The 48,840-nt window shown below is 41.5% G+C and carries 47 protein-coding genes; 15 read left to right on the top strand and 32 right to left on the bottom strand.

The features are described from left to right. Together ACW6QP_RS07435 and ACW6QP_RS07430 are read right to left on the bottom strand one after the other, a co-directional pair. On the bottom strand, nucleotides 1–1,871 hold a 1,871-nt coding region (locus ACW6QP_RS07435), incomplete at its 3' end, for an Ig-like domain-containing protein (RefSeq protein ID WP_457910230.1). 425 nt (nucleotides 1,872–2,296) lie between these two features. After that, the gene (locus tag ACW6QP_RS07430) at nucleotides 2,297–2,545 is read right to left on the bottom strand and encodes a DUF7218 family protein (protein ID WP_457910229.1); all 249 of its coding nucleotides are present in this window, start codon (nucleotides 2,543–2,545) and stop codon (nucleotides 2,297–2,299) included. A gap of 564 nt (nucleotides 2,546–3,109) precedes the next feature. Between ACW6QP_RS07430 and ACW6QP_RS07425 the strand changes: the two genes are divergently transcribed. The 3 genes from ACW6QP_RS07425 to ACW6QP_RS07415 all read left to right on the top strand — a co-directional run bounded on the left by ACW6QP_RS07425 (nucleotide 3,110) and on the right by ACW6QP_RS07415 (nucleotide 5,960). Then, the gene (locus ACW6QP_RS07425) at nucleotides 3,110–4,267 is read left to right on the top strand and encodes a baeRF7 domain-containing protein (RefSeq protein WP_457910228.1); all 1,158 of its coding nucleotides are present in this window, start codon (nucleotides 3,110–3,112) and stop codon (nucleotides 4,265–4,267) included. Between the two features lie 93 nt (nucleotides 4,268–4,360). Then, the gene (locus tag ACW6QP_RS07420) at nucleotides 4,361–5,104 is read left to right on the top strand and encodes an NYN domain-containing protein (RefSeq protein ID WP_457910227.1); all 744 of its coding nucleotides are present in this window, start codon (nucleotides 4,361–4,363) and stop codon (nucleotides 5,102–5,104) included. A 4-nt stretch (nucleotides 5,105–5,108) separates the two neighbouring features. Continuing rightward, on the top strand, nucleotides 5,109–5,960 hold the full coding sequence (locus ACW6QP_RS07415; protein WP_457910226.1) for a pirin family protein: 852 nt from the start codon (nucleotides 5,109–5,111) through the stop codon (nucleotides 5,958–5,960). Here ACW6QP_RS07415 and hisIE read toward each other — a convergent pair. From hisIE to ACW6QP_RS07345, 14 genes are all read right to left on the bottom strand, one after another. Beyond that, nucleotides 5,957–6,577: a bifunctional phosphoribosyl-AMP cyclohydrolase/phosphoribosyl-ATP diphosphatase HisIE gene (hisIE, locus tag ACW6QP_RS07410; RefSeq protein WP_457910225.1), complete on the bottom strand. Its 621-nt coding sequence runs from the start codon at nucleotides 6,575–6,577 to the stop codon at nucleotides 5,957–5,959. The genes ACW6QP_RS07415 and hisIE overlap by 4 nt on opposite strands. A 74-nt stretch (nucleotides 6,578–6,651) precedes the next feature. Beyond that, the gene (gene hisF / locus ACW6QP_RS07405; protein WP_457910224.1) at nucleotides 6,652–7,407 is read right to left on the bottom strand and encodes an imidazole glycerol phosphate synthase subunit HisF; all 756 of its coding nucleotides are present in this window, start codon (nucleotides 7,405–7,407) and stop codon (nucleotides 6,652–6,654) included. Nucleotides 7,408–7,420: 13 nt separating this feature from the next. After that, nucleotides 7,421–8,215, bottom strand: a complete 795-nt coding sequence (locus tag ACW6QP_RS07400; RefSeq protein WP_457910223.1) for a 1-(5-phosphoribosyl)-5-[(5-phosphoribosylamino)methylideneamino]imidazole-4-carboxamide isomerase — start codon at nucleotides 8,213–8,215, stop codon at nucleotides 7,421–7,423. Between the two features lie 66 nt (nucleotides 8,216–8,281). Continuing rightward, entirely contained in the window at nucleotides 8,282–8,950 is a 669-nt protein-coding gene (gene hisH / locus ACW6QP_RS07395) for an imidazole glycerol phosphate synthase subunit HisH (RefSeq protein ID WP_457910334.1), read from the bottom strand. 56 nt (nucleotides 8,951–9,006) lie between these two features. Next, on the bottom strand, nucleotides 9,007–10,146 hold the full coding sequence (hisB, locus tag ACW6QP_RS07390; RefSeq protein WP_457910222.1) for a bifunctional histidinol-phosphatase/imidazoleglycerol-phosphate dehydratase HisB: 1,140 nt from the start codon (nucleotides 10,144–10,146) through the stop codon (nucleotides 9,007–9,009). A 40-nt stretch (nucleotides 10,147–10,186) separates the two neighbouring features. After that, the gene (locus ACW6QP_RS07385; protein WP_457910333.1) at nucleotides 10,187–10,462 is read right to left on the bottom strand and encodes a GIY-YIG nuclease family protein; all 276 of its coding nucleotides are present in this window, start codon (nucleotides 10,460–10,462) and stop codon (nucleotides 10,187–10,189) included. A 41-nt stretch (nucleotides 10,463–10,503) separates the two neighbouring features. After that, nucleotides 10,504–11,547: a histidinol-phosphate transaminase gene (hisC, locus tag ACW6QP_RS07380; protein ID WP_457910221.1), complete on the bottom strand. Its 1,044-nt coding sequence runs from the start codon at nucleotides 11,545–11,547 to the stop codon at nucleotides 10,504–10,506. Then, nucleotides 11,544–12,830: a histidinol dehydrogenase gene (gene hisD / locus ACW6QP_RS07375; RefSeq protein ID WP_457910220.1), complete on the bottom strand. Its 1,287-nt coding sequence runs from the start codon at nucleotides 12,828–12,830 to the stop codon at nucleotides 11,544–11,546. Before hisD ends, hisC begins: the two co-directional genes overlap by 4 nt. Nucleotide 12,831: 1 nt before the next feature. After that, nucleotides 12,832–13,695, bottom strand: a complete 864-nt coding sequence (gene hisG / locus ACW6QP_RS07370) for an ATP phosphoribosyltransferase (protein WP_457910219.1) — start codon at nucleotides 13,693–13,695, stop codon at nucleotides 12,832–12,834. A gap of 231 nt (nucleotides 13,696–13,926) precedes the next feature. Beyond that, nucleotides 13,927–14,742 carry a prohibitin family protein gene (locus ACW6QP_RS07365; protein ID WP_457910218.1) on the bottom strand — a complete coding sequence of 272 codons (816 nt, stop codon included), beginning with the start codon at nucleotides 14,740–14,742 and terminating at the stop codon, nucleotides 13,927–13,929. A 14-nt stretch (nucleotides 14,743–14,756) separates the two neighbouring features. Further along, nucleotides 14,757–16,793: a VWA domain-containing protein gene (locus tag ACW6QP_RS07360; protein WP_457910217.1), complete on the bottom strand. Its 2,037-nt coding sequence runs from the start codon at nucleotides 16,791–16,793 to the stop codon at nucleotides 14,757–14,759. 41 nt (nucleotides 16,794–16,834) lie between these two features. Then, nucleotides 16,835–17,791 carry a Fic family protein gene (locus ACW6QP_RS07355; protein ID WP_457910216.1) on the bottom strand — a complete coding sequence of 319 codons (957 nt, stop codon included), beginning with the start codon at nucleotides 17,789–17,791 and terminating at the stop codon, nucleotides 16,835–16,837. A gap of 60 nt (nucleotides 17,792–17,851) precedes the next feature. Continuing rightward, nucleotides 17,852–19,090: an MFS transporter gene (locus ACW6QP_RS07350; RefSeq protein ID WP_457910215.1), complete on the bottom strand. Its 1,239-nt coding sequence runs from the start codon at nucleotides 19,088–19,090 to the stop codon at nucleotides 17,852–17,854. A 17-nt stretch (nucleotides 19,091–19,107) separates the two neighbouring features. Continuing rightward, nucleotides 19,108–20,325 carry a hypothetical protein gene (locus ACW6QP_RS07345; protein ID WP_457910214.1) on the bottom strand — a complete coding sequence of 406 codons (1,218 nt, stop codon included), beginning with the start codon at nucleotides 20,323–20,325 and terminating at the stop codon, nucleotides 19,108–19,110. A gap of 268 nt (nucleotides 20,326–20,593) precedes the next feature. Between ACW6QP_RS07345 and ACW6QP_RS07340 the strand changes: the two genes are divergently transcribed. The 4 genes from ACW6QP_RS07340 to ACW6QP_RS07325 all read left to right on the top strand — a co-directional run bounded on the left by ACW6QP_RS07340 (nucleotide 20,594) and on the right by ACW6QP_RS07325 (nucleotide 23,843). Then, complete coding sequence (locus ACW6QP_RS07340; RefSeq protein ID WP_457910213.1) at nucleotides 20,594–20,959, top strand: hypothetical protein; 366 nt, start codon at nucleotides 20,594–20,596, stop codon at nucleotides 20,957–20,959. Nucleotides 20,960–21,025: 66 nt separating this feature from the next. After that, complete coding sequence (locus tag ACW6QP_RS07335; RefSeq protein ID WP_457910212.1) at nucleotides 21,026–21,433, top strand: DoxX family protein; 408 nt, start codon at nucleotides 21,026–21,028, stop codon at nucleotides 21,431–21,433. A gap of 143 nt (nucleotides 21,434–21,576) precedes the next feature. After that, nucleotides 21,577–21,993: a DsrE family protein gene (locus tag ACW6QP_RS07330; protein ID WP_457910211.1), complete on the top strand. Its 417-nt coding sequence runs from the start codon at nucleotides 21,577–21,579 to the stop codon at nucleotides 21,991–21,993. 194 nt (nucleotides 21,994–22,187) lie between these two features. After that, nucleotides 22,188–23,843 (top strand): bifunctional metallophosphatase/5'-nucleotidase, encoded by a 1,656-nt coding sequence (locus ACW6QP_RS07325; protein ID WP_457910210.1) that lies wholly within the window; start codon nucleotides 22,188–22,190, stop codon nucleotides 23,841–23,843. A gap of 1,383 nt (nucleotides 23,844–25,226) precedes the next feature. Here ACW6QP_RS07325 and ACW6QP_RS07320 read toward each other — a convergent pair. From ACW6QP_RS07320 to ACW6QP_RS07305, 4 genes are all read right to left on the bottom strand, one after another. Then, on the bottom strand, nucleotides 25,227–26,261 hold the full coding sequence (locus tag ACW6QP_RS07320; RefSeq protein ID WP_457910209.1) for a cytochrome d ubiquinol oxidase subunit II: 1,035 nt from the start codon (nucleotides 26,259–26,261) through the stop codon (nucleotides 25,227–25,229). Nucleotides 26,262–26,263: 2 nt separating this feature from the next. Beyond that, the gene (locus ACW6QP_RS07315; RefSeq protein WP_457910208.1) at nucleotides 26,264–27,565 is read right to left on the bottom strand and encodes a cytochrome ubiquinol oxidase subunit I; all 1,302 of its coding nucleotides are present in this window, start codon (nucleotides 27,563–27,565) and stop codon (nucleotides 26,264–26,266) included. Nucleotides 27,566–28,301: 736 nt separating this feature from the next. Continuing rightward, a complete protein-coding gene (locus ACW6QP_RS07310) occupies nucleotides 28,302–29,099 on the bottom strand; it encodes a sulfite exporter TauE/SafE family protein (protein ID WP_457910207.1) in 798 nt (265 codons plus the stop codon). 107 nt (nucleotides 29,100–29,206) lie between these two features. Next, on the bottom strand, nucleotides 29,207–29,839 hold the full coding sequence (locus ACW6QP_RS07305) for a Crp/Fnr family transcriptional regulator (RefSeq protein ID WP_457910206.1): 633 nt from the start codon (nucleotides 29,837–29,839) through the stop codon (nucleotides 29,207–29,209). 1,465 nt (nucleotides 29,840–31,304) lie between these two features. On the opposite strand from ACW6QP_RS07305, the gene ACW6QP_RS07300 reads away from it, so the two are divergent. After that, complete coding sequence (locus ACW6QP_RS07300) at nucleotides 31,305–31,736, top strand: response regulator (RefSeq protein ID WP_457910205.1); 432 nt, start codon at nucleotides 31,305–31,307, stop codon at nucleotides 31,734–31,736. A gap of 81 nt (nucleotides 31,737–31,817) precedes the next feature. Beyond that, nucleotides 31,818–32,768, top strand: a complete 951-nt coding sequence (locus ACW6QP_RS07295) for an aldo/keto reductase (RefSeq protein WP_457910204.1) — start codon at nucleotides 31,818–31,820, stop codon at nucleotides 32,766–32,768. A 232-nt stretch (nucleotides 32,769–33,000) separates the two neighbouring features. On the opposite strand, the gene hisS is transcribed toward ACW6QP_RS07295, so the two are convergent. Next, a complete protein-coding gene (gene hisS, locus ACW6QP_RS07290) occupies nucleotides 33,001–34,371 on the bottom strand; it encodes a histidine--tRNA ligase (RefSeq protein ID WP_457910203.1) in 1,371 nt (456 codons plus the stop codon). Nucleotides 34,372–34,493: 122 nt separating this feature from the next. On the opposite strand from hisS, the gene ACW6QP_RS07285 reads away from it, so the two are divergent. Next, complete coding sequence (locus ACW6QP_RS07285; RefSeq protein WP_457910202.1) at nucleotides 34,494–35,741, top strand: ABC transporter permease; 1,248 nt, start codon at nucleotides 34,494–34,496, stop codon at nucleotides 35,739–35,741. On the opposite strand, the gene ACW6QP_RS07280 is transcribed toward ACW6QP_RS07285, so the two are convergent. From ACW6QP_RS07280 to rpsF, 4 genes are all read right to left on the bottom strand, one after another. Next, nucleotides 35,742–36,215 (bottom strand): DUF6495 family protein, encoded by a 474-nt coding sequence (locus tag ACW6QP_RS07280; protein ID WP_457910201.1) that lies wholly within the window; start codon nucleotides 36,213–36,215, stop codon nucleotides 35,742–35,744. A 99-nt stretch (nucleotides 36,216–36,314) separates the two neighbouring features. Further along, nucleotides 36,315–36,764 (bottom strand): 50S ribosomal protein L9, encoded by a 450-nt coding sequence (rplI, locus tag ACW6QP_RS07275; RefSeq protein ID WP_457910200.1) that lies wholly within the window; start codon nucleotides 36,762–36,764, stop codon nucleotides 36,315–36,317. Nucleotides 36,765–36,776: 12 nt separating this feature from the next. Continuing rightward, nucleotides 36,777–37,076 carry a 30S ribosomal protein S18 gene (rpsR, locus tag ACW6QP_RS07270; protein WP_013071549.1) on the bottom strand — a complete coding sequence of 100 codons (300 nt, stop codon included), beginning with the start codon at nucleotides 37,074–37,076 and terminating at the stop codon, nucleotides 36,777–36,779. Nucleotides 37,077–37,078: 2 nt separating this feature from the next. Continuing rightward, nucleotides 37,079–37,417 (bottom strand): 30S ribosomal protein S6, encoded by a 339-nt coding sequence (rpsF, locus tag ACW6QP_RS07265; protein ID WP_457910199.1) that lies wholly within the window; start codon nucleotides 37,415–37,417, stop codon nucleotides 37,079–37,081. A 161-nt stretch (nucleotides 37,418–37,578) separates the two neighbouring features. On the opposite strand from rpsF, the gene ACW6QP_RS07260 reads away from it, so the two are divergent. Beyond that, nucleotides 37,579–38,289 carry a LytR/AlgR family response regulator transcription factor gene (locus ACW6QP_RS07260; protein ID WP_457910198.1) on the top strand — a complete coding sequence of 237 codons (711 nt, stop codon included), beginning with the start codon at nucleotides 37,579–37,581 and terminating at the stop codon, nucleotides 38,287–38,289. A gap of 116 nt (nucleotides 38,290–38,405) precedes the next feature. Here ACW6QP_RS07260 and priA read toward each other — a convergent pair whose 3' ends face one another. From priA to nadC, 5 genes are all read right to left on the bottom strand, one after another. Continuing rightward, a complete protein-coding gene (gene priA / locus ACW6QP_RS07255; protein ID WP_457910197.1) occupies nucleotides 38,406–40,856 on the bottom strand; it encodes a replication restart helicase PriA in 2,451 nt (816 codons plus the stop codon). 132 nt (nucleotides 40,857–40,988) lie between these two features. Next, nucleotides 40,989–41,423 carry a DUF2147 domain-containing protein gene (locus ACW6QP_RS07250; protein WP_457910196.1) on the bottom strand — a complete coding sequence of 145 codons (435 nt, stop codon included), beginning with the start codon at nucleotides 41,421–41,423 and terminating at the stop codon, nucleotides 40,989–40,991. Nucleotides 41,424–41,443: 20 nt separating this feature from the next. After that, entirely contained in the window at nucleotides 41,444–42,004 is a 561-nt protein-coding gene (locus ACW6QP_RS07245) for a chalcone isomerase family protein (protein WP_457910195.1), read from the bottom strand. 18 nt (nucleotides 42,005–42,022) lie between these two features. Then, on the bottom strand, nucleotides 42,023–42,943 hold the full coding sequence (locus ACW6QP_RS07240) for a YihY/virulence factor BrkB family protein (RefSeq protein ID WP_457910194.1): 921 nt from the start codon (nucleotides 42,941–42,943) through the stop codon (nucleotides 42,023–42,025). 1 nt (nucleotide 42,944) lies between these two features. Then, entirely contained in the window at nucleotides 42,945–43,802 is an 858-nt protein-coding gene (nadC, locus tag ACW6QP_RS07235) for a carboxylating nicotinate-nucleotide diphosphorylase (RefSeq protein WP_457910193.1), read from the bottom strand. Between the two features lie 51 nt (nucleotides 43,803–43,853). Between nadC and rlmH the strand changes: the two genes are divergently transcribed. The 4 genes from rlmH to ACW6QP_RS07215 all read left to right on the top strand — a co-directional run bounded on the left by rlmH (nucleotide 43,854) and on the right by ACW6QP_RS07215 (nucleotide 47,566). Next, complete coding sequence (gene rlmH, locus ACW6QP_RS07230) at nucleotides 43,854–44,327, top strand: 23S rRNA (pseudouridine(1915)-N(3))-methyltransferase RlmH (protein WP_457910192.1); 474 nt, start codon at nucleotides 43,854–43,856, stop codon at nucleotides 44,325–44,327. 10 nt (nucleotides 44,328–44,337) lie between these two features. After that, nucleotides 44,338–44,910 carry a non-canonical purine NTP diphosphatase gene (locus tag ACW6QP_RS07225; protein ID WP_457910191.1) on the top strand — a complete coding sequence of 191 codons (573 nt, stop codon included), beginning with the start codon at nucleotides 44,338–44,340 and terminating at the stop codon, nucleotides 44,908–44,910. Between the two features lie 60 nt (nucleotides 44,911–44,970). Continuing rightward, nucleotides 44,971–46,737 carry a DEAD/DEAH box helicase gene (locus tag ACW6QP_RS07220; RefSeq protein WP_457910190.1) on the top strand — a complete coding sequence of 589 codons (1,767 nt, stop codon included), beginning with the start codon at nucleotides 44,971–44,973 and terminating at the stop codon, nucleotides 46,735–46,737. A 73-nt stretch (nucleotides 46,738–46,810) separates the two neighbouring features. Then, on the top strand, nucleotides 46,811–47,566 hold the full coding sequence (locus tag ACW6QP_RS07215; protein WP_457910189.1) for a carboxypeptidase-like regulatory domain-containing protein: 756 nt from the start codon (nucleotides 46,811–46,813) through the stop codon (nucleotides 47,564–47,566). A 1-nt stretch (nucleotide 47,567) separates the two neighbouring features. Here ACW6QP_RS07215 and ACW6QP_RS07210 read toward each other — a convergent pair whose 3' ends face one another. Further along, nucleotides 47,568–48,092, bottom strand: a complete 525-nt coding sequence (locus tag ACW6QP_RS07210) for an SRPBCC family protein (RefSeq protein WP_457910188.1) — start codon at nucleotides 48,090–48,092, stop codon at nucleotides 47,568–47,570. 3 nt (nucleotides 48,093–48,095) lie between these two features. Further along, a complete protein-coding gene (locus ACW6QP_RS07205) occupies nucleotides 48,096–48,755 on the bottom strand; it encodes a TrmH family RNA methyltransferase (protein WP_457910187.1) in 660 nt (219 codons plus the stop codon). Nucleotides 48,756–48,840 lie beyond the last annotated feature (85 nt).

Raw genomic sequence — 48,840 nt, 5'->3', positions numbered from 1 at the left:
GGGTTGATATTGTCAACCACAGTCACAACAGCATGGGCCGTGCTTTGCTTTCCATTGACATCGGTTACGGTTAGGACAACATCATTGTCGCCTACATTTGAACACGTAAAGTCCGTAATATCTAAGGCTAATGTCGCAAGGCCACAGTTGTCTGAACTTCCGTTGTCTACCTGGGCAGCTGTTACTGAAGCTTCTCCATTGCCGTCAAGGTATATTGTTACATTCTGTACAATAGCCGTTGGATAGATATTGTCAACCACAGTCACTACAGCATTGGCCGTGCTTTGCTTTCCATTGACATCGGTTACGGTTAGGACAACATCGTTGTCGCCTACATCTGAACATGTAAAGTCGGTAATATCTAATGCGAATGTTGCAAGGCCACAGTTGTCTGAACTTCCATTGTCTACCTGGGCAGCTGTTACTGATGCTTCTCCATTGGCGTCAAGGTATATTGTTACATTCTGTGCAATAGCGGTTGGGTTGATATTGTCAACCACAGTCACAACAGCATGGGCCGTGCTTTGCTTTCCATTGACATCGGTTACGGTTAGGACCACATCATTGTCACCTACATTTGAACACGTAAAGTCCGTAATATCTAACGCTAATATTGCAACGCCACAGTTGTCTGAACTGCCGTTGTCTACCTGGGCAGCTGTTACTGATGCTTCTCCATTGGCGTCAAGGTATATCGTTACATTCTGTGCAATAGCGGTTGGATCAAATTTGTCCTCTGCCATAATCTCAACAGCATCAGATTCATCTGATGCACAATCATTCACTGTTGCAATAACTGTAAAAGAACCACTTTCGGTTACCTCATATATTTGGTTGTTTGCATTATTAATAGCTACCCCATCTTTATACCATTGATTGCCACTTGAAGCTGAAGAAGTAAGAACTACCGAATCACCGGGACAAAAGGTAGCACTTGAGTTAGCATTAATTGTAGGTTTGGCCGGATTGGGAGTTACAGTGACTTCTACAGAAACTCTCTCACTTTCGCACCCCCCTAATTTCCGACTAACATAGTAGGTTCCATTATTTAAAGCTGCTGTTTCTTCCAATGCATTACCACCTGTAGAAGCACTATACCAGTTAAAAGTACCACTATCTTGAGGAAGTGAGGCGACAGTTGGATTATCTAAATTACAGAAGTTTTGATCAGAGATAATAGGGGCGGATGGGCTACTAATAATAGTTAGATTTGTATTATTAAATGGTTGATTAGTTATAGGGTTTTCAGAACGGACTCTAATTCTATAGGTTGAACCTGGTGTAGTGATTGGAATTTCACCTATTATAGTTAAACTACCATTTCCACCCCCTGTATCTACTAATTTTCCAACTTCACCATAAACTACACTATTTGTTGAATTTATGAGTTCTGCTATAAAAGTGACACCGGAAGGAAATTGACTTCCACCGGCTGCAGTTTTATTGAAACTAACTGAAACCATTTGTCCTATACAATAAATAGACCCTGAATTTACCGACACTTGATTAATTCCCGCATCCGTAAAAACAGTCTCCGCCGTAGCTCCACTCTGCTTTCCTACTACCTCTACGGTAAAAGTAACTCCCAAATGACGCTCTTCAATGGGGTATTTGATTCTCCAGGTGCCATCAGCATTTACCGGGGTATTGTGATAGCTGTGATCGTGATCGTGTTCTGGATCTTCATGTAAATGCACATCTACATAATCATCGTCTACCCAGCCTTCCCCGGTGATTATCGCTATCTCCCCCGGCGCATAATCATCCTTATCGGAAGTTACCGTTTGCCCCCAACCCAATGAAAGCACAAAAAATGCCGGTAGAAACAGCAGGCATTTTAAATTTTTAAAAAATAGTAATCGTCCCATCATATTTGCGGTTTTAAAAGATTATTCAATACGCAGGTAAGTGATTGGGGCGATCTTGTGAGTAGCTTCGGAAATTTGTAGAGTATGGCTTCCGAATTTTCCTTACAGAAATCTGATACTAATTAACAAAATTTTAGTTTTGGTTTAAGACTATTTTTTAGCTTTTCGTTGAAATGCAGAATTTCCTTGTCTTAAGGTAATTGACTTAAATAGAAGGGCTAAAAAAATTTAGAAGTAGTTTTAGAGGGTTTTATTTCCCATATTTCGAGTTAAACGATAAACCCATATAGGTTTAATGGAAATAAAAAAGTCTCTTAAACACCAGGTCTAAGAGACTCTCCTATTGTTCCAGAGTTAACCTCAAATGGGGGGCTCTGAAACAGGAACTACTAATTTAATGAAAATTCCTACATAATTTTTAATTTTTGTCACGAATCTCGCAGGGCTTTAATCAATTCATCCTTATCCATTTTGCTGCGGCCTTCTATCCCCACTTCCCGGGCCTTTTCCAATAATTCCTCTTTGGTACGATCTTCATATTTTTCAGCCTTGCCGCCTTTTTTTCCGGATTTATCATCATTTGCGATCCTGGCAGCTTTTTCCTTACTGTAGCCCTGCTCTCTTAATTCTTCATATTGTTCATCATTTTTGATGCTGGGTCCGTGATCTTTTGCCATAAGTTTCCAAATTTTGATTCTGAATAAATGTACAGGCAGACCGATAAAAATCCTAAATGACGGGGTTAAACTTTTTTAAAAATTCACAAAAAAAACCGCCGGACCTGAATTTTCCAATTCAATCATCCGGCAGCTTTATGGTTGGCCAGCCTGAAGTTATATTTGTCCTTCCTGTACCTACTAATGAGAAAAAGCAGAAAGTTTTCGGTTCCCACGAAGGTTCAAAAAATACTTCCACTTCTAAATTAAAAAAGTCTTACACATATAGGGGTTCATTTAACTTTTTTAACCTGTTTTAAGTCGATTTTTAGAGCTTTTGTTTACAAATTTTAAGATTTTATTCCAAGAATGTTCATTAACAAAAAATTGGATAGTTTTTTGGAGACCCGGCGTAAATTTTTGCCCCACCGAAAACAAGAGTCCCGGGATATCTTAAGAAAAATTTAGCACTAGGATGCTTACAAAGCCTTTGATATCACTCATATTCGGCTTATCTTAAACTTTCCAATTAACCACAGAATTTGCTTCTTAATCTGCAAATTCTCAATCTTAAAATTTGAAATTATGTCATTAATAAGTGAAAAGGAATTTGAACAACTGGCCAATTTTTCCAACGATGTTTGTGTATCGGTTTTTATACCCACACAAAGGGCCGGTCACGAAGTTTTGGAAGAAAAGCATAAAACTCATTTAAAATCGCTTTGGAAAGAAGTGAAAACCGAGTTGGATCGCCGGGGCGTTGCTAAAGATAAAATCGAAAAGCTTTCGGCTCCCGTGCAGGAGTTATTAGAAGACAAAAGCTTCTGGAGACATCAGTCAGATGGCCTGGCACTTTATGTTTCAGAAGATTATTTTGAAACCTTTGCAATTCCACTTCAGTTTGAAGCCGAATTCTATATTAATAAGGAGTTTTATTTAAAACCTTTGGTGCCAATTTTCTCTGGAGACGGGAGATTTTACCTGCTTTCCCTTCAGGTTGAAAGTGTAAAACTTTACGAGGCCAGTAAATATGGAATCACTCCGCTAAATATTGAAGAGCTCACCCCCTCGCGCCTGCAGGATAGAGTAGGTTATGATTATGAAGAAAAACACCTTCAGCAAAAAAGCGGAGCCACCTCTATGGGACAAAAAAATATGCACGGCCACGCCGGGGCAGACCGGGAGCGCAAAAATGAAATTTTCAGATATTTCAGGGCGGTTGATCAGGGATTGCAAAGCCTGCTTCAGGAAAATAAATTACCCCTGCTGGTAGCCTGCCAGGATTATCTGTTTCCTATTTATAAAGAAGCTAACACCTATCAGAATTTATACGAAGAAGCCGTGCCCGGAAATCCCGCCGATAGCGACCTGCTTGGCTTACACGCTAAAGCCTGGGCTACCATAGAACCGCTTTTCGAATCGCAAAAGCGCACCAAACTCAAGGTTTTTGCAGAACATAATCAAACCGAAAAAACCTCGTCGGCCATTCACGATATCCTGCCGGCCATACACCAGGGAAAAGTAGATACCTTATTCCTGGAAACCGGGACCGAAGTTTGGGGAAAATATGACGAGACCAATATGAATGTAGATCTTGAAGATGCCCAAAATGAAGACAATACTTCCCTTTCAAACTGGGCTGCTAAAAAAGTGCTGGGACAGGGCGGTATGGTTTTTCTCGTAAATGGCGAACAGTTGCCTCAAAAAGGTTCAAAAATGCACGCAATTTACCGTTATAACTAATATTTCTTATTTCTGAAATTTTCAAAGACCACCGATTAAACCCGGTGGTCTTTCTTTTGAAAAATGTATCTTTAGATACTTTTAAACCAACCTATGGACACCAATTTAGCAGTACTTATAGACGGGGATAATATCCCTTCAGCTTATATAAAAGAAATGATGGAAGAGATCGCCAAATACGGCAATCCTACCATAAAACGAATTTACGGCGACTGGACCAAGCCGCACCTGGCCAAATGGAAAAATGTTTTGCTTGAAAATGCCATTAACCCCATTCAGCAATATGCATACACCCAGGGAAAAAATGCGACCGATTCGGCCATGATCATCGATGCGATGGATATTCTTTATTCCAGCAAGGTAGATGGGTTTTGCCTGGTTTCCAGCGACAGCGACTTTACCAAACTCGCCACCCGCCTTCGCGAAGCAGGGATGAAAGTCTACGGAATTGGCGAAAAGAAAACCCCCGATCCCTTTATCGTAGCCTGCGACAGGTTTATCTATCTTGAAATCCTTAAAAGCAGTGATTCCGATGAAAAAGAAAACGGGGAATCGGATAAGGGCAGCAAAAAAGCCAGGAAGAAAAATGTAGATAAAATTACCCCAAAGGTAATCCGCCTAATTTCCTCTACCATTTCTGATGTGGCCGATGAAGATGGCTGGGCATTTTTAGGCGATGTGGGAAGTTTACTTCAGAAAAAACAGCCCAACTTCGACTCCCGTAATTATGGGTATGAGAAGCTCACCCCGCTCATTAGTTCGATTCCTAAATTTGAAGTTGAATCCCGCTCGGGCCAAAATAGTAGATTTAAACTCATATATGTAAGAAATAAATAGTCTTATGAGAAGTATTCGAAAAATCGTAAAAGCCGAATATCGCCCAATTGCCGATTTGGAAACTTATTCGCCAATGCCTTCGGGTAGCATCGATATGATAGACCCGTTTATATTTTTAAACCACCACGGGCCGCAAACCTATAAACCGAACAATAATGGTCTTCCTTTTGGGCCACATCCCCATCGCGGGATGGAAACCGTGACTTTTATTCTCGAGGGAGATATTGCACATAAAGATTCTGACGGACATAAAAGCGTGATCACAGGTGGTGGCGTGCAATGGATGACCGCCGGCCGCGGACTCATCCATTCTGAAGTTTCTTCGGAAGAGTTTAAAGAAAAGGGTGGCCCGCTTGAGATTTTACAACTGTGGGTAAATCTACCGGCACGGCTTAAGATGACCAAACCCTGGTACAAAGGTTTGCAACGTGCAGATATTCCTGTGGTTGATTTTGAAGGCGGAAGAGCCCAGGTAGTTTCAGGCGAATTTATGGGTACAGAAGGTGCGTTTCAACCTGAAACGGGAATCAACCTGGCCACTGTATTTCTGGAAAAAGGAGCCAACCTGAAGCTTCAAATTCCTGAAAACCATAATATTTTCTTTTACGTGATCAAAGGCGAACTTAAAGTTAATGGCGAGCAGGCAATGGAACTTCATCTCGTAGATTTCGGAAATGATTCCGAAAAATTACAAATCGAGGCAGTAGAAGATTCCACGCTGCTTTTTGGGCACGCAAAGCCCTTCGATGAACCGGTAGTGGCGCGCGGGCCTTTCGTAATGAATACGATGGAAGAGATCAACCAGGCCTATATGGATTATCAGGCCGGGAAATTCGGAAGCTGGAAAGAGGATTAACGATGCCTCTGTTCCAGCACTTTTGAGATATCCTTTAAAGTGAATCCTTTGGCCTGTAACAGTATCAAATAATGAAATAGCAAATCGGCACTTTCGTTTAGAAAGAGCTCATCGTTATCGTCTTTGGCTTCAATCACGGTTTCTACGGCCTCTTCCCCTACTTTCTGGGCGATCTTATTGATTCCCTCGTCAAAAAGGGAAACCACGTAACTCTGTTTGTCTTCACGCAAATCAGGCTCAACCTCGCTCATTCTTTTGCGTTTTTCAATAATACCTTCCAGATTTGACAAAAATCCAAAATTTGGTTCATTCTTTTCTGCCCAGCAGGTATCGGTACCCTTATGGCAGGTTGGCCCCTGCGGAATCACCGAAACCAGCAAAGCATCATTATCACAATCCAGTTTTATATCAACGAGATTTAAAAAATTCCCGCTCTCTTCCCCTTTGGTCCAGAGCCTGTTTTTACTTCTGCTGAAAAAGGTGACTTTTTTGCTTTCATTGGTCTTTAGAAAGGCCTCTTCATTCATAAAACCCAGCATCAACACATTCTTTGTATTCGCATCCTGAATGATTGCCGGTACAAGTCCGTCGTTATTTTTATTGAAATCTATGTTCATACCTAATTAGTTCTTAATTTATTTTTACTCCACTAACCTGCAAAATCTCAAAGACCTTATAGGTTTTTCAGAATCTACAACCTAACTTCAACTCCGTTTCTGCGCAATTCTTCCTTCAAATCCTTAATTTCAATTTCCTTGAAATGAAAAACACTCGCAGCCAGAGCCGCATCGGCTTTTCCCTCTAAAAAGGCATCGGTGAAATGCTGCATATTCCCGGCTCCACCCGAGGCTATAATAGGGATTTTCAATTCTGAAGATAATACCGCCAGGGCCTCATTGGCGAACCCGGCTTTAGTTCCATCGTTATTCATGGAAGTAAACAGAATTTCCCCGGCTCCACGTTCTTCCACTTCTTTAGCCCACTGAAACAGATTGAGATCGGTGGGAACCTTTCCTCCTACCAAATGCACCAACCACTCTCCATTCACCTGCTTGGCGTCTATAACCACGGTGATACACTGACTTCCGAATTTGGCCGAAAGTTTGTTGATAAGCTCAGGTCGTTTCACCGCCGAAGAATTTACCGAAACCTTATCGGCCCCATTTTTTAGCAAAATATCCACATCTTCGATGGAAGAAATTCCACCGCCCACTGTAAATGGAATATTCACTTTTTCAGCTACTCTTCTCACCAAATCGGCCAGGGTTTTTCTCTTCTGCTCGGTGGCTGTGATGTCCAGAAACACTAATTCATCGGCTCCCGATTTTGCATAGATCTCAGCCAATTCCACGGGATCTCCGGCATCTCTAAGATCGATAAAATTAACTCCTTTTACGGTTCGTCCGTCTTTAATGTCCAGACAGGGTATAATTCTTTTTGTAAGCATTTGAGTATGGATTTTACTCCCCCTTCGGGGGTTGGGGGGCTAATATATATTTCTCCAGTTGTTTCAGCTGAATTCGACCTTCATAGATCGCTTTTCCAATAATAGTTCCTTCACAGCCCAATTCGGCCAGTTTTGGAAGTTCGTCAAAATCTGAAATTCCTCCGGAAGCGATTAGTTTTATGGACTTCTCGACTGCGCTCGAAGTGACATTCTTCCCGACTGCGCTCGAAGTGATAGTGGTTTCTTTCAAAATTCGCTTATAAAGTTCGAATGAAGGGCCTTGAAGCATCCCATCTTTAGAAATATCAGTGCAGATCACATATTCAATCCCCTCTTTCTGATATTCCTGGATAAAAGGGATTAACTCGAGTTCCGATTCTTCCTGCCAGCCGCTTACTGCGATTTTTTCGTTATTGGCATCGGCCCCAAGAATTATCTTTTCGGCACCAAATTTATCTATCCAGCTTTTAAAGGTTTCCGGGTCTTTTACGGCTATACTTCCCCCGGTGATCTGCTGGGCTCCGCTCTCAAAAGCAATTCGCAAATCTTCATCGGTTTTCAAGCCGCCGCCGAAATCTACTTTTAAGCCGGTTTTAGAGGCAATTTGTTCAAGAATTTTGTGGTTGACAATATGTTTCGATTTAGCTCCGTCTAAATCTACCAAATGCAAATGCTGAATTCCGTGCGCCTCGAAGCTCTTCGCCACCTCAAGCGGATTCTCATTATAAATTTTCTTAGTATTATAATCACCTTTAGAAAGTCTTACGCACTTTCCGTCGATGATGTCTATGGCTGGAATGATTCTCATTTTTTGAAAATATGGGTTATCGGTTATGAGTTATGAGTTGTGAGCTCTTCATTTTGATAAATGATCTTAAATCCTCAACCCCTCCCCCTTCGGGGGCTGGGGGGCTTTTAAAAAATTAGCTAAAATTTTCTCCCCCGCATCGCTGCTTTTTTCGGGGTGAAATTGAACTCCGTAGAAATTATCTTTCTGAATTGCGGTGGTATACTCCACTCCATATTCAGTAGAAGCAATGGTTTCTTCGCACTCGGGAACGTAATAGCTGTGCACCAGGTAAACGAATTCCTGTTCTTTGATTCCTTTGAAAAGTTCTGATTTAAGGTCATAAATCCTATTCCATCCAATCTGCGGAACTTTGAGCCCGTTATTAAACTTCACCACATCTGCGTGAAAAATGCCAAGGCCTGTGGTGTCACCTTCTTCAGAATGCCTGCACATTAACTGCATTCCCAGGCAAATGCCTAAGACGGGTTGATTTAGTTCAGGAATAATTTTATCCAGGCCGCTGCTTTTAAGCATTTTCATCGCACTGCCGGCTTCCCCAACCCCGGGAAAGATAACCTTGTCTGCCGATTTGATCTCTTCAGCATCACTGCTTAAAACTGCCTCAAAACCCAGGCGTTGTATCGCAAACTTAATGCTCTGTATATTCCCGGCGCCGTAGTCGATTATTACAATTTTCTGGCCCCCGCTAACTCCCTCGAAGGGTGAGGGATTTCTAATATCTGATTCAGTTATTTTCAAAATTCTGCTTATAAGTTAATAATATCACCCCCAGCTGGGGGCCGGGGGGGCTATAGCATCCCCTTGGTTGAAGGCAAGATCATCTTTTCTGCATCGCGTTTCACAGCCATTTTAATGGCCTTTGCGAAGGCTTTAAAGATCGCCTCGATCTTGTGGTGTTCGTTGGTGCCTTCGGCTTTGATGTTTAGGTTGGCTTTGGCCCCGTCGGTAAAGGATTTAAAGAAATGATAAAACATTTCGGTTGGCATTTTGCCTATCATTTCCCGTTTAAAATCGGCTTCCCAAACCAGCCAGTTTCTGCCGCCAAAATCGATTGCCACCTGCGCCAGGCAGTCATCCATTGGGAGGCAAAAGCCGTAGCGTTCGATGCCCAGCTTATTTCCAAGTGCCTTACTAAACACCTCTCCCAAAGCAATCGCCGTATCTTCGATTGTATGGTGCTCGTCTACCTCCAGATCTCCTTTTACTTCGATCTCCATATCCATTTGTCCGTGCCGGGCGATTTGGTCTAGCATATGGTCGAAAAATGCCAGTCCGGTTGAAATTTTGGATTTTCCCGTGCCATCCAGATTAATTCTGATAAAAATATCGGTCTCATTGGTTTTTCGCGAAATTTCGGCAGTTCTGGCTTCCAGTTTCAAAAACTCATAAATGTCCTTCCAGCTTGAAGTTTTTAGGGCTATCACTTTCTCTACCTTTTCCAATTTCTCCTGCACTTCTTCACTACCAAGATCTTCGTGAGTATCGATAAAAATCCCCTTTCCGCCATAATTCAGGGCGAATTCCATATCGGTAAGCCTGTCGCCGATCATTACTGAATTTTCCATATCATACTCAGGATTTCCCATATATTTTCCTTGAAGCAAGCCGGTATTAGGTTTTCGGTTAGGTGAATTTTCTTCGGGAAAAGTACGATCCATCAGCACTTCTTTGAATTCCACTCCCTCGTTTTTAAAACTTTTCAGGATAAAATTCTGGATTGGCCAGAAAACCTCCTCGGGATAATTTTCGGTTCCAAGCCCATCCTGGTTGGTTACCATCACCAGCTCATAATCCAGCTCCCGGGCAATTCGGGATAAATAATAAAATGCTTCCGGATAAAATTCCAGTTTTTCCAGGCTGTCTACCTGGTAATCTTCAGGCTCCAGCACCAAAGTGCCATCGCGATCTATAAATAGTATTTTTTTCATAACGTCAGTTATGCCCTGAACTTGTTTCAGGGCCTTTTATTTAAATTTCCAGTGTAGTTAATGAAGGGTTTGTTTTTCTAATCAAATTCCATTTCCAGGCTTTATGCCAGTTCTTTAATTGTCTTTCCCTTGATTTAGCCAATTGAGCATTTTTAAAAACTTCGTAATATAGAAGATCAAAAACATTATAATCACGGGTGAATTTCGCTCCCCTTCTTTTTTGGTGTTGCTTCATTCTCAAATGCAAATTACTCGTATAGCCTACATAAAGCACACTTCTATTCTTATTGGATAATATGTAAATATAGTATTGCATCATTCAAAAGATGCTGAAACAAGTTCAGCATTTCGAAGTTATTAAATGCTTCTCAAAGCATTTAATAACTTCTCATTCTCACTTTCAGTCCCCACCGTCAACCTCAGGGTATTCTCACAAAGCGGCTGCGTACTTCGGTTCCTTATCACTATGCCTTTCTCGATAAGTTGGGCGTATCTTTTATCGGCATTATCAACTTTCACCAGGATAAAATTCGCATCAGATTCATATATTTCCTTTACAATCTTCACCTCACCTAAAGCTTTAGATAGCTTAGCTCTTTCATTCAGAATATCAGCGATTTGAATCTTTACTTTATTCTGATTTATAAGTTCATTCAAAGCTCTGTTCTGTGTAAGCTCATTCACATTATAGGGTGGTTTGATTTTATTTAAAATGGCAATAATTTCTTCGGAAGCATATAAAATTCCCAAGCGTATGCCTGCAAGTCCGTATGCCTTGGAAAGCGTTTGAGTGATCACCAGATTGGAATATTTAGTCAGTTTTTTTAACCAGCTTTGTTTTTCTGAAAAATCGATATAAGCTTCATCAATCGCTACCAGTCCGTCGAAATTTTCGAGGATTTCCACAACATTTTCTTCTGAAAAAGAATTTCCTGTGGGATTATTCGGGGAGCACAGAAAGACGAATTTGGTGTTTTTATCTACCCTGCCCAGAATTTGATCCACCCGGGGCTGAAACTGCTCGCTCAATAGAACCTCCCTGTTTTCAATATTATTAATTCCTGCCAGCACCGAATACATTCCGTAGGTGGGCGGCAGAGTGATCACATTGTCTTTTGCCGGCTCACAAAAAGCCCTGAATAACAAATCCAGCACTTCATCACTACCATTACCCAGCAAAATATTTCCCGTAGCAATGCCTTTTCTTTTGCTTAATTCAGCCTTTAGGTTGCGTTGTTGCGGATCTGGATATCGGTTTACATCGCTGGGAAACGGATTTTCATTCGCATCTAAAAAAACCATCTCCTCTCCTACCGATTTATATTCATCCCTGGCTGAAGAATATGGCTTAAGCCCGGCTACATTGGGTCTAACAAGTTTGTTTAAATCGAACTTTCTCATTTTTTCAAATCTTTCAGTCGTAAACTCACCGCATTTTTATGGGCCTGTAATCCCTCGGCTTCGGCCATAAGTTCAATGGCGGGACCAATTTCCTGAATTCCTTCGGCAGAAATTTTCTGAAACGTCATCGCCTTCATAAAACTATCCAGATTCACCCCGCTATACTGTTTTGCATAGGCATTGGTGGGCAGGGTGTGATTGGTTCCCGAAGCATAATCTCCGGCACTCTCGGGGGTGTAATTTCCTATAAAAACAGAGCCTGCATTCTCGATCCCGTCAATATAAAATTCGGAATTATCGCTGCAAATTATAAAGTGCTCGGGGCCATATTCATTGATTAGTTCTAAAGCTTCGGCATCATTTTTCATCAAAATCAGGCGGGCATATTCGATAGCCTTTTCTGCTATAGCCTTTCGGGGAAGACCTTTAAGCTGGGAATTTATTTCTGTTTCAACTTCAGCGATCAGTTTTTCTGAAGTGCTAACCAGGACCACCTGGCTATCGGCCCCGTGCTCGGCCTGGCTTAGCAAATCGGAAGCTACAAAGGCGGGATTGGCAGAATCATCGGCCAGTACCAGTAACTCAGATGGCCCGGCCGGCATATCTATAGCTACATTGTAGCGGGTGGCCAGTTGCTTGGCCACCGTCACAAATTGATTTCCGGGCCCGAAAATTTTGTAGACCTTCGGGATAGTCTCAGTGCCAAAGCTCATCGCTGCAATAGCCTGAATGCCGCCAACTTTATAAATTTTGGAAACTCCACAAAGCGCAGCGGTATATAAAATCGCGGCGTTCACCTTCCCGTCTTTCCCAGGAGGCGTGCAAAGCACAATTTCTTTACATCCCGCCAATGCAGCTGGCACAGCCAACATTAAGATGGTAGAAAATAAAGGCGCACTGCCCCCTGGAATATATAAACCTACTTTTTGAATAGGCCGCTTCTCCTGCCAGCATGCCACTCCTTTACTGGTTTCCACAGAAATTCGCTCTGAGCGCTGGGCTGCGTGAAATTTCTCGATATTGTTTTTTGCTAATTTTATGGCCTGCTTTAGGTCTTCTGAAACTTCCTGCCCTGCTTCCTCGATTTCCGCCAAAGATACCGGGGTTGTTTCCGGAGTAAATCCGTCAAAAAGTTCGGTGTATTTTGAAACGGCCGCATCACCCTTGGCTCTTACCTCGGCGAAAACCTGGTTTACAGTTTCTTCAATATCTTCTATGCTTTGAGTAGGTCTTCGCAGAATTTCGGGCCAATCCTGCTTATTGGGATAGTTAAATCTTTCCATCTTACATTACCATTTTTTCGATTGGAGCAACCAAAATACCTTCGGCGCCATTCTCCTTTAACTCATCTATCACCTCCCAAAAACGTTCCTCGTTGATCACCGTGTGAATTGAGCTCCAGCCTTCTTCGGCAAGGGGTAAAACTGTTGGGCTACGCATTCCCGGAAGCAATTTAATGATATTGTCCAGTTTTTCGTTAGGTGCATTTAAAAGAATATATTTCGAAGTTCGGGCATTCAAAACCGATTTTAACCTGAACTGCAGTTTTTCCAGAATGCCTTTTCTATCCGAAGAAATTTCGGGAGAAATGGCCAGTACGGCTTCGCTCTTCAGCATCACTTCTACCTCTTTTAACCCATTTTTGAAAAGAGTGCTTCCGCTGGAAACGATATCACATATCGCATCGGCCAGGCCGATATTTGGAGCAATCTCAACCGAACCGTTAATGATGTGCAATTCGGCCGAAATCCCATTTTCAGCTAAAAAATTGTTTACGGTGTTGGGGTAGGATGTGGCAATTTTCTTTCCGTCAAGATCCTGTAAACCTGAATATTTAAAAGACTTTGGCACTGCCAGAGAAACCCGGCATTTAGAAAAGCCCAGTTTCTCAGCCTGAATGATATCACTTCCTTTTTCTACCAAAACATTCTCCCCAATTATGGCTACATCTACCACCCCATCTCTAAGATACTGCGGGATATCGCCATTTCGAAGGTACATCACTTCCAAAGGAAAATTTCTGGCAGTAGCCTTTAATTGTTCCTTTCCGTTATCTATAGAGATGCCGGCATCTTTTAGAATTTTAAGGGAATCTTCGTTCAGCCTTCCCGACTTTTGAATTGCTATTCGTAATTTTTCCTGATTCATTTTTCTTTTGATTATTTCAGAATCTTCAACGGGAACTAAAAACAAAAAACCCGTTTGAAGACTCAAACGGGTTTTTAAAATATGTGAAATTACTACATACCAAATTTACCTCGCCTGAGCGTGGGAGTAAATATGATGATGATGTAATTGAATTGTTCTCATTATGATGACAAACTTAAAACATAAAATTTAATCTACAAGTAAGCATTTAAAATTTTATGAAATGTTTGATTAATTATTCCCTAGAATTAGAGGCATTCCCCCTTCACCCGAACCAATAATCACGGTTTTGGCATTGTTGGAACGAGCCAGTTCTAAGGTAGCCTGTATACCTTTTTCTCTTAGAATATTATTAGTAAGGGAAGCGTTAAGAATCTCGTTGGCACGGGCTTTACCCTCTGCATCGATACGCTGGCGTTCGGCCTCCTGTTCGGCCTTTGTTAATCTAAACTCATATTCCAGGGATTCCTGTTCCTGTCGCAGTTTTCTTTCAATCGCATCCTTGATATTTGGAGGCAGGGCTACATCTCTAACCAACACCTCGTTAACCTGAACATACTGGTTTTTCAACAGAATTCTGGTTTCTTCCAGGATCTCCTTCTGGATGGCCTCCCGTTTGCTGGCATATAACTGCTCTGGATTATACCTTCCCACTACTGCCCGCGCTGCAGATCGAATCGCAGGTTGCAGTAATCTTTGTATATAGGCTTCACCTTTTTCCCGGTGTAGCCTTCCCAAATCTTCATAATCGGGTTGAAACCAGGTAGAGGCATCTACCCTAATTTCGAGACCGTTAGAACTTAAAACCGTCATAGTTTCCTCCAGGGATTGCTGGCGCACCTCATATACAAATACTTTATTCCACGGCGCTACAAGGTGAAAACCTTCACTTAGGGGCGGTTCATCGGTTACTACTCCTCCACCAAAGGTTTTATAAAGCACCCCGGCCTCTCCCGAGCCTATGGTTACTGTAGATTTGGAAATGAATATGATTAATAATACAATTCCGATAATAATCGGTAAACCAATTTTAGGTAATTTTTCCATCTATACTTTTGAATTTAAATTAAGCCTCTGTATTTTCTAATAAACCACTCTGCCGCAAGCAAGGCTGCAATAATGAACAGCAGGTAGTACCATTCCAGCAAAGGTACTGATTTTTCACGGCTTTTCTGAACAGGTTTAAGTGCCGAATCCTGTAACAGACTGGATTTTAAATCGGATAATTGTGAGGGAAAATATAAGCCCCCCTCATTATTTTGTGCCAGGGCTTCCATTTTTCTAGCGTTGGCTCCTGCAAATTGTTGTTCGATCTCAAAATCTATGATTCTAAAACTTCCGCTTCTGCTTATTCCCGAACCTGATTCCTGAACCCTTAATTCATAAGTCCCGGGCTCCAGGTCATCAAATTCAGCATAAAAGTTATTATTCCCCGCCAGCAATTCTACTTCCCGATTTTCTTCGGAATTTTCTCTCCTCAGGCTTAAATTCAAATTCCCGCGAATATCAAAATTGTAATTTTCATCAAAATAATCGGCTCGTATAATCATTTTCTCGTTGGCATAGTAGGAAGCCTCATAATCCAGCTGAAGCCGGTCTCTTTTTTGAGTGCTGGCCAGGTTCTGAATTAATTTACCAAAGAAATTATCAAACTCATTGAAATCGGCATTTTTTCTAAAACTGGCGGCCCGCCATTTCCAGAGATTTTCACCGAATAAAAAGGCATTTTTTTGATTATTCCCGGTTACAAACGTCAATAAGGGCTCCCGGGTTTCCATTCCCTCAATTTGCTGAAAAAGCAAAATTCCTGTTTGGGCATTTCCGGGTTGTACTTGTCCGTAACGATCTTCTAATGGAGGAAAATCTGAAAAGCCTATATCTTCTAACTGAAACCTGCTAAAATCGGGATTGAATACAGGAAAAAAATCCTGATTTCTTGCTGTAAAGTCCTTTTTAAAAAACTCCTGAGCCGAATTCAAAAAATTCCAGTTGGTTTTTGTTCCGCTAATCACGAAGTAATTTTTATTCTTCTGCTTCAACTCCTCAAAAATATTGCGGAAAGCCGTACCCGGCTGATAGAGAATTACCAGTTGAAAATCTTCCAAATTCACCTCAGCCTCCTCGATATACTGAATTTTAACCTCCTGCTGCTCATTGCTTTCAATCGTTTTTTTAATCGCCCCTAAATCGGGGTGCGGCAACTGGCTTAGCAACAAAATCTGGCTGCGTTCATCGATCACCTCAACCACGAAATCCCGTCTGTTATTCTGAAGATTTTTCTCGTTTTCCAGCGGAAGGATTTCAGCTTCATAGCTCAATAGACCTATTTGGCCGGCCGGCAGATCAAATTCTATAATTTCTGAAGTATTTTCGGCTGAAAAGCTAATTTGCTTGGAGTAAACTTCAGCATTACTAGATCGCAGCACAAAACGGCTGTTTTGGGTATCGGTACCCGAATAATTTACGATCACCTCAACCGGAAACCTGTTATTCAAATACGCATAGCGATTCACGTTAAGCCTGCTAATTTCTAAATCAATATATGTTGCGGTATCACCAAACACCACGGGAAACAACTTATGCTGCCCGGCCGATTTGAAGTAGGCATAATCCCTGCCTTTGGTTTGATTGCCATCGCTAAGCAATACGACAGCCGAACTTTTTCTGGATTCTAAGTCTTTTATTTGCTGTAGAACAGCGTAAATATCGGTTTGGTTTTCGCTGAATTCCGGCGATGCCTCAGGAGAAATTTTCTCTCCAAAATAATAGGTTTTGATTTCAAAATTTTCCTGAAGCTCTTCATCTTTCTGAAGTTCCTGAACATAATCCTGAATCAATTGCTCCTGCTGCAAATATCTAAGAGAAGCTGAATTATCTACAGCTAAAATGAGTTCGGGTTTTTCGATCTCATATATTCTGGAAGTAATTTTTGGATTGATGAGCAAGACGAGAATCAGAAAAACTGCCAGGGCTCTTAAGGCAAAAAGCCAGTAATTTTGCCGGGTTCTTTTTTGCGCCCGATGCAGGTATTGAAAAAAGGAAAAGCCCAGCGCTAAAATCGCGGCCAGGCCTATTAATAAAATACTGCTGAAATTCATCACCGAAATTTACAAAATTTCAACTTAGCTGAGGCCCGGCCTTAAGACAGATTTTTTCCCTGTTTTTTTGCGTATTCAACAACGGCCTCCCGGGTAGTTAACCAGTTTCTGCCTTCTTTATAGGCATCAATTTTTCCCTGCCGTGCCAATAGACTTATATAATCTTTAGCATAGGGTAACTCTTCCTCCTCAACCAATCTCGAAATTTCGGTGTAGTTTGAATCATTATCGGGCAACGCCTGAATATAAATATTCAAACTACGCTCCAGGGCCTGGCACATCAACAAAATCAATTTTGAGTAATTCCCGGTGTTGGCCTGGTTTAATGCCTCATAATATTTGCTTCGGTCATTTCTTAAAATAATCGCCGGCGGGAATCCCGCGGCCATCAATAATAAATTCATCGCAAGCCGGGCTGTTCTTCCATTGCCATCGAAAAAAGGATGTATCCATAAAAACTTATGTTGAAATACTGTAGCCAGCTCAATTATATTTAAATCCTGTAGATTTTGATTAATGAAATCTACTAAGTCATCTACAAGCTGTGGTACTTTTAAAGCATTGGGTGGCATAAAATTGGCTCCCGCAATGCGAACCCCGGCAGTTCTAAGTCTTCCGGCGAAATCATCTTCTATGCTTCGTAAAACCAGTTCGTGCAACTTGAGGATGTCTTTCGCATTTAATATATAGTTAGGTGTTACCAAACTGTATAGATAGTCAAGTGCTATTTCGTGATTTTTGGCCTCAAAATGTTCCCGCAAGGATTTACCTTTTACCGTAACTCCTTCCTGCAAAATCATTTGAGTTTCCCGTAAGCTTAGACTATTCCCTTCTATACTGTTAGAATTGTAAGTCCATTCAATTACCAGGGCCTCTCTTATTTTTTTCAGGGCAATACCTGGTAAAGGCCGGGACATCTCCAGCTTCTTTTTCTTCTGAAATAACCTTTCGAAGCTTTCAGCAAATTCATTGCGATATGTTAGATCTATTTCCCACATACCACAAAATTACTAAAAATCGGGTTGTCTTTATTATTAATTTATCCGATTTTTTAAATTCTAACTATTGAATTTCAGAAGTTTAATAGATTTATTGTCCCGGTAATCCATTCGAAGCAAAATGATAACAGACGAAATCAAGGTAAGTATCCCAATAAGTAGAATCGCGGCTTCAATGCTTACCAGATCGGCTATGATACCTGTTAAAATTGCTCCTATGGCGTAGCCCAAATCCCGCCAAAGCCTAAATACCCCTATACTTTTAGCCCTGTCTTGTGGGTGGGTGTTATCGGCAATGGTGGCTAAAAAGGTAGGATAGACCATCGCGGTTCCCCAGCCCAGCAGAGAAGAAAGTATGATAAAATGATTCATCGTATCTGCCCAAACCAGAACAACCAGCACCAGGGCCTGCAATAACATCCCGATAAACAGCATATCTTTTTTACTGAATATATCGGCCATTTTTCCGGTAAAAAGTTGGCCAATTCCCCATACCGCTGGGTACAGAGCTGTTACGATCCCTATTTGTTCCAGGTTAAAACCTTTCCCGGCCAAAAGAATAGGAAACAGCCCCCAGGCCATCCCGTCGTTTAAGTTATTGATGAGCCCGGCCTGGGTCACCGACCCCAGGTTTTTTTCTTTCCAGGTCGTATCCCAAAATATATGTTTCAGCCGTGTAATTTCGCTTTTGCCCTCTTCTTTAGCTACGTGATGCCGGGTGTCTTCTATAAAGAAAATACTGAATATAAGGCCCAGGATCATCAATACTATTCCGAGGTAAAAGGGATAGGGTCGCAGGCCATATTCTGAAGCGATCCAACCGGTTAAAAAGGCTATAGCGGCCACGGCAAAATACCCGGCAAATTCATTAAGCCCCATCGCGAGACCCCGTTGCTTCTCCCCCACCAGATCTATTTTCATCACCACGGTGCTGCTCCAGGCCAGTCCCTGGTTGATTCCCAGCAAGACATTCGCAGCGATGATCCAGTTCCAGGTTTCGGCATAAATCAGGATAAAAGGGATAGGGATGGCAAAAATCCATCCCAAAACCAGTAAGTTTTTCCTTCCGAAGCGGTTGGCCAGAGCCCCGGCGTAATAATTTGAAATAGCTTTTACTACCCCAAATACAACGATAAATGAAAGTATAGCAGAGGTTGCGGCAATATTGAATTCTTTTTCGGCAATTTCGGGCAGGATGCTACGCTCCAGGCCTACCATACCTCCTACAAAGGCATTGACTAAAACCAGCAGACTAAATTGTTTCCAGTTTTCTCTAAGTCCTAATTTTATATGGTTCATGCAGCACAATTTCAGGATTAAAAGTAAAAATTCGTGACGAAGTTAAGCTGATTAAAATTGCTTTTGTTGAAAATACTCTGGGCGTCTGTTCGATTTTGGTTTTCCCGATATACCCATAGTAAATCAAAGCTAAGGCCCTCCAAAAACCGGTGAGCCTCATATTTTAAATGAGCATTAAATTGAAAGGATTCATCTACATTATATTTATTGAACTGAAGATCTCCCGGTTCAGGACCTTTCAATTGCTGCATTTCCATTCCCAGATGCACATCGGGTTGCGGGAAATGATATTCGGCTTTCAGAGTATATACCCCGGCATTTCCCAGTCCTTCCAACCGGGATCTGGGAATGGATGTATAAAAATGGTCCCTACCCAATTCCTTAGGAAACAAAAATCTTCCTGAATCAAAAGCACGGGTATAGGCAAAAGCCATTTTTAAGTTTTGATTATGCCAACCTATTTGAGAACTCAAAACCTGCCCGTTTTCTTCGGGTTGGACATAGCGATTTTCGTAGGCTAATGATTCAGAATGTGAATGCGGATTTTGATACACATATTGCAAGCCTAATTTGAAATTATCGAGGCCATACTCTGCCTGGGTCCACAGCGTATTCATCAATTTATCCAGGTAAAAGTCATATACTTTAAGGTTGAAATTATCTTTTCTGAAATTATAATTAAGAATGCCTATCCCTCGAGAATGATAAAATTCGTGATAATGAGCCTGGACTCCGTTAGGTTGGAATCCGTTATAAAAAAGGCCAATTCCTTCTTCGAAATCGAACCACTCGGTAGTGGCTCGTGGCGATACTCCATTTAACCAGCCAAGATTTACAATATGATTTTCAGAAAAATTTAAATGGTTCCAAATTCCACGATGTGCAAAAGGCTTCATCCGCCCGTCGGCCTGATTGAGAAGCGGGGTATATTCAGGTTCAAGCTTTCCCAAACTTATATAGGAATTTTTAAATCTATATCTTATAAAAAGTTCTTCGAGCCGGTCCAGATCATTAAAATTTCCTTTATTGAGCACATCATAAAGTTCATACTCCCATTTAGCATTTCTCCCTGTAACCGGGTCTTCATCCCCCAGGTCGCTGCCAAAGGTTTTATAAGTAAAGATGCCCTTAACCCCAATTTCGAATCCTTTGTAGTTTCCGCTTACAAATCCTACTGCCCCGCCAGTCGCATTGGTATAATAATCCCGTAGCTCCCCGCGGTTAATGGTATTCATAAAAAAATTTCGGAAATGGCCGTGAAAATGAGCATTGGTAAAAACCTTTCTTAATTCGGTAGTATTTTCCTGACTTTGATGCTGAGAAAACATAATGGTCGGGATCAGGAAAAATAAAAGGAGACTGATTTTCAGAAATTTCATAAAATGGAATGTTTCTGCAAAAGTCTCTATTGAAGACATCATTTTCAGTAACAAGTGTTACGAAAGCTTTGTAACATAAGTCACAAAAACCTCAAGTTAAAAACTATATATTTGCCGATCTTAAATGAAATTGAAAAGCCACATAGCGATTTTGCTTGCCGTAATTTTCTTCGGAAAATTCCTGATGCTGGATGCGAAAATTCTTGACAGCTTGTTTGCAGACACCGCTATAACCTGGGTAAATCCCTATTGCGAAAAAAACAAGCTAAAATCTTCGACTGAAGAAAATAAAGCAAATTTTGAAGAAAAATCAGATCTTCTGGTTTTGGCTATAGATAGTTTTTGTAGCTCAGTTTTCGATTTCAAAACTTTAGCCTGGCAAATGGGAAAGGCTGAAGAAAATTTCGGGGAATATGATTATTTACCTCTTTCCCTACACTCCGATTTTCAGAAGAAATTCTACCCTCCCCCAAAGTTCAACCTGGTATAAATTCGTTTTGTTTTGGGCATAAGTCCCGAAACCGGTTTTTAATCAGTTTAACTTTAATTTTCAATTATGACATCTCAAATCCCGGTGAGTTCTGCTTCGGTGCGGGTACTCCGAATTTTGCTTAGCGGCATCTTTTTGCTGGCAGGGTTTAATCACCTACTTCAGGTAGATAAAACCGTGTCCCGAATAGACCAGGCCAGTTTTAAGGGAATCGCCTATTTCTTTGGAAACCCCGAGCTTTTGGTAATTCTTTCAGGTATTGTAATGTTAATCGCCGGCGGCTCCTTGCTGCTGGGATTCAAAACGAAATGGGCTGCTCTTGTTTTAACAGCGGTACTCATTCCCATTACCTTAACCGTGCAGGTAGGCCAAATCAACACCCTGGGCCCGCTGTTTAAGAATATTGCCATCTTCGGCGGACTCTTATTCTTTATTCTGAACGATTTTCAAAACACAAAAACTAAAGAAATATAAATCCCTGCCAGATCGAGCGCAGTTGAAATCGCAATGTCAGATCGAGCGCAGTCGAGATCTCATTGTCAAATTGAGCGCAGTCGAGATCTCATTTTCAATTTAAAAATTCATCAGTCTCAGATAGAGACAAAAATTAAATTCTAATGAAAAAATCACTTTTAATATTCAGCGCATTTTTAATGCTATTCACCTTTAAAATTCAGGCCCAGCAATCTGCTGAAGACCTAAATAACTATGTAGTACTCACTAAAAAGATTCCGCAGCTGCAACCCATACTTATCACTGCTGAAGAACTCAAAGCCGAAGACAGCGAAAAGTTTGGCAATTTTGAGGTCATTGTTTGCGGAGAGACCGTGAAGGGACTTACTGAAAAAGAAGAGCTTCAGAAGTACCTGGATCGGGCCAAAAAAACCGGCGTAAAAATTAAAGCCTGCGGATTCTCTTTGAAGAAGTTTGGCGTGGATCCCAACAAAATTCCAGAAGCAATGGAAATCGTAGAAAACGGAATTCTTTACAATTTCAGGCTTCAGAAGAAAGGTTATTTCAGCATAGAACTTTAACTGAAGATTTAAGCCTGCACCTGGAATCAGCCAGACCTGTAAGGTTTTTTCAAACCATGTAAGTCTCAGGCTAATCTGCAAAACCTACAAGGTCTTAGAGACCTTGCAGATTAGACCTGGACCGGACTGTATGGTTTTTTTGAACCTTGCAGGTCTGTAAATAGGTTGAATACTAAACGAAAAAATCAAATAATATGAATATCAATTCCAAAATAAAATCAATATTAATCTTGTTTTCTGCAGTCCTGTTTACTGCTTTATTAGCCTCCTGTAACAATGCTGTAGGAAACACTTCTAAGAAAATAGAAAAAGAGATGACAATAATCACCATTCTACAAACGGCCGATATCCACGGACAGCTGGACCCGCATCCCGAACTCTTTTGGGAAAATGAAGAAATCGTATTCAAAGAGCGCGGCGGACTGGCGCATATTCAAACTTTATTTGAGCAGGAAAAGGCCAATAATCCCAATACGATTATCGTAGATGGCGGCGACCTCATTCAGGGTAGCGGATACGCAGCATTTTCAGAAGGAAAAATTTTCCCCGATATCATTAAGAATATGGATTACGACCTTATAGTACCCGGAAACTGGGAGGTGGTATATGGCAAACAGGTAATGATGGATGTGTTACAGGGTTTTGAAACTCCGGTGATTGCTCAGAATATGTTTCACGAGGAAGATAAAAAAGAACTCTTCCCTCCATACTGGACCAAAGAAATAGCCGGAGTAAAACTAGGGTTTATCGGTATCAATGATCCCGATGTGCCGGTGCGGCAAAACCCGATTTTTAGTGAAGGTATAGGTTTTAGTGGGATCGATGAGAGCGTGAAAGAACTCATTCAGAAAGTGAAAAATCAGGAAGAGGTAGATGCGCTTTTTCTGGTGACTCATATCGGGATATTCAAACAGGTAGAACTTGCCAATGACCCTATTTCGAAAGATGTAGATTATATTCTTGGAAACGATACCCACGAGCGGGTGAGACAACCGATTCAGGGAAAATATGCTAAAGTCACCGAGCCCGGAGCCTTTGGATCTTTTGTGGGGAAGCTGGATTTATATTTTGAAGACGGAAAAATCGTTAAGGAGGAATACGAATTGCTCGAAGTAGACCCGGAAAAGTATCCGGCAAATAAGAATATAACCAGGCTTGTAGAGCAGGCCAAAGAGCCTTATCGTGACAACCTCGAAACCGTGGTGGGCTACACCAATACCCCGCTTTACCGGTACCTTACTGTTGAAAACCCAATGGATAATATGATCACCGATGCTGCCAGATGGAAAACCGGAGCAGATATTTCGATCTCTAACGGATTCCGCTTCGGAAATCCCATTGTTCCCGAAGATGGTAAACCTGCCCCTATTACCCGGGCGAATTTATGGAATTTGCTACCGGTAAACGAAAAGGTAAAAACCGGAAAAGCCACCGGAAAACAGATAAAAGACTGGCTGGAAAACGAAATGCATAATGCTTTTGCTCAAAAAGGCAGCGAAAGATTTGGAGGCTGGCTGGCCAGGTTTTCGGGGATGAAAGTAGATTTTAATTCCCAAAACCAAAAGGGTGAACGCATTCAATCTATCACTGTAAATGGAGAGGAAATGCAGGAAGATGAATATTATACCATTTCGGCCTGCGTTAGACCCGGAGATCCCATTGACAATCTTTGTAGAATGCCGAACGTAAAAGACGTGGAAGTGAAAGATTATACCATACACGAGGTGGTAGAAGAATATTTAAAAGTGTATTCCCCGGTTTCACCCGGGCTGGATGGCCGTGCTTATTGTGAGTATTTGGGCGAAACCTCCTTCTCAACCGTTCCCGGAACCGATTATGAATTTCAATAAAATCATCTGAAATTTTATAAAGCCTTTGAGCTGACCTGCAAGGTTTTTTTCCAAACCTTGTAGGTCTTTTTTTCAAGCTCAAGAAACCTACAAGGTCTCCGAGACCTTGCAGGTTTGAACTATTGAAGTGTCGCTCCTATTTATCAAACTATATTATCAAAATGAAATTCCAGACCACGGTTTCAACCGTGGTGATTAGAAAACAATAACCGCCAAATGGCCTAGGGTTAAAACCCCGGGCTAAACAAAAACCCTGTTGAAATTCCAGCCAGACCTGCAAGGTTTTTTTCCAAACCTTGTAGGTCTTTTTCGTGAACCCAACGAAACACACAAGGTCTTCGAGACCTTGCAGGTTGAATTACTATGAGCTTTAAAATTTAGTACTCCGGTTTTTAAATTCTAATCAAATTCCCCCTTTGGGGGCCAGGGGGCTTATAAGGTCTTAGAGACCTTGCAGGTTGAATTACATAGAAAAACACGGGATAATAAAATTAGATTTCCAATAAAAATAAAGATTGCAATTTAAATTCTAATCAAATTCCCCCTTTGGGGGCCAGGGGGCTTATAAGGTCTTCGAGACCTTGCAGGTTTGAACTATTGAAGTGTCGCTCCTATTTATCAAACCATATTATCAAAATGAAATCCCAGACCACGGTTTCAACCGTGGTGATTAGAAAACATAACCGCCAAATGGCCCAGGGTTAAAACCCCGGGCTAATAAAATGACCTGATTAAAGATTGAGCCAGACCTGCAAGGTTTTTTTCCAAACCTTGTAGGTCTTAATTCTATAAAGAAACCTACAAGGTCTTTGAGACCTTGCAGGTTGAATTACTATGAGCTTTTAAATTTGGCACTCCGGGTTTTAAATTCTAATCAAATTCCCCCTTTGGGGGCCAGGGGGCTTATAAGGTCTTAGAAACCTTGCAGGTTAGAACTTTGAGACAATATGTTTTAAGTATTTCGCCTCTACGAGGCTGAATTCCGGAACAAAGAGAATACCAGCTCCAGAGGAGCGGCACTCGATTAACTAAATCAAATGAATAAAATTAAATTCCAGACCACGGTTTCAACCGTGGTGATTAGAAAACATAACTGCCAAATAAACCCTGTTGAAATTCCAGCCAGACCTGCAAGGTTTTTTTCCAAACCTTGTAGGTCTTTTTCGTGAACCCAACGAAACACACAAGGTCTTCGAGACCTTGCAGGTTGAATTACTATGAGCTTTAAAATTTAGTACTCCGGTTTTTAAATTCTAATCCAATTCCCCCTTGGGGGGCCAGGGGGCTTTTTTACAAGGTCTTAGAGACCTTGCAGGATAAAATTAAGAAGGAGCAGCTCTTCTATTTTAGAACCAAAAATTCCAATCGTAAAAACAGTATAAATTATTTACTGTTTTCGGGTTTCTCCAGAATCTTGATCATATTAAAAGATTTCATCAAATGAAATAATCCCGGCAAAATCACGAATCCGCCTATAAGCAGCATAATTGCCAGATTTTTTATCGTGGCTTCAGGAGCAAGATTTTCCAACATACTAACCTCTTTATTATTGGTGATAATGATATAAGGAAAATGAGCGTAAAGCGCGGCGAACAAAATAAGCACCACCTGAAATCCGGCCAGGTACCTACTGGCAATCCTGTATTCTTTTCTGATAAATTTCCATAGCGGAAACAGCAAGACCCCCGATAATCCCACGCATAAAAGCGACACCTGATTACTTAAAAAATCCTGTACAAACTTTACGTCACTGAAGTAACCATAGGTGATGAGGATAAATCCAAAAATTACCAGGATCACCGTAAAAAATGCTGAAGATTTGCTATAATGTTTCCGGGCGGCCCCATCGGCCTCACCAATAAGCAACGTGGCGGCCAGAAAGGCACAGAGAGCGGCATAAAAAAGGCCTACCAGAAAACTGAAGAGATTCAGCCAATTTGCCATAAACAGGTCATAAAACCCGAAATTTTCATAATCTTCAGTAAGATTTATACCGCCCCCAATTAAGGCTCCAAAACACATTCCGAGGAAAATGGGAGTAACAAAACTTCCAATTCTAAAAAGCCGGTTATACCAAATTTGTGAGCTATCTACCACGGCATCATAATGCCTAAAAACGAAAGCCACTCCCCGAATCGTTATTCCCAATAAAACCAGGGTTAAAGGAATATGTAAATAAATCACCAGGATATTAAAATAAACCGGAAAGGCCACCCAAAGAATCACCAACAAAATGATTAACCAAATATGATTGGCCTCCCATATTGGTCCCATCACTCTGTAAATAGTATCCCGGGTGGTTTCTTTGTTTTTTGCTGAAGAAAATAATTCTACGATCCCCGCACCAAAATCGGCGCCCCCAAGCAACACATAGAGCAGCAGTGAAAAAAGCAGAAAAAACAACACAATGTACAACATAACTATTCTGAAGTTTGGTTAAGGGATTTAATTTGACGGTTCATAAGCCAGGTAACTGTAATGGCCAAAATCGTGTATAAAAACAGGTAAAAGAAAAAGCTGTATTTCATCCCGGGCATTGGGGTTACCGCTTCACTGGTACGCATAATTTTATGGATAATCCAGGGTTGCCTTCCTACTTCGGTAACCACCCAACCGGCTTCGATCGCAATAAATCCAAGCGGAGCTATAAAGATGAATAGCAGCCAGTAATATTTATTCTGAAGCCAGTTTTTCTTCCGCAGACTAATGAAATAGATAAGTCCGGCCAGCATCAGCAATGTTCCTATTCCTACCATAATCTGAAAGGCATAATGCACAATGGCAACCGGGGGCAGTTCATCGTCTGGAAAATCGTTCAGCCCTTTTACTTCAGCATCAAAATCTCCGAAAGCGAGAAAGGATAAAGCCTTCGGAATTTCGATCTTATGAGAAACGCTTCGGTTTTCTTCATCCACGATACCACCGATATAAAGCGGAGCCCCGGTAGAAGTTTCGTAATGCGCCTCCATCGCAGCGAGTTTAACCGGTTGACGCCGGGCGACATCTTTAGCTGAAAGATCTCCACTAATCGGTTGTAAAAAGGCCGCTACAGCACCAAAAACAATAGCGATCTTAAAGGCTTTGGTATGTAATTCTACATTTCTTTTTCTGAAGATTTGAAAAGCGTGGACCCCGGCCACTCCAAAACTGGTAGCCACAAATGCGGCCAGTGTCATATGCAGGGCCTGGGTAAACCAGGCGGGGTTGAGAAGGGCCTGCACCGGATCTATATTGGTAAATTCCCCGTTCACATATTCGAATCCTGAAGGAGCATTCATCCACCCATTGGCCGAGACCACCAAAATACCCGAAGCCACCCCGGCTACGCCAATAATGATCCCCGTAAACCAGTGAAATTTTTCAGGTAATTTATCCCAACCATAGAGATAGAACCCCAGGGCAATGGCTTCTACAAAAAATGCCGCACCTTCTAAAGAAAAAGGCATCCCGATAATCGGGCCGGCGTGTTTCATAAATTCGGGCCAGAGCATTCCCAGTTCGAAAGAAAGTGCTGTTCCAGATACGGCTCCTGTAACGAAGAAAATCGCAACTCCTTTAAGCCAGGCTTTTGTGAGTTTAAGATAGACAGGGTTTCGGGTTTTTAACCATTTGCGATGGGCCACCACCATAAAAAATGGCATCACCATTCCTATACAGGCGAAAATTATGTGAAAACCAAGGGTAAAAGCCATTTGCAGGCGCGCGTAATCCAGATTCTCCATTCAGCAAAAATTAAAGGGATTGAATATCAGCAGAATACCGTCAACCCATCCCCGATTATCAGAGATTTAAATTTAGGAAAAAATCCTGCGGTGACCATTCGAAATAGGTGCTAATCCAGGAAGAATTGAATGCTTGTTTTTAAATGATTTGGAGTACTTCGGGATTTCAGAAAAAGCAGAAGAAACTCCAGCCAGACCTGCAAGGTTTTTTTCCAAACCTTGTAGGTCTTTTTCGTGAATTCATAGAAACCTACAAGGTCTTTGAGACCTTGCAGGTTAGAACTATTGAAGTGTCGCTCCTATGGAGCTCTTATTTAAAATGATCGAACTTTGCTATAAATCTGCCGCCTCTACGAGGCTGGAGCATTTGATGATTCGAAAAAACCAGCTCCAGAGGAGCGGCATTCAGTCGACCAAACCCCATCATCAAACAAAACGGCAGACCACGGTTTTAACCGTGGTAATAAGAAAACATACCCGCCAAGTCGCCCAGGGTTAAAACCCTGGGCCAAACAAAAACCCTGTTGAAATTCCAGCAAAACCTGCAAGGTTTTTTTCCAAACCTTGTAGGTCTTTTTCGTGAATTCACAGAAACCTACAAGGTCTTGGAGACCTTGCAGGTTGAATTACATAAAAAACCATGGGTTACTAAGACCTAAATTCCAATATATATATAGTTTACAATTTAAACTCTATTTTAATTCCCCCTCTGGGGGTTAGGGGGCTCTATAGGGCCTTATGAAAGTTCCATCCAAATAATATAAATTCCCATCAACAAAACGAACCACCCAAAGCCTTTTTTGAGTTTTTTTCCGTCGATAAATTTATTGAGATAAACTCCTATAAAAATTCCAAATACAGATAGCGCGGTGAAAATGAGCAAAAACAACCAGTCGATTTCCAGATTCTGAATATCCCCGGTGAATCCGATTAAAGATTTTACCGCAATGATCAGCAAGGAAGTAGCCACAGCTTTTTTCATTGGCAATTTGGCCAGCAATACCAGGGCCGGGATAATAAGGAATCCGCCGCCTGCCCCAACTATACCCGTTAAAACGCCTACCACAATACCTTCAATGATAATTAGCGGATAATTATAACTTACTTTTCCCGTAGTGACCTGCTTTTTTCCGTTTTCCCGTATCATCGAGACCGAAGCGATTACCATAATAATGGCAAAAAACAACATAATCCCGATATTTTTTGTGATCTCTACTCCACCTACATAAAACAAGGATTCGGGAATGGCCGGGACCATCCATTTACGGGTGGTATAAACTGCGATAAAAGCCGGAATAGAGAAAACAATGGCAGTACGAAAATCTACCAGTTTCTTCTGCATATTTTTAAAGGCTCCCACCAGGGAGGTAGCTCCCACCACAAAAAGCGAATAGGCTGTGGCAGTCACCGGATTGATCATTAGCAGATACACCAACACCGGCACGGTAAGTATAGAGCCTCCTCCTCCAATTAAACCCAAAACCACTCCAATTAAAATTCCGCCCAGGTAACCAAGTATTTCCAGTAATTCCATAAATATCTTACGATTTTTTAACGCTGCAAAAATACCTGACTTAGGGGCGTACCACAGTAACAAGGGTTACACAATGGGCTAAACATATTTTTATTACTTCTGAAATTTTACAATTCCAGGACTTCTATGCTATTTCGCTGAAGTTTGATTTTTCCTTCAAGTTCCAGTTTCTTCAAAAGTCGGGAAACTACCACCCGGGAAGTATGAAGATCGTAAGCGATTTGCTGATGCGTATTGTTCACCACCTCACTCTGATTGATCTTGGCTTTATCTTTTAGATATTTCATCAATCTTTCGTCCATATTAAAGAAAGCGATGGTATCTATGGTTTCCAGCATTTCATTGAGCCTGGCGTGATAAGATTCGAACACGAAATTACGCCAGGATTTATATTTGGAAGTCCACTCCTCCATCTTATCGATGGGGATCATAATAAGCGTGGTATCCCTCTCGGCCACCGCCCTGATCTCGCTTTTGGTTTGGCCCAGGCAGCAGGACAGGGTCATGGCACAGGTATCACCCCGCTCAAGAAAATAAAGCAGCAGTTCGTCGCCATCTTTATCTTCTCTCATAATTTTTATGGCTCCCTGCAGCAAAAGTGGCATCATTTTCACGTAATCGCCAATTTCTATGATTTTTTCCCCGGCCGGTACTTCTTTTAGTGTTCCTACCTCGGCGATTTCGTTGATTAATTCTTCTTCAAAAATAAAATGATAAGCCTCCTTTAATTGTTCCAGCATTGTGTAGTTTTTTCTGAAGTTTAAAAATAGGATTTTTTCTGTAGTTGGGGTTGGATTTCAAAAGTTACAGGATTCGGGTTGCTGGCAATTAAATCAATTCCAATTCTAATTGCTTAAAATGGAACGCTGATAACGCTGATTTTTAAAATTTTCACTGATTTCATTCTGCTGCGAATGCAAAATGATTTTCTATGAATTTTGGGGACTTAGTGTGAAGAATTACATTTTTAACCTGGTAAATGGACCGCTGATGACGCTGAATTTCTTGATTTTCGCGGAAGAAAAACATTTTTTCAGTTCTAACTTTTACCTTCTAACCTCTAACTTAAAAATCGCCACGAATGCACGAATATTTTCTTTGCCATCCCGGTCGGGATTGCGGCACAGCTGCCGACTTTGCCTACTTTGCGTTCCCGATAGCTATCGGGATAGCCTCCTTTGCGTGAAACTTATACCAGCGACGCTAGTGAAGGCGATTGGCATTGATTTTCGCAGATTAAAACCAGGGAACATCAACTATAAAATTCTCTTCCAGCCCTTCAGGCTGGGGGAATTGGTTATTTTTCGTACCCGGGGCTGGGCCCCGGGCTGGATTTTCTAGCCCTTCAGGCTAAATATCCTATCATCTTGAAAAAATTTAGGAAGTATTGCCTCTCCACTCATCAGCGTTCTTTTTTAAAATCAACACAGCTGGAACCGACAACAAACAACGGGCAACCGGGATCGGGGTACAGGCAACAAGAAACATAGCACCGCTTTTCATCAAACTCACAGCCAATAAACATCAATCCTCACTCAGATGAGACCCCTCCTGCGTCGGGGTGACAAAAAAAGAAAGTGGTTGCGGGATTCGGGATTCGTTAAAGGAAAAATTCTTCACCCTAGTGAGACCCGAAATTTGAAGGCGCAGCCGCACAAATTTACGATGGTCGAACTATCCCGAATTTACTTCGGGATCATACTGAAACCAACAAGCACTTAAGTTGATCAGGATTTGCGAAAAACGAAGATTTCAGTCACGAAGACTAACCTCTAAAGACTAAGACTCCATATACAGAAGAAGTGCTATATCCCTCACTCAAATGAACCCCTTCTTCATCGTGCTGACAAAAAGAAACGGGATTCGCGATTCAGGATCCGTAAAATTTGAATTCCTCCAATAGAGTCAACTCTATTCAGGGCTTCACAAACAGGCAACCGGGAACCAACAACAAACAGACAAACAACACGCAACACGAAACACACAACCCGCAAGCGAGAATCGACAACAAACAACAAACAATAAACAACCGAGAACAGACAACAGAGAACCGGGAACGGGCAACCGGCAACCGGGAACGGGGAACGGGAAACAAAGAACAGGCTCCCGATAGCTATCGGGACGGCAACAGAATTCTTAGCTTCAAACTTTTTCCCTACCTTTGTTAACAATTTCCAGTATCTTATCACTGGAAAATAAAAATTAATGCAAGAAGCTACCCCCCTACAAATTCTAATTGCCGAAGATGATCCTGTGATCACCCGGCTGCAGGAATATCACCTTCACCGCCTTACCCAATTGCCGGTAAGTACTTTTTGGAATGGAAAGGAGCTAACTTCTTTTCTAAATAACCTGCAGAATCCTGAAAAAACTGCCTTTCTGCTTTTTCTCGATCTAAATATGCCACTTATGAATGGCTGGGAAGTGCTGGATTTTATCGAGCAAAACCTGCCCGATTTCCCTGTTTTTATCGTCGTGCTCACCTCCTCCTTAAATCCTAAAGATGAAGCCAAAGCCAAAGCATATAAGCAGGTGATTGGCTTTCACGATAAGTTTCTGGAACGCGAAGATTTCAGAAACATCTTACAGTCGCCGCAACTTACCGCCATTACCTCTGCTGAAATCTTAAAGGACTAGGTTAAAATTCTGGTAAAATAGGCTGAAGAAGTTCATTTCAGGAATTAGCTGATTAATTTTAAGCTGAAAAAACTTTCAGCTATGAAAAAAAGACAACTCGGTACTACCAGCATTGAAATTCCCCCAATTATTTTCGGTGGAAATGTTTTTGGATGGACACTTTCTGAAAAAGAAAGTTTTGAAATGCTCGATAGGCTTTACGAGCTTGGCTTTGATTGTATAGACACCGCCGATGTGTATTCCCGCTGGGCCGACGGCGTTGAAGGTGGCACTTCTGAAAGAATTATCGGAAAATGGATGAAAGAGCGCGGCAACCGCGATAAGATGAGCATTTTCACCAAAGTGGGCAGCAGTATGCAGCAGGGCGGCCCAAAGAATGTGTCTAAAACCTATATTCTCAAAGCTGCTGAAGATTCTCTTTCCCGTCTCCAAACCGATTATATCGACCTCTACCTCACCCATTATGATGATGAAAAATCTCCGGTTGAGGAAACTCTTGAAGCTTATCAAAAACTAATTGAGCAGGGAAAAGTTCGTCATATCGGGGCCTCGAATATTTCTGCCGAACGTTTATTGGCTTCTCTTGAAACTTCTGATAAAAAGGATTGGGCCAAATATGAGGTGTTGCAACCCGAATACAATCTGGTAGGACGCGAACAGTTCGACGGCGCTCTTGCAAAAATCGCCCGCGAACATCACTTGGCGGTAACCCCCTACTTCGCCCTGGCCAGCGGATTCCTCACCGGGAAGTACAAAACTGAAGCCGATTTTAAAAAAGGCGATCGCAAACAATTCGCCGAAAAATACTTTAATGAAAAAGGCCTGAGAATTTTAGAAGAAGTAGAAAGCATCGCAAAAACCCATAAAACCAGCAATGCCGCTATTGCCCTGGCCTGGCTCATCCAGCATCCCGATATCGCAGCTCCCATCGCCAGCGCAACTAAAGCAAGTCATTTGGAAGCCTTTGAAGATGCGGTGAATCTGAAATTATCCTCAGCCGAAATTCAAAAGCTCACTCTGCTTGGGGAGTAGGTTGTCGGGTGTGGGTTGTCGGTTGTCGGTTGTCGGTTCTCGGTTTTGGGTTCTCGGTTGGGGTGGGGGTTTTTGAGTAAAAAATGTGGATTCCCGGCTGTATTTTAGTATTAGTATTCTGTACTACTCAACACGATCAATCCTGAATCTTAAATTTTTAAATCTTGAATTTTACGCAGGCAACGGGCAACAGGCAACAGGCAACAGGCAACAGGCAACAGGCAACAAACAACTAAGACACCGCCTCCAGCAACCCGACTAAATCAACAACTATCTGCTCCCCGGTTTTCATATTTTTTAAAGTGAAGGTTTTCTGGTGAATTTCTTCACCCCCGGCCAGTACAACAAACGGAATCTCGCGTTTGTTGGCATACTTCATTTGCTTGTTCATTTTAGCAGCATCGGGATACAACTCGGCTGTGATATTTTGCTTCCTGAGTTGGAAGATGCTTTTCATTGCATATAAAGCCTCGCTTTCACCAAAGTTGATGAAAAGTACTTTGGTATTTTCTGTAACTGCTTCGGGGAACAGACCAAGTTCTTCCAGCACCAGGTAAATACGGTCAAGGCCAAAAGAAATCCCCACACCACTAATATCTTTCAATCCGAAAATTCCGGTAAGGTCGTCGTAACGGCCACCCCCGCCAATAGAGCCCATTTTCACCTTTTCTGGCGCTGCCACTTCGAAAATAGCGCCGGTGTAATAGTTGAGTCCGCGAGCCAGGGTTACATCCAGGTCGACTTTCGCGGTTTCTAAAGGCATTTCTTCAATCGCCTTCTGAATAAATTCGAGTTCAGTCACTCCTGCAAGCCCGGTTTCTGAGGTTTTTAGAATGTCTTTTAAGGCCGCTGTTTTTTCGGCAAAATCGCCCTTCAGCTTAAAAATGGGACTTATCTTCTCAATAGCTGCTTCAGAAATTCCCTTTTCATGCATTTCTTTCACCACGCCTTCTTCCCCTATTTTATCGAGCTTATCGAGGGCCACGGTGAAATCTATAAGTTTATCGCTTTCTCCAATTACTTCAGCAAAACCAGATAAAACTTTACGATTATTGAGTTTTATAGTTACGCCCTCAAGATTCAATGCTGAAAATACGGCATCATACAATTGCACAAATTCTACTTCCTGCCAAAGACTGTTGCTACCCACCACATCGGCGTCGCATTGGTAAAACTCGCGGAAGCGTCCTTTTTGCGGCCTGTCGGCACGCCATACCGGCTGAATCTGGTAGCGTTTGAACGGGAAATCGATCTCGTTTTGATGTTGCACCACATAGCGCGCAAAGGGAACGGTAAGATCATAACGTAGCGCTTTTTCACTGATAGAAGGCGTAAGCTTCAGCGAATCCTTTTCGGCAAGTGCGTTGGCATCGGCTTTCCGAAGAAAATCTCCAGAATTCAGGATCTTGAAAATGAGCCGGTCACCTTCGTCTCCATATTTCCCCATCAAGGTTTCTGAATTTTCAAAGCTGGGGGTTTCAATTGGTTGAAATCCGAATTTTTTAAATTCAGTTTTGATTACTGAAAATATATAATTTCGCTTTGCAACTTCAGCAGGAGAAAAATCACGGGTCCCTTTGGGAATCGAAGGTTTTTGAGCCATTCTTAATGTTTATTTGAGGATGCAAATATCTTAATTTTTAAATGAACCGAAACCTTTTTACGATTTTAAGTAACATTTGGCGCGGCTTGTAGTCTAACTTAACATAAGATAAAATCGCTTTTATGTTTTCAATGTTCCGGGAAAATATTCGTATTGCAATGGCTTCGATTAAAAGCCAGTTGCTTAGAACCATATTAACCGTGATGATCATCGCTATTGGAATCACCGCATTAGTGGGGATTTTGAGTGCTGTGAGTGCCCTGGAAAATACCATTAGCAGCGATTTTGCTTCTATGGGGGCCAACACTTTTAATATTCAGCGTTACGAATTTAACAGTCAGCGACAGGGTGGCGGGGAGCAGCAAAAGGTAAATCCCATCATCAATTACCGGCAGGTAAAGCAATTTGAAGAGACTTATTCTTTTCCATTCACCAAAACCGCGGTTTCCTTTACCGGAACTGCAGGCGCAGAGGTGAAATATGAAAGCGAAAAAACCGATCCTGAAATTCAGGTGTTGGGAGTGAATGAAAATTTCCTGGAAAATTCGGGCTTAAATCTGGAGTCGGGCCGGGAGTTCAATATTTTTGATATTTCCAATAACTCTCCGGTTGCCATTTTAGGATCAGATTTTGCACAACCTGAAAGCATCTTTAAAGGCGCCGATCCTACCGGAAAAACGATTAGCATACGCGGGGCGAAATTCAGAGTGATAGGGGTTTTGGAAAAAAAAGGAAGCACCTTTGGGAATAATCAGGATCTCCGGGTTTTAATTCCGGTGCAGGTGGCCCGCAGTTTATTTACCCAACCCAACATCAATTATAATGTTAGTGTGAAAGTTGATGATAAGGAATACCTGGAAGCTGCCCAGGAAGAGGCTATTTTAACTTTCAGAAATATAAGGGGGCTAAGCCCGGTTGAAGAAAACAATTTCGGACTTCAACGCAGCGATGATCTTATTAATAGAATATTCCAGATCACCAGCTATTTGAATTTTGCCGCCTGGATAATTTCGATTATCACCATTTTCGGTTCCAGTATCGCCCTTATGAATATTATGCTGGTAAGCGTTACCGAACGTACCCGGGAAATTGGTGTGCGAAAAGCCCTGGGTGCTAAAAAAGGCACCATTGCCGGGCAGTTTTTTATGGAAACCCTTATCATAGGTCAAATAGGCGGACTTATAGGTATTTTCTTCGGAATATTGATTGGGCTTGGGGTTTCATCGGCTGCAGGCTTCGATTTTGCCACCCCCTGGAAAGCCATGTTATGGGCCACCGGCATCACCATACTCGTCGCCATTCTCGCCGGAAGTTATCCCGCGTCAAAAGCCGCTAAACAAGATCCTATTGAATCTTTAAGATACGAATAGTTATTCTTTAACTACTTCTTCGAAATAACGATACAGCTCGCCTTTGGTGATATTGGCACCCTGTTTTATAAGAGCGAAAATATCCTTATTTCGGTCTTCGGTAATGGCTTTGGTCGAAGTGTAAATATTCACCCTGTCGTCCATTAAATTTTTCTGAAGCCAGGTATAGCCACTACGGGTGGTGATGTCGATGCCTTCATCTTCTACTTTGATCGCGATTAGATTGATGCTGGCCTGGCTAATATGAAACAGGAAGATTTGGCGCTGAGAGAAATGCTCCAGGAATTCTACCTTATTCAAAACCCCTTCCCAGATCAGGTCGCTAAAAATATCGAGTTCCTGTTCGGCGACCTCGGGTTTTTCGGTTTTGATTTTTTGCCATTCTTCAGCAGTGATAGATTGGGCAGCCAGGAAATTGATAAATTCCTGCTGCATCTCTTCAAATTGTTCTTTGCTTAAACGTGCGTACTTCATAGAAAACTTATAATTAACCGACCTGATCCAGGAAAGCCATGGTAATTTGAATGAAAAAGCCCGCTACTGGAGCGGGCTTTAAATAATATATAGCTTTAATTAAGCTTCTCCTACAACTTCAAAAGTGAAGTTAGAGATCACCTCACGGTGAAAACGAAGAGTAGCTTCATATTGCCCAAGACGCTTGATATTTCCACCGGCGATGCTGATGTATTTTTTATCAAGATTCACTCCTTCTTTAGAAAGAGCTTCGGCCAGGTCTGCATTGGTGATAGAACCAAACAACTTGTCACCTGCTCCTGCCTTGGCAGTAAGTTTAATGTCAAGATCGTTAAGTTTCTCAGCCTGTTTCTTAGCCTCGTCTATGTTCTTTTGCTCTTTATAGGCTCTTTGCTTTAAAGTCTCTTCCAGCATTTTTCTTGCAGAAGGAGTTGCCAGCTGGCCATATCCCTGAGGAATAAGGTAGTTACGTCCGTACCCGTTTTTCACGTTTACCACGTCGTCCTTAAATCCAAGGTTTTCTACGTCTTTTAAAAGTATCAATTCCATAATTGCCTCTTTTTATTTTAATAAATCACCTACGTAAGGCATTAGCGCCAGGTGGCGGGCACGCTTTACGGCTACTGCCACTTTTCTCTGGTACTTTAGAGAAGTTCCTGTAAGACGACGGGGTAAAAGTTTTCCCTGCTCGTTTACGAAACTCATAAGGAAATCTGGATCTTTGTAATCGATATACTTAATCCCCGATCTTTTAAATCTACAGTACTTTTTGGTTTTAGAGGTCTCTATATTAAGCGGAGTAAGATATCTGATCTCCCCGTCTTTTTTACCTTTTGCTTGTTGTTCAATAGATGTAGCCATACTTACGCTTTTTCCTGATTTCTTTTTCTTCTCTTTTCAGCCCAGGCAGCAGCATGCTTATCTAACCTTACAGTTAGGTAACGCATCATACGCTCGTCTCTTCTGAAATCTAATTCTAAAGGCTCAATCACTTCTCCGGGAGCCTGGAATTCGAATAAGTGGTAAAATCCACTTTTCTTGTGCTGGATTGGGTAAGCCAGTTTTTTAAGGCCCCAATCTTCTTTGGAAATCATCTTCGCCCCTTTAGAAACAAGAAAATCTTCGTATTTCTTAACTGTCTCCTTTATCTGGTCATCAGATAAAACGGGATTCAAGATGAAAACAGTTTCATAATGGTTCATAAAATTGCTTTTATTTAAATTGGCTGCAAAAATAGAATTATTATTTCATTTCTCAAAGCTTATTTTAAAGGATAATCTGCTTAATTCATCGCCCAAATTATGTTTTTCCTTGTTATTATAAAATTTAATGTTTAATATTGTTTTACTTAACCTAACTAATCGTGGAAGAACTATTACTCAAATGTGCAGTTGTTGATGACTCCAGCTTGCAGCGCTTATCGCTGGTAAAGCTCATCAAAGATCACCCCAATCTTAAGCTGGTGGCCGAATACAACAATACAATTGAAACCAAAAACGGCCTGCTCGACACCGAGACCGATCTTATCTTTCTCGATATCGAAATGCCCATCCTTTCTGGTTTCGACCTGCTTGATGATCTTCCCAACAAACCACAAATTATATTCGTAACCGGTAAGACCAAATATGCTTTTAAAGCCTTTGATTACGATGCGGTAGACTATATTCACAAACCGGTTACCAAAGATCGCTTTGCCAACGCGGTTAATAAAGCGCTGAATCTTTATAAGTTAAAGCACCAGGTTGCGGCCCCCGAAGACGAAGACTTTATCTTTGTGAAAAGCAATTTAAAAAACCGTAAGGTTTTTCTCAATAAACTTAAATTTATCCAGGCCCTGGGCGATTACGTTAAATTTGTCACCGAAAAAGACAATTTTGTGGTACTGGCTACTATGAAATCGTTCGAGAAACAACTTCCGCAGGATAAATTTTTAAGGGTGCATAAATCCTATATCGTAAATCTCGATAAAATCGAGCGTTACAACAGCAAGAATATCGAGATCGATAAACAAAAAATCCCCCTAAGCCGCCACAAGAAAACCGATCTGGTAGAGGCACTTAATGCGATTCAGTAAGACTAAGAGTTATGGGTTATGGGTTAAGTGCAAACTTCTCAGATGAAACTTGACCGGCAACAGGCAACTGGCAACAGGCAACAGGCAACAGGCAACAGGCAACAGGCAACAGGAAATCACTGAGGATCTACATTCACCACCACCTTTACCTTTCGAAACGGAGCTATAGCATTAAAGCTATCCAACAACCTTTTTACCACAGCCTTGGTTTTTCCTAAAGATTGTTTCTGCGGAATTTTCAACACTATATTTTTATAATACTCATTGCGAATTCTGGCTACCGGAGGAAATTCGGGGCCAAGAACCATTTCGCCAAAACTGTTGCGCAGACCCTGCGCGAGCCAGTCGGCAGCTTCGTTGGTAGCCGAATAATCCCTGCTTTTTAAGCTAAAACGTATAAGCCTGTAAAAAGGCGGATATTTATAGTTATACCTTTCCTCCAACTGATCTTTATACATACCGTCATAATCGCCCGTAGAGACCTGCTGCACGATTTGATGATTGGGATTATAGCTTTGAATAAGCACCTTACCCCTTTTTTTTGTTCTTCCGGCCCTACCCGCCACCTGCAACATCAATTGAAAACTGCGTTCGTGAGCTCTGAAATCAGGAAAATTCAGAAGATTATCGGCATTCATCACCCCTACCAGGCCAACATTTCTAAAATCAAGACCCTTGGTAAGCATTTGTGTTCCCACTAAAATATCGGTTTCTTCCTGCTCGAAGGCAGCGATGATTTTTTCATAGGCAAATTTTCCCCTGGTGGTATCCTGATCCATTCTGCCTACCACCGCCTCTGGGAAAAGCGCCTTCAGCTCGGTCTCTATCTGCTCTGTGCCAAATCCTTTTGTGGTGATTTCGGGACTGTCGCAGGCCATACATTTGCGCTGCATCGCCATTCGGTATCCGCAGTAATGACAGCGCAACTGATTGTTATGGCTATGAAAGGTTAAGCTTACATCACAATTAGGACATTGCGGGGAATGCCCGCAGGTATTGCATTCCAAAATTGGAGAAAAACCCCTGCGATTCTGAAAAAGAATTACCTGCTCTCCCAATTCCAAACAGGTTTTTATTTCCTCAAAAAGCCTGTCTGAAAAATGCCCTTTCATTTGTTTCTTGCGATGTTTGGTTTTGAGGTCCACGATTTCAATCCCGGGCATCAACACATCACCAAACCTGCGCTTTAATTCCACAAATCCGTATTTATGATGTTGGGCATTAAAAAAGCTTTCGATAGATGGCGTTGCAGATCCCAGTAAAGTTTTAGCCTTATGCATCGCTGCCAAGACAATTGCACTATCCCGGGCGTGATACCTGGGAGCAGGATCAAATTGTTTAAAGGTGCTTTCGTGCTCTTCATCTACCACCACCAGGCCAAGCTGTGAAAAAGGTAAAAATATCGAAGAACGGGCTCCAATCACGATCCTTGCTTTTTCTGAATTTTCCAAAACGTGCTTATACACCTCCACCCGCTCGTTTAGCGAATATCTGCTGTGATAAATAAGCACCTTATCGCCAAAGTAATCTCTTAATCGCTGAATAAGCTGCGTAGTAAGCGCAATTTCAGGTAAAAGATACAGGGCCTGCTTTCCTTTCTCAAGTACTTTCTCGATAAGTTTTATATAGATCTCTGTCTTCCCCGAAGAAGTAACCCCGTGCAACAAACAGATCTCCTGCTCCCCGAATTCAGATAAAATAGCATCGAATGTTTTCTGCTGAAGTTCACTCAAACCAATACCTTTTTCTGAAGCTTCTCCTAAAAACTCGGTGCGATCCTGCTGAAGATAATATTCTTCGAGCACGGCTTTGTCAATTAAACTTTTAATGATATTAGCTGAAGTCCCGCTTTCATTTACAAGCTGCTTCACCTTTACCGGTTTTTTATTCTTTGCCCTAAGGCTGAAATAAGTTAAGATCACCTGCCTTTGTTTAGGCGCTCTTTCGAGTTCATCAAGCAGGCGATGCATTGCCTCATCGGTAGAAAAATCTTCACTTAATTTTACATAACGAATCTTTTTAGGGGTATACTGTTCATAAATTTCCTGATTTAAACTAACCAGGTTTTTATGAACCAGCTTGTTGATGACCGGTAGCACATTTTTACGGTCCAGCAGCTGGCTCACCTCCTGAATTTTCAGGGAAGATTGGCTCTGCAAGGCTTCTACCACTAAAAATTCATCATCGCTAAGATCTTGAGGAATTTCTACATTTTTTTTCAGCTGAATTATTTGTTCGCTTTCCAATAAAAATGCTCCCGGCAGCGCTGCCCGCATCACATCGCCCTCACTGCACATATAATAAGAGGCGATCCATTCCCAAAACTGCAACTGCACTTCAGTTACCAAAGGACTTTCATCAATAATCTGGTGTATGGGTTTAGCTTCGTAATGCTGTGGTTTACTTTGATGAATCTTTGTAACCACCGCGGTGTATAATTTAGATTTTCCGAAGGGAACAGCTACCCGCATCCCGGGTTTTAGAAATTGGGCTTCCCCGGCATCGACTGCATAGGTGAAGCGTTTATCGAGCGGTAGGGGTAAAATAACATCGGTAAAATAGGCCATAGAAGGGACTTATCTAAAAGTGCAAAGTGCAATAAAAAACCATCCTTGAAAAAGAATGGTTTCTTACAAAATTAAAATTTTTAGCCGATAATCGGGCCTTACTACCCGGGCTGCGTTTATAAAACTTTTTATTTATTCAGCGCGTTCCCAGGTTTTGGTTTTATAGAAAAAGGCTACATAACCTCTTACATTCAACTTATCGGGTTCATCTTCATCTATCCAGATTTTGCCTTTATATTCTTTCCCCGATTTCGGGTCAAGCAAAATTCCATTTATATATTCATCACCTTCCTTTTCAAAGCCTCGAATCACATTAAGACCTTCTATTGGCCTGTTTTTAAGCTCACCGGGGCACTTCTCGCAACGTTTGTCACGATCTTCCTCTTTAGTGATTCTAACCACCTTGCCATAATAGGCCTGGCCGTTTTTATAGATTTCAACTATAGAGTTCACCCTGCCCTGTTCATTGGTTACTTTCCATTTTCCAAGAACTTCCTGGGAGAAAGCCACAGATTGGAATCCGCCGAAAATGAACAGGAATAAAGAAAACTTGAGAAGGTAATTCATAACGTAGGGAGCTTTGGGGTTTATTTTCCTAACATGGCCTTTTTAAGGTTACTATCGGCAGGCTTATCAGACAACCAGATACCGAAAAGAGCCTTCTTAAAATTCATACCCTGAATGGTTCCCAATTCTTTCTTGTTTTTATAAACTTTTACACCTGAATTTGGCAAATACACGATATCGAAAATATCGCCTTTATTGATTTCGGCTTCAAAAAAGCTAATGAACTTATTGATTTCAGAAGAAAGCGGCCCGGTATTGCCGTTGGTAGAATTTTCAAATCCTTCATTTACGGCGTCTACCATTCGCTTGCTGGTAATCATTTTAGAAACGATATGCAGGCGAATTGCCATAGCCTCATCGGCATTGATGATTTGGTTTGCATTTGATGATTTATTGCTTAGGTAAAGACCTCCGGCATACATTTCCATCCAGAATTTTTCTCTAACGCCGGCGCCATTTAAACTCATTTTTTTCTCTCCATATTCAAGGTTGGCAGGAAGGGTAATCCCGGCAATATTGGTTTGAGCAGAAGCCAAAGTAAAGCTGAAAACAGCAGCCAGTAAAAAAATCATTTTTTTCATAAGTGTGGTTTTTATAGGTTATTTATAGTTTTTTCTAAGTTTAATCAACGAAGCATTGAGCTCAAAGCCCAACAGGAGAATATTCGAATTAATCCAAATATAAACCATTAAAATTAGCAGGGCTCCTATTGTTCCATATAATTCGTTATAGGATGAAAAATTTTCAATATAAAGGTTAAAAAAATAGGTGGTTATCATTATTAAAATCGTGGTAAACAATGCTCCCACCGAAAAAAACTTTGCCTGCCTGGCTTCCTTGGTTCCAAAGTAATACAAGGTTGCCACAGCAATATAAATTAAAAGAACGAAAGCTGTATATTTTACCAGCCTGGATCCCGCAGCCCCGGTGGGAATTATCCCCAAATCATTAAGATCATCCATAGCATAGGTTAAATAAACCGCTATTATAACTGTTATGAGCAACAACAGTGCCATGATAAGTGAAACCCCTATGGCTATTACGTATTGGCGCAAAATAGATCGATTGGCATTGGTATGGTAAGAAAACTCAAAACCGGTAAAAATCGCATTTACCCCATTGGTCATTAAAAATATGGAAAGTATGAAAGCCACCGAAAGTAAGCCGCCTCGTGGGGTATTGGCGATATCCAGGAAAATATCGTTAAAAAAATCGGAGGTATTTGGAGGCAGCAGGGAATCCATAAAAATGAGAAACTGCAGCTGGAAATCATCTATAAAGTTGATGTAAGGAATAAGGTTCAGCATAAATAGCAAAAATGGGAACAGCGCCATAAAAAAGCTGAATGCAATGGCACTGGCCCGGGTACTAAAAGTCCCTTTAATTATTCCTCCCGAATAGATTTCCCACAGGTTGTATAAAGACATTTCCTCTAAACCCGGCAAATGAATGCTTTTGGCAGTTTTCAAACTCCAGTCTGAAAATTGTTCAAGCTTGGATTTAAAGGTGTTTATCGGCATTCTAAACCGCTTTTAAACTAAGGTCCTTATTGATAACCGAATGTGTTAGAGCTCCGCTGGAAATATAATCTACCCCACATTCGGCATAGGCCCGGGCAGTTTCCAGGGTAATGCCTCCGCTAGATTCGGTTTGGCACTTCCCTCCTATTAGTTTCACCGCCTTTTGGGTATTTTCGTAATTAAAATTATCTATCAAAATTCGATGTATGCCATCGTGTTCTAGAATAGCTTCAATTTCAGCCATATTCCTGGCTTCCACAATAATTTTTAAATCAAGATTGTTTTTGGCCAGGTAGCTTTTTGTTTTATCTATGGCAAGATCGATTCCGCCGGCGAAATCGATGTGGTTGTCTTTCAGCATAATCATATCATAAAGTCCGAATCTGTGGTTTTCACCTCCCCCAATTTTTACGGCCCATTTTTCCAGCGCACGAATTCCCGGTGTGGTTTTCCGGGTATCGAGCACCATACAGCCGGTACCTTCAAGTCTATCGGCAAATTCAGCGGTTTTGGTGGCAATGGCACTCATTCGTTGCATCGCGTTTAAAACCAGGCGTTCGGCTTTGAGGATAGATTGAGATAAACCTTCCACATAAAAGGCAATATCACCGGGCTTCACTTTTTGCCCGTCTTTGATCCTGAAATCAATTTTAAGATTAGAATCTACTTTTTCAAAAACTTTCTGAGCAAAATCGGTACCGGCCAAAATGCAATTTTCCTTTACCAAAAGCTTGGCTTTTCCCCGCGCCGTCATTGGAATACAGGCCATCGAACTATGGTCTCCTTCTCCTACATCTTCTCTCAGGGCATTGCTAATAATTAAATCTATTTCTTTTTCAAATTGTTCTTGGGAGATCATTGGCAATACATATTTTTGTAAATGTAGCAAAGTCTGCGCTAAAAACGGGATATGACCATAAAATTACTCTGTATTGGAAAGACCGATAACCGCCAACTTCAGGAACTTATCGAGGTGTATTTTAAACGCATTCAGTTTTATAACAAGTTTGAGCTGGAGGTAATTCCCGATCTCAAAAAATTGAAGAACATCGATGAAAATCAGCAAAAAAGACTAGAAGGCGAAAAGATCCTGGCCGGGATTGTGGCTTCAGATTTTGTGATTCTGCTCGATGAAAACGGAAAGCAATTTTCTTCGGAAGGCTTCGCCGATTATCTTCAGAAGCAATTCAACAGCGGAAGAAAACAACTCATTTTCATTATTGGCGGGCCCTATGGCTTTTCAGAAGAGGTTTATCAAAGGGCCGACTCAAAGATATCGCTCTCAAAAATGACTTTTTCGCATCAAATGGTGCGGCTGTTTTTTACCGAGCAATTATATCGCGCCTTTACTATCTTAAAAAACGAACCCTACCATCACCGATAAAATTTATACTATGAAACTGGTTTTTGCCACTCACAATAAAAATAAGTTAGAAGAAATAAAAGCCCTGCTCCCAGAACATATAGAATTATTATCCCTGGACAATATAGGCTGCACCGAAGAAATCCCTGAAACTGCCAATACTATTGAAGGCAATGCCAAATTAAAGGCCGATTTTGTAAAAAAACATTACAATTTAGATTGTTTTGCCGACGATACCGGCCTGGAAGTCGAAGCTTTAAATGGAGCCCCGGGAGTCTACTCGGCTAGATACGCGGGAGACCAAAAAGACAACCAGGCCAATATTGAGAAATTATTAAGCGAATTAGAAGGAAAAACCAATCGAAAAGCAGCCTTCAAAACCGTCATTGCTTTGAATCTTAAGGAAAAGGAAGAAAGTTTTACAGGACTTTGCCCTGGGGAGATTTTAACTGAAAAACGAGGCGCAAAGGGTTTTGGATATGACCCGGTGTTTCTACCGCAGGGAAAACAGCAGAGTTTTGCTGAAATGAGTCTTGAAGAAAAATCAAAAATCAGTCATCGGGCAAGGGCTTTTTCGAAGCTAATTGGCTACCTTTCAAAATAAAAGCCGCTTCTTCGCTTTTATTGCATCCTAAGCCGTACCTTTGCCGCTTATTATTTTTATATGAACAAATTTGAAGAATTAGGTCTTGCCCCCTTTATTTTAAAGGCAGTGCAGGATATGGGTTTTGAAAGCCCGAGTGCAATTCAGGAGAAAGCTATTCCTGTTTTGTTGAACGATGATACCGATATGGTTGCCCTGGCCCAAACGGGAACAGGAAAAACCGCCGCTTTTGGCTTTCCGTTATTACAAAAAATAGATGGCGGGAAAAGACATACCCAGGCCCTGGTACTTTCACCAACCCGTGAGTTGTGCCTGCAGATTACCAATGAAATTCAGAATTACGCTAAATACGAAAAAGGCATAAATACCGTAGCCATCTACGGAGGTGCCAGTATCACCGAGCAGGCCCGCCAAATTGGTCGTGGCGCTCAAATTATTGTCGCCACTCCCGGGCGTATGCAGGATATGATTAATCGCAAGATGATCGATATTTCAAAACTGCAATTTTGTGTTTTGGATGAAGCCGATGAGATGCTGAATATGGGATTCTATGAAGATATCACTTCAATCCTGTCGCATACCCCACGTGAAAAAAATACCTGGCTTTTCTCGGCTACTATGCCAAAAGAAGTTGCCAGAATCGCGAAAGAATTTATGAGAACTCCGGTTGAAATTACCGTAGGTTCTAAAAACCAGGGAGCTACCAATGTATCTCACGAGTTTTACCTGGTAAATTCCAGGGAGCGCTATGATGCTTTAAAGCGTTTGGCCGATGCCAACCCCGATATATTCTCAGTGATCTTTTGCCGAACCAAAAGAGACACGCAAAAAATCGCCGAAAAACTTATCGAAGATGGTTATAATGCCGCTGCCCTGCACGGAGATTTGAGCCAGAATCAGCGGGATTTGGTGATGAAGAGCTTTAGAAACAAGCAAATTCAAATGCTGGTAGCTACCGATGTGGCTGCCCGCGGAATCGATGTAGACGATATCACCCACGTGATCAATTACCAGTTGCCCGATGAAATTGAAACCTACACCCACCGTAGCGGCCGTACCGGTCGTGCCGGGAAGAGCGGGGTTTCTATGGTGATCGTTTCAAAAAGTGAACTTAGAAAGATTAAGAGCATCGAGCGGATTATTCAGCAGAAATTCGAGCAAAAAGATATTCCTGGCGGAATGGAGATTTGCAGGGTACAGCTGTTCCACCTTGCAAACGATATTAAGAATACCACTATAAATCACGAAATCGATGCCTACCTGCCCAGTATCAATGAGGTTCTGGAGGAATTTTCGAAAGAGGAACTTATCAAAAAGGTATTTTCAGTAGAATTTACCAGGTTCTTCAATTACTACAAAAACGCGAGTGATCTTAATTCGCCTTCAGCACAAATGCCTTCATCGGCAGAAAGCAGTCGTTTCTTTATCAATGTAGGAGCCAAAGACGGTTTTGACTGGATGAGCCTTAAAGACTTCCTTAAAGCTACGCTCGATCTTGGAAAAGATGATGTGTATAAGGTAGATGTTAAAGGCACTTTTTCCTTTTTTAATACCGATGCCGATAAAGCCGATAAGGTGCTGGAAATTTTTAAAGATTTCAAGTATCAGGGTCGACATATAGATGTAGAAGTTAGCTCTGAAAGCCGTCGTGGAGGCGGTGGTGGCGGTGGCCGCAAAAGAGGTGGCGGGAAATCTTCGGGAAAATCTTTCTCAAAACCTGAAAGGGGTAGCCGCCGATCTGATGACTTTGGTAAAAAAGGAAAAAAAGGCGGTGGCCGCGGAAAGAACATTGAAAGTTCTCTGAAGCGTCGCCGATCAAAGAAATAGGACCTGAATCAATAAAATAAAAGAATCTGGCATTATTTTTTATAGGTATTTTTTATTTTAGGCCCCAATTATTATGAAGTACCGCTTAGTAGTTTTATTCCTTCTTTTTTCTAATCTTGCCATCTTCGCCCAGGACAAGATCTCGGGTACGGTGATGAATGCCGCCGACGATAAGCCGCTTGAAAATGTGCATATCGTGAACCTCAACCAGGTGAAAGGCGCCGTAAGTGCTGAAAATGGAGAATTTGAACTGCAGGCCACTGTTAATGATACCCTGTATTTCACCTATATAGGCTTTAAATCTATAAAAGTTAGGGTTACCAACGACTGGTTGAAATACGGTAATGTAAAGGTAAAAATGACCGAGCTGGGAATCGCTTTAGATGAAGTGGTACTTAGCCCGGTTACGCTTACCGGCTATCTGGAAATCGATGCCAAGAACATCCCAATTTACGAAAACCACAGGTACAGTATCTCTGGCCTAAATACCGGTTACGAAGCCGGGAAAAACTCCCCCAACGCAGTATCGAGAGTTATAGGCTCTCTGTTTAACCCTGCCGATGTATTGCACAATATCTTTGGAAAGCGACCTCAGCAAATGCGAAAACTAAGGCAAATGAAAGAGGATGATGAAATTCGGGAACTGCTGCGGAATAAATTTGACCGGGAAACCCTAATCGCTTTATTGCAGGTAAACCGGGTTGAAATTGATGAAATTTTGGCGCGTTGTAATTATTCCAGAACTTTTATGGAAACTGCTAACGATCTTCAAATTTTAGATGCCATGAGCGGATGCTACGAAGAATACAAAGTGCTACGCCGCAATTAAATTATTTACTTTCAATATTTCGTTTTAAATCTTCAAGACTGGTTTCGATCTCTTTTCTCAAAATCTTTTCGAAATTAAAAAACAGGTTTAAAACACTGAAAGGAAAAGAAAGTTGACCTCTAAACCCAAAAATAACCCGCGATTTTTCAGGGTCGGTTTCCTTTACGCCAAAAAAGCTGAAACTCACCAGTTTTACCGGTCTTATTATTACCAGCCTGCTTTCAAAAACTTCATTTCTTCTTTGCTTGATGACTTTTTGTAGCCCCTCACCTATTTTTTCACCATTCTGCCAATATAGCGCTTTGCTGTTTTCTGTTACTTTATACTGAAGTTTTAAATTTTTATCATTTTTCAACCAGGAAATCCATTTTATTTGATTTTCAAGGTTTACTACATATTGAAAAATTTTTTCCCTGGGAGCATTGATACTAATAGTTCGGCTTATTTCATAGTCTTTCTTCGCCAATGCGTGCAGAAAGGCAATAAAAGTGATAATGCCAATGACTATATATAAAAACAGGGTCATAGCTTAGGGAGTTAAACCAAATTTTCGCTGCAGCAATTTTGCTGAATCCTTGATGCTTTTTTTTGCCCACTTCAGCTTCAGCTCCAGTTTTTCTTCTTCTGAAAGCTGCCAGGGCAGATCGCTTTTTCTGAGTTTAGAAGTTAGGCTTTGCAGTATAATCGCCGCTGAAACCGATATATTCAAACTTTCGGTAAAACCCACCATCGGAATTTTGAGAGTACGATCGGCGTTTTCCAGCACTTCTTTCGAAAGGCCTTCTTTTTCTGTTCCGAAGAAAATAGCCACTGGTCGTTTCAATTCAAAATCGGGCAATTCCACAGCCTCTCCGTGCGGACTTGTGGCTACGATTTCGAAGCCTTTTTCTCTTAAAGTATGAATACAGTCATCTACATGGGCATAACGGTTAACATCTACCCATTTTTGCGCGCCCATAGCGATCTCCTTATCAATTCTTTTTGGAAATCGTTTTTCAACCACGTGAATATTCTGAACCCCAAAAACATCACAGCTTCTAATTACCGCACTGGTATTGTGCAGCTGGTAGACATCCTGGGTCGCAAGATTTATAAAATTAGTACGTTGATGCAGTACCTGGTCAAATAACATCTTACGCCGGGGGGTTAAAAAATCTTCAAGATATTCGAGTTGTTCACTGCTTGTCATAGTGTAAAAATAAAAAGAGGCTGTCTGAAAAGGCAGTCTCTTTTTTATTGGAAATAATTCAGGATAGTATTATTTTCATGGTATG

It is taken from the genome of Salegentibacter haimaensis, assembly GCF_054121495.1.
Note: the sequence above shows the minus strand (reverse complement) of the source record. Positions and strands in the feature narration are given on the sequence as shown.

Coding starts and splice junctions, on each gene's coding strand:
- ACW6QP_RS07355 (WP_457910216.1), bottom strand. CDS start 17,791: ATGTGGGAAATAGATCTAACATATCGCAATGAATTTGCTGAAAGCTTC.
- ACW6QP_RS07310 (WP_457910207.1), bottom strand. CDS start 29,099: ATGGAATTACTGGAAATACTTGGTTACCTGGGCGGAATTTTAATTGGA.
- hisF (WP_457910224.1), bottom strand. CDS start 7,407: ATGCTTACAAAAAGAATTATACCCTGTCTGGACATTAAAGACGGACGA.
- ACW6QP_RS07285 (WP_457910202.1), top strand. CDS start 34,494: ATGTTTTCAATGTTCCGGGAAAATATTCGTATTGCAATGGCTTCGATT.
- ACW6QP_RS07220 (WP_457910190.1), top strand. CDS start 44,971: ATGAACAAATTTGAAGAATTAGGTCTTGCCCCCTTTATTTTAAAGGCA.
- ACW6QP_RS07330 (WP_457910211.1), top strand. CDS start 21,577: ATGAAAAAATCACTTTTAATATTCAGCGCATTTTTAATGCTATTCACC.
- ACW6QP_RS07225 (WP_457910191.1), top strand. CDS start 44,338: ATGAAACTGGTTTTTGCCACTCACAATAAAAATAAGTTAGAAGAAATA.
- ACW6QP_RS07215 (WP_457910189.1), top strand. CDS start 46,811: ATGAAGTACCGCTTAGTAGTTTTATTCCTTCTTTTTTCTAATCTTGCC.
- ACW6QP_RS07335 (WP_457910212.1), top strand. CDS start 21,026: ATGACATCTCAAATCCCGGTGAGTTCTGCTTCGGTGCGGGTACTCCGA.
- ACW6QP_RS07350 (WP_457910215.1), bottom strand. CDS start 19,090: ATGAACCATATAAAATTAGGACTTAGAGAAAACTGGAAACAATTTAGT.
- hisS (WP_457910203.1), bottom strand. CDS start 34,371: ATGGCTCAAAAACCTTCGATTCCCAAAGGGACCCGTGATTTTTCTCCT.
- ACW6QP_RS07365 (WP_457910218.1), bottom strand. CDS start 14,742: ATGGAAAAATTACCTAAAATTGGTTTACCGATTATTATCGGAATTGTA.
- ACW6QP_RS07340 (WP_457910213.1), top strand. CDS start 20,594: ATGAAATTGAAAAGCCACATAGCGATTTTGCTTGCCGTAATTTTCTTC.
- ACW6QP_RS07385 (WP_457910333.1), bottom strand. CDS start 10,462: ATGCAATACTATATTTACATATTATCCAATAAGAATAGAAGTGTGCTT.
- ACW6QP_RS07205 (WP_457910187.1), bottom strand. CDS start 48,755: ATGACAAGCAGTGAACAACTCGAATATCTTGAAGATTTTTTAACCCCC.
- ACW6QP_RS07245 (WP_457910195.1), bottom strand. CDS start 42,004: ATGAAAAAAATGATTTTTTTACTGGCTGCTGTTTTCAGCTTTACTTTG.
- ACW6QP_RS07280 (WP_457910201.1), bottom strand. CDS start 36,215: ATGAAGTACGCACGTTTAAGCAAAGAACAATTTGAAGAGATGCAGCAG.
- ACW6QP_RS07210 (WP_457910188.1), bottom strand. CDS start 48,092: ATGACCCTGTTTTTATATATAGTCATTGGCATTATCACTTTTATTGCC.
- hisD (WP_457910220.1), bottom strand. CDS start 12,830: ATGGAAAGATTTAACTATCCCAATAAGCAGGATTGGCCCGAAATTCTG.
- hisIE (WP_457910225.1), bottom strand. CDS start 6,577: ATGAACATAGATTTCAATAAAAATAACGACGGACTTGTACCGGCAATC.
- ACW6QP_RS07425 (WP_457910228.1), top strand. CDS start 3,110: ATGTCATTAATAAGTGAAAAGGAATTTGAACAACTGGCCAATTTTTCC.
- ACW6QP_RS07300 (WP_457910205.1), top strand. CDS start 31,305: ATGCAAGAAGCTACCCCCCTACAAATTCTAATTGCCGAAGATGATCCT.
- hisB (WP_457910222.1), bottom strand. CDS start 10,146: ATGAAAAAAATACTATTTATAGATCGCGATGGCACTTTGGTGCTGGAG.
- ACW6QP_RS07430 (WP_457910229.1), bottom strand. CDS start 2,545: ATGGCAAAAGATCACGGACCCAGCATCAAAAATGATGAACAATATGAA.
- rpsF (WP_457910199.1), bottom strand. CDS start 37,417: ATGAACCATTATGAAACTGTTTTCATCTTGAATCCCGTTTTATCTGAT.
- ACW6QP_RS07315 (WP_457910208.1), bottom strand. CDS start 27,565: ATGGAGAATCTGGATTACGCGCGCCTGCAAATGGCTTTTACCCTTGGT.
- ACW6QP_RS07295 (WP_457910204.1), top strand. CDS start 31,818: ATGAAAAAAAGACAACTCGGTACTACCAGCATTGAAATTCCCCCAATT.
- ACW6QP_RS07250 (WP_457910196.1), bottom strand. CDS start 41,423: ATGAATTACCTTCTCAAGTTTTCTTTATTCCTGTTCATTTTCGGCGGA.
- nadC (WP_457910193.1), bottom strand. CDS start 43,802: ATGATCTCCCAAGAACAATTTGAAAAAGAAATAGATTTAATTATTAGC.
- ACW6QP_RS07360 (WP_457910217.1), bottom strand. CDS start 16,793: ATGAATTTCAGCAGTATTTTATTAATAGGCCTGGCCGCGATTTTAGCG.
- ACW6QP_RS07400 (WP_457910223.1), bottom strand. CDS start 8,215: ATGAGAATCATTCCAGCCATAGACATCATCGACGGAAAGTGCGTAAGA.
- rpsR (WP_013071549.1), bottom strand. CDS start 37,076: ATGGCTACATCTATTGAACAACAAGCAAAAGGTAAAAAAGACGGGGAG.
- ACW6QP_RS07345 (WP_457910214.1), bottom strand. CDS start 20,325: ATGAATACCATTAACCGCGGGGAGCTACGGGATTATTATACCAATGCG.
- priA (WP_457910197.1), bottom strand. CDS start 40,856: ATGGCCTATTTTACCGATGTTATTTTACCCCTACCGCTCGATAAACGC.
- ACW6QP_RS07415 (WP_457910226.1), top strand. CDS start 5,109: ATGAGAAGTATTCGAAAAATCGTAAAAGCCGAATATCGCCCAATTGCC.
- hisG (WP_457910219.1), bottom strand. CDS start 13,695: ATGAATCAGGAAAAATTACGAATAGCAATTCAAAAGTCGGGAAGGCTG.
- rlmH (WP_457910192.1), top strand. CDS start 43,854: ATGACCATAAAATTACTCTGTATTGGAAAGACCGATAACCGCCAACTT.
- ACW6QP_RS07320 (WP_457910209.1), bottom strand. CDS start 26,261: ATGTTGTACATTGTGTTGTTTTTTCTGCTTTTTTCACTGCTGCTCTAT.
- ACW6QP_RS07325 (WP_457910210.1), top strand. CDS start 22,188: ATGAATATCAATTCCAAAATAAAATCAATATTAATCTTGTTTTCTGCA.
- ACW6QP_RS07420 (WP_457910227.1), top strand. CDS start 4,361: ATGGACACCAATTTAGCAGTACTTATAGACGGGGATAATATCCCTTCA.
- ACW6QP_RS07240 (WP_457910194.1), bottom strand. CDS start 42,943: ATGCCGATAAACACCTTTAAATCCAAGCTTGAACAATTTTCAGACTGG.
- ACW6QP_RS07305 (WP_457910206.1), bottom strand. CDS start 29,839: ATGCTGGAACAATTAAAGGAGGCTTATCATTTTATTTTTGAAGAAGAA.
- rplI (WP_457910200.1), bottom strand. CDS start 36,764: ATGGAATTGATACTTTTAAAAGACGTAGAAAACCTTGGATTTAAGGAC.
- hisC (WP_457910221.1), bottom strand. CDS start 11,547: ATGAGAAAGTTCGATTTAAACAAACTTGTTAGACCCAATGTAGCCGGG.